The organism is Singulisphaera rosea, from assembly GCF_054877945.1.
Genome location: NZ_JBTYIP020000002.1, coordinates 346,029 through 403,699, shown reverse-complemented (window position 1 = coordinate 403,699; position 57,671 = coordinate 346,029). Strand labels below are relative to the sequence as shown.

49 protein-coding genes (2 of these 49 cut by a window edge) are annotated in these 57,671 nt (G+C 64.1%); 25 read left to right on the top strand and 24 right to left on the bottom strand.

Annotated features, from left to right (window positions below; genetic code table 11):
• Positions 1-13, bottom strand: the 5' end (the start) of a protein-coding gene (locus tag ACYOEI_RS04700) for a Uma2 family endonuclease (RefSeq protein ID WP_462848164.1). 599 nt of this gene lie to the left of the window's left edge; only the first 13 of its 612 coding nucleotides appear in the window; the start codon lies at positions 11-13; its stop codon lies off the left edge, out of view.
• Between the two features lie 186 nt (positions 14-199).
• Between ACYOEI_RS04700 and lpxB the strand changes: the two genes are divergently transcribed.
• The 7 genes from lpxB to ACYOEI_RS04665 all read left to right on the top strand — a co-directional run bounded on the left by lpxB (position 200) and on the right by ACYOEI_RS04665 (position 10,196).
• Complete coding sequence (lpxB, locus tag ACYOEI_RS04695; protein ID WP_462848163.1) at positions 200-1,420, top strand: lipid-A-disaccharide synthase; 1,221 nt, start codon at positions 200-202, stop codon at positions 1,418-1,420.
• A 310-nt stretch (positions 1,421-1,730) separates the two neighbouring features.
• Positions 1,731-3,824, top strand: a complete 2,094-nt coding sequence (locus ACYOEI_RS04690; RefSeq protein ID WP_462848161.1) for a thioredoxin domain-containing protein — start codon at positions 1,731-1,733, stop codon at positions 3,822-3,824.
• Positions 3,825-4,036: 212 nt separating this feature from the next.
• On the top strand, positions 4,037-5,554 hold the full coding sequence (locus tag ACYOEI_RS04685) for a S41 family peptidase (RefSeq protein WP_462848160.1): 1,518 nt from the start codon (positions 4,037-4,039) through the stop codon (positions 5,552-5,554).
• A gap of 85 nt (positions 5,555-5,639) precedes the next feature.
• On the top strand, positions 5,640-6,701 hold the full coding sequence (tsaD, locus tag ACYOEI_RS04680; RefSeq protein WP_462848159.1) for a tRNA (adenosine(37)-N6)-threonylcarbamoyltransferase complex transferase subunit TsaD: 1,062 nt from the start codon (positions 5,640-5,642) through the stop codon (positions 6,699-6,701).
• Positions 6,702-7,163: 462 nt separating this feature from the next.
• Entirely contained in the window at positions 7,164-7,877 is a 714-nt protein-coding gene (locus tag ACYOEI_RS04675) for an HAD-IA family hydrolase (RefSeq protein WP_462848158.1), read from the top strand.
• 218 nt (positions 7,878-8,095) lie between these two features.
• Entirely contained in the window at positions 8,096-9,175 is a 1,080-nt protein-coding gene (gene lpxD / locus ACYOEI_RS04670) for a UDP-3-O-(3-hydroxymyristoyl)glucosamine N-acyltransferase (protein ID WP_462848157.1), read from the top strand.
• Between the two features lie 115 nt (positions 9,176-9,290).
• Complete coding sequence (locus ACYOEI_RS04665; RefSeq protein WP_462848156.1) at positions 9,291-10,196, top strand: LpxI family protein; 906 nt, start codon at positions 9,291-9,293, stop codon at positions 10,194-10,196.
• A gap of 57 nt (positions 10,197-10,253) precedes the next feature.
• Here the strand turns inward: ACYOEI_RS04665 and ACYOEI_RS04660 are convergent, their stop codons facing one another.
• Positions 10,254-11,024 carry a cytidylate kinase-like family protein gene (locus ACYOEI_RS04660; RefSeq protein ID WP_462848155.1) on the bottom strand — a complete coding sequence of 257 codons (771 nt, stop codon included), beginning with the start codon at positions 11,022-11,024 and terminating at the stop codon, positions 10,254-10,256.
• 326 nt (positions 11,025-11,350) lie between these two features.
• Here ACYOEI_RS04660 and ACYOEI_RS04655 point away from each other — a divergent pair, with 326 nt between their 5' ends.
• The 3 genes from ACYOEI_RS04655 to ACYOEI_RS04645 all read left to right on the top strand — a co-directional run bounded on the left by ACYOEI_RS04655 (position 11,351) and on the right by ACYOEI_RS04645 (position 14,146).
• Positions 11,351-11,560 carry a hypothetical protein gene (locus tag ACYOEI_RS04655; RefSeq protein ID WP_462848154.1) on the top strand — a complete coding sequence of 70 codons (210 nt, stop codon included), beginning with the start codon at positions 11,351-11,353 and terminating at the stop codon, positions 11,558-11,560.
• A 108-nt stretch (positions 11,561-11,668) separates the two neighbouring features.
• The gene (locus ACYOEI_RS04650; protein ID WP_462848153.1) at positions 11,669-12,466 is read left to right on the top strand and encodes a glucosamine-6-phosphate deaminase; all 798 of its coding nucleotides are present in this window, start codon (positions 11,669-11,671) and stop codon (positions 12,464-12,466) included.
• A gap of 366 nt (positions 12,467-12,832) precedes the next feature.
• Positions 12,833-14,146, top strand: coding sequence for a polysaccharide biosynthesis/export family protein (locus tag ACYOEI_RS04645; RefSeq protein WP_462848152.1), 1,314 nt, complete (start codon positions 12,833-12,835; stop codon positions 14,144-14,146).
• 211 nt (positions 14,147-14,357) lie between these two features.
• Here ACYOEI_RS04645 and ACYOEI_RS04640 read toward each other — a convergent pair whose 3' ends face one another.
• The gene (locus tag ACYOEI_RS04640) at positions 14,358-15,782 is read right to left on the bottom strand and encodes an MFS transporter (RefSeq protein WP_462848151.1); all 1,425 of its coding nucleotides are present in this window, start codon (positions 15,780-15,782) and stop codon (positions 14,358-14,360) included.
• A 177-nt stretch (positions 15,783-15,959) separates the two neighbouring features.
• Here ACYOEI_RS04640 and ACYOEI_RS04635 point away from each other — a divergent pair, with 177 nt between their 5' ends.
• The gene (locus ACYOEI_RS04635) at positions 15,960-17,426 is read left to right on the top strand and encodes a hypothetical protein (protein ID WP_462848150.1); all 1,467 of its coding nucleotides are present in this window, start codon (positions 15,960-15,962) and stop codon (positions 17,424-17,426) included.
• A 231-nt stretch (positions 17,427-17,657) separates the two neighbouring features.
• Here the strand turns inward: ACYOEI_RS04635 and ACYOEI_RS04630 are convergent, their stop codons facing one another.
• From ACYOEI_RS04630 to ACYOEI_RS04605, 6 genes are all read right to left on the bottom strand, one after another.
• Positions 17,658-18,857 (bottom strand): FliM/FliN family flagellar motor switch protein, encoded by a 1,200-nt coding sequence (locus ACYOEI_RS04630; protein ID WP_462848149.1) that lies wholly within the window; start codon positions 18,855-18,857, stop codon positions 17,658-17,660.
• On the bottom strand, positions 18,854-19,765 hold the full coding sequence (locus ACYOEI_RS04625; protein ID WP_462848148.1) for a hypothetical protein: 912 nt from the start codon (positions 19,763-19,765) through the stop codon (positions 18,854-18,856). Before ACYOEI_RS04625 ends, ACYOEI_RS04630 begins: the two co-directional genes overlap by 4 nt.
• A gap of 49 nt (positions 19,766-19,814) precedes the next feature.
• Positions 19,815-20,603, bottom strand: coding sequence for a response regulator (locus tag ACYOEI_RS04620; RefSeq protein ID WP_462848147.1), 789 nt, complete (start codon positions 20,601-20,603; stop codon positions 19,815-19,817).
• A gap of 88 nt (positions 20,604-20,691) precedes the next feature.
• Positions 20,692-21,924: an ATP-binding protein gene (locus ACYOEI_RS04615; protein WP_462848146.1), complete on the bottom strand. Its 1,233-nt coding sequence runs from the start codon at positions 21,922-21,924 to the stop codon at positions 20,692-20,694.
• Positions 21,925-21,975: 51 nt separating this feature from the next.
• Positions 21,976-22,482, bottom strand: a complete 507-nt coding sequence (locus ACYOEI_RS04610) for a response regulator (protein ID WP_462848145.1) — start codon at positions 22,480-22,482, stop codon at positions 21,976-21,978.
• A gap of 50 nt (positions 22,483-22,532) precedes the next feature.
• On the bottom strand, positions 22,533-24,914 hold the full coding sequence (locus ACYOEI_RS04605; RefSeq protein ID WP_462848144.1) for a PAS domain-containing sensor histidine kinase: 2,382 nt from the start codon (positions 24,912-24,914) through the stop codon (positions 22,533-22,535).
• Positions 24,915-25,196: 282 nt separating this feature from the next.
• On the opposite strand from ACYOEI_RS04605, the gene ACYOEI_RS04600 reads away from it, so the two are divergent.
• From ACYOEI_RS04600 to lgt, 4 genes are read left to right on the top strand one after another with little or no spacing between them, the layout of a single operon-like run.
• On the top strand, positions 25,197-25,625 hold the full coding sequence (locus tag ACYOEI_RS04600; protein WP_462848143.1) for a (2Fe-2S) ferredoxin domain-containing protein: 429 nt from the start codon (positions 25,197-25,199) through the stop codon (positions 25,623-25,625).
• Positions 25,626-25,632: 7 nt separating this feature from the next.
• Complete coding sequence (gene panC, locus ACYOEI_RS04595; protein ID WP_462848142.1) at positions 25,633-26,487, top strand: pantoate--beta-alanine ligase; 855 nt, start codon at positions 25,633-25,635, stop codon at positions 26,485-26,487.
• A gap of 6 nt (positions 26,488-26,493) precedes the next feature.
• Entirely contained in the window at positions 26,494-26,883 is a 390-nt protein-coding gene (gene panD / locus ACYOEI_RS04590) for an aspartate 1-decarboxylase (protein WP_462848141.1), read from the top strand.
• 26 nt (positions 26,884-26,909) lie between these two features.
• Complete coding sequence (lgt, locus tag ACYOEI_RS04585) at positions 26,910-27,773, top strand: prolipoprotein diacylglyceryl transferase (RefSeq protein WP_462848140.1); 864 nt, start codon at positions 26,910-26,912, stop codon at positions 27,771-27,773.
• Positions 27,774-28,104: 331 nt separating this feature from the next.
• Here the strand turns inward: lgt and ACYOEI_RS04580 are convergent, their stop codons facing one another.
• The 10 genes from ACYOEI_RS04580 to ACYOEI_RS04535 form a co-directional block, all read right to left on the bottom strand.
• Complete coding sequence (locus tag ACYOEI_RS04580) at positions 28,105-29,103, bottom strand: AAA family ATPase (protein WP_462848139.1); 999 nt, start codon at positions 29,101-29,103, stop codon at positions 28,105-28,107.
• Positions 29,104-29,215: 112 nt separating this feature from the next.
• A complete protein-coding gene (locus ACYOEI_RS04575) occupies positions 29,216-30,160 on the bottom strand; it encodes an FHA domain-containing protein (protein ID WP_462848138.1) in 945 nt (314 codons plus the stop codon).
• Between the two features lie 431 nt (positions 30,161-30,591).
• Positions 30,592-31,347, bottom strand: coding sequence for a lipoate--protein ligase family protein (locus ACYOEI_RS04570; RefSeq protein WP_462848137.1), 756 nt, complete (start codon positions 31,345-31,347; stop codon positions 30,592-30,594).
• Positions 31,348-31,352: 5 nt separating this feature from the next.
• Complete coding sequence (locus tag ACYOEI_RS04565; protein WP_462848136.1) at positions 31,353-32,975, bottom strand: hypothetical protein; 1,623 nt, start codon at positions 32,973-32,975, stop codon at positions 31,353-31,355.
• 1 nt (position 32,976) lies between these two features.
• Complete coding sequence (locus tag ACYOEI_RS04560; protein WP_462848134.1) at positions 32,977-33,744, bottom strand: ABC transporter ATP-binding protein; 768 nt, start codon at positions 33,742-33,744, stop codon at positions 32,977-32,979.
• 129 nt (positions 33,745-33,873) lie between these two features.
• Complete coding sequence (gene gcvPB, locus ACYOEI_RS04555; protein ID WP_462848133.1) at positions 33,874-35,349, bottom strand: aminomethyl-transferring glycine dehydrogenase subunit GcvPB; 1,476 nt, start codon at positions 35,347-35,349, stop codon at positions 33,874-33,876.
• A 56-nt stretch (positions 35,350-35,405) separates the two neighbouring features.
• Positions 35,406-36,758, bottom strand: a complete 1,353-nt coding sequence (gene gcvPA / locus ACYOEI_RS04550; protein ID WP_462848132.1) for an aminomethyl-transferring glycine dehydrogenase subunit GcvPA — start codon at positions 36,756-36,758, stop codon at positions 35,406-35,408.
• 383 nt (positions 36,759-37,141) lie between these two features.
• Complete coding sequence (gene gcvH / locus ACYOEI_RS04545; RefSeq protein ID WP_462848130.1) at positions 37,142-37,528, bottom strand: glycine cleavage system protein GcvH; 387 nt, start codon at positions 37,526-37,528, stop codon at positions 37,142-37,144.
• 38 nt (positions 37,529-37,566) lie between these two features.
• Positions 37,567-38,682, bottom strand: a complete 1,116-nt coding sequence (gene gcvT / locus ACYOEI_RS04540) for a glycine cleavage system aminomethyltransferase GcvT (RefSeq protein WP_462848129.1) — start codon at positions 38,680-38,682, stop codon at positions 37,567-37,569.
• Positions 38,683-39,262: 580 nt separating this feature from the next.
• The gene (locus tag ACYOEI_RS04535) at positions 39,263-39,472 is read right to left on the bottom strand and encodes a hypothetical protein (protein ID WP_462848128.1); all 210 of its coding nucleotides are present in this window, start codon (positions 39,470-39,472) and stop codon (positions 39,263-39,265) included.
• 503 nt (positions 39,473-39,975) lie between these two features.
• On the opposite strand from ACYOEI_RS04535, the gene ACYOEI_RS04530 reads away from it, so the two are divergent.
• The 4 genes from ACYOEI_RS04530 (at position 39,976) to ACYOEI_RS04515 (ending at position 45,650) form a co-directional block, all read left to right on the top strand.
• Positions 39,976-40,335, top strand: a complete 360-nt coding sequence (locus ACYOEI_RS04530) for an ASCH domain-containing protein (RefSeq protein WP_462848127.1) — start codon at positions 39,976-39,978, stop codon at positions 40,333-40,335.
• 588 nt (positions 40,336-40,923) lie between these two features.
• Complete coding sequence (locus ACYOEI_RS04525; protein ID WP_462848126.1) at positions 40,924-42,744, top strand: MutS-related protein; 1,821 nt, start codon at positions 40,924-40,926, stop codon at positions 42,742-42,744.
• 27 nt (positions 42,745-42,771) lie between these two features.
• A complete protein-coding gene (locus ACYOEI_RS04520) occupies positions 42,772-44,832 on the top strand; it encodes a prolyl oligopeptidase family serine peptidase (protein ID WP_462848125.1) in 2,061 nt (686 codons plus the stop codon).
• A gap of 113 nt (positions 44,833-44,945) precedes the next feature.
• Entirely contained in the window at positions 44,946-45,650 is a 705-nt protein-coding gene (locus tag ACYOEI_RS04515) for an RraA family protein (RefSeq protein WP_462848124.1), read from the top strand.
• Positions 45,651-45,714: 64 nt separating this feature from the next.
• On the opposite strand, the gene ACYOEI_RS04510 is transcribed toward ACYOEI_RS04515, so the two are convergent.
• Complete coding sequence (locus ACYOEI_RS04510; RefSeq protein WP_462848123.1) at positions 45,715-46,182, bottom strand: hypothetical protein; 468 nt, start codon at positions 46,180-46,182, stop codon at positions 45,715-45,717.
• Positions 46,183-46,325: 143 nt separating this feature from the next.
• On the opposite strand from ACYOEI_RS04510, the gene ACYOEI_RS04505 reads away from it, so the two are divergent.
• Together ACYOEI_RS04505 and ppk1 are read left to right on the top strand one after the other, a co-directional pair.
• The gene (locus tag ACYOEI_RS04505; protein WP_462848122.1) at positions 46,326-47,204 is read left to right on the top strand and encodes a deoxyribonuclease IV; all 879 of its coding nucleotides are present in this window, start codon (positions 46,326-46,328) and stop codon (positions 47,202-47,204) included.
• A 46-nt stretch (positions 47,205-47,250) separates the two neighbouring features.
• The gene (ppk1, locus tag ACYOEI_RS04500; RefSeq protein WP_462848121.1) at positions 47,251-49,449 is read left to right on the top strand and encodes a polyphosphate kinase 1; all 2,199 of its coding nucleotides are present in this window, start codon (positions 47,251-47,253) and stop codon (positions 49,447-49,449) included.
• Between the two features lie 74 nt (positions 49,450-49,523).
• On the opposite strand, the gene sixA is transcribed toward ppk1, so the two are convergent.
• The 4 genes from sixA to ACYOEI_RS04480 all read right to left on the bottom strand — a co-directional run bounded on the left by sixA (position 49,524) and on the right by ACYOEI_RS04480 (position 53,429).
• Positions 49,524-50,021 carry a phosphohistidine phosphatase SixA gene (sixA, locus tag ACYOEI_RS04495; RefSeq protein WP_462848120.1) on the bottom strand — a complete coding sequence of 166 codons (498 nt, stop codon included), beginning with the start codon at positions 50,019-50,021 and terminating at the stop codon, positions 49,524-49,526.
• A gap of 46 nt (positions 50,022-50,067) precedes the next feature.
• The gene (locus tag ACYOEI_RS04490; protein WP_462848119.1) at positions 50,068-50,922 is read right to left on the bottom strand and encodes a dimethylarginine dimethylaminohydrolase family protein; all 855 of its coding nucleotides are present in this window, start codon (positions 50,920-50,922) and stop codon (positions 50,068-50,070) included.
• 99 nt (positions 50,923-51,021) lie between these two features.
• Positions 51,022-52,284 (bottom strand): ornithine cyclodeaminase, nickel-pincer nucleotide-dependent, encoded by a 1,263-nt coding sequence (locus ACYOEI_RS04485; protein ID WP_462848118.1) that lies wholly within the window; start codon positions 52,282-52,284, stop codon positions 51,022-51,024.
• 533 nt (positions 52,285-52,817) lie between these two features.
• Entirely contained in the window at positions 52,818-53,429 is a 612-nt protein-coding gene (locus ACYOEI_RS04480) for a 3-keto-disaccharide hydrolase (RefSeq protein ID WP_462848117.1), read from the bottom strand.
• Positions 53,430-53,725: 296 nt separating this feature from the next.
• Here ACYOEI_RS04480 and hpnC point away from each other — a divergent pair, with 296 nt between their 5' ends.
• The 4 genes from hpnC to ACYOEI_RS04460 form a co-directional block, all read left to right on the top strand.
• Positions 53,726-54,712 (top strand): squalene synthase HpnC, encoded by a 987-nt coding sequence (hpnC, locus tag ACYOEI_RS04475; protein WP_462848116.1) that lies wholly within the window; start codon positions 53,726-53,728, stop codon positions 54,710-54,712.
• A 15-nt stretch (positions 54,713-54,727) separates the two neighbouring features.
• The gene (locus ACYOEI_RS04470) at positions 54,728-55,636 is read left to right on the top strand and encodes a phytoene/squalene synthase family protein (protein ID WP_462848115.1); all 909 of its coding nucleotides are present in this window, start codon (positions 54,728-54,730) and stop codon (positions 55,634-55,636) included.
• Positions 55,630-57,141: a hydroxysqualene dehydroxylase HpnE gene (gene hpnE / locus ACYOEI_RS04465; protein ID WP_462848114.1), complete on the top strand. Its 1,512-nt coding sequence runs from the start codon at positions 55,630-55,632 to the stop codon at positions 57,139-57,141. Before ACYOEI_RS04470 ends, hpnE begins: the two co-directional genes overlap by 7 nt.
• A gap of 308 nt (positions 57,142-57,449) precedes the next feature.
• Positions 57,450-57,671, top strand: partial view of a response regulator gene (locus ACYOEI_RS04460; protein ID WP_462848113.1) — the 5' portion only. Its footprint extends 180 nt past the window's final position; only the first 222 of its 402 coding nucleotides appear in the window; the start codon lies at positions 57,450-57,452; the stop codon falls past the right edge of the window.

Sequence of the window (57,671 nt, the reverse complement as noted above, 5' to 3'; positions counted from 1 at the left end):
CCAGAATGTCCATCGACGGCTCCTTGATCGGAAGACATCAGGACGGACAGCCTCCGCCTCTCGAATCAATTCTCTCGCGAGGTCGCCCTAGCGTCCAGCCGAACGATTCCGCTTCTCGGCACGGTTGGAATCGGATAGGATCCCGGGCGCTCGGGAAGGGCCCGGGCTTTGATTCACAGCATGGACGCGAGCCGGGACGATGCGAATCTTCATCTCGACGGGCGAGCCGAGCGGCGACTTGCACGCGGCCAACCTGATCCACTCCCTCCGCAAGCTCAGGCCGGACGCCGAATTCGTCGGCTTCGGCGGCGAGCTCATGAAGAACGCCGGGGCGACGCTCGTCTATCCGCTGGTCGAGCTCGCGGTCATGTGGTTCGGGAGGGTTCTCCTGAACCTCCCGAAGTTCTTCTGGCTGCTCTACAAGGCCGACCAGGTCTTCGAGAACGAACGACCCGATGTGGTCGTGCTGATCGACTACCCTGGATTCCACTGGTGGGTCGCCTGGCGCGCCAAGGCCCGGCAGATCCCGGTGGTTTACTTCGTCCCGCCCCAGATCTGGGCGTGGGCCGGTTGGCGCGTCAAGAAGGTCCGCAAGTACGTCGACCACGTCTTGTGTACCCTCCCGTTCGAGCCCGCCTGGTATCACGCGAGGGGCGTGCCGGGGGCGGTTTACATCGGCCATCCCTACTTCGACGAACTCGCGGAACGTACCCTCGATGAGGCATTTCTCGCCGAGGAACGGCTGCGAGGAGGTCCCCTCGTCGCGATCCTGCCCGGATCCCGGACGCAGGAGGTGACCAAGAACCTCCCGACCATGCTCCGTGCCGCGGCGAAGCTGTCCCAGACTCGCCCCGACGTTCGCTTCTCGGTCGCGTGCCTCCATCAACGTCATCGGGCCATGGCCGTCGAGATCATCGAGGCGGAAGGGGTCAACCTGCCCCTGGTCGTTCACGCGGCGCGGACTCCCGAGTTGATCCGACTGGCCGACGTGGCCTGGGCCGTCTCCGGTTCCGTGGGCCTCGAGCTGATGGTCGAGGCCTTGCCCTCCGTCGTCCTTTACAAGATCCGGCACTTCGACCTGTTCGTGGCCAGGCAGTTCATCAAGACGAAGTACATCAGCCTCGTCAACCTCCTGGCCGACGCCGAGGTCATGCCCGAATACCTCACCCCCGAGGACGTCTCGGGCGACCTGGCGAAGTGGGCCCGCACTTGGCTCGAAGATCCCTCGGCTCGTGAGAAGACCGTTTCCGCCCTGAAGGCCCTACGCGACCGCGTGGCCGAGCCTGGTGCGTCGGATCGGGCCGCTCAACGTATCGTCGAGGTGGTCGCGGCCGAGGACGCGAAGTCGGGATCCTATCGTGGCGTCCACACGACTCGTACGAGCTCGCGACGAGAGGGGATCGAGCCCTCGACCCATTGAGGGCGACCTCGAAATTCCAGACGTCTCCTGCCGGCAGTTTTCTTGAGACGGTCGGAGGTGGCGTCTCTTGGAGCTGGAAGGCGTCGACTGCGGCAGAAACCCGGCTTTGAAGAAGAAAACGGGTTTCGGCTCCCTCGTAAACGTATTAGCTGATCTTGCCGCCCGCATGTGTCCTGGGGAGGGTCGCTCGAGTCGGCAATACGTGCGGAGGTCCCGTGACAGGCGCTTGGCTGGCGTGCCATAATCCTGGCGACAGGGCCCGATGCGGGACGGATCGTCCCTCCACTAAGATCGGCAATGAGTCAGCCACATGAACGCCCCCAACGTCGAACGTCCCACGAACCGTCTCGCCGGGGAGACCAGTCCGTATCTGCTCCAGCACCGATATAACCCGGTCGACTGGTACCCTTGGGGATCGGAGGCGCTCGACCGGGCGAGGGCGGAGGGGAAGCCGATTTTTCTCTCGGTCGGCTACTCGGCCTGTCACTGGTGCCATGTGATGGAGCACGAGACGTTCGAGAATCCCGAGATCGCCGCGTTGATGAATGAGCATTTCATCAATATTAAGGTCGATCGCGAGGAACGACCGGACCTCGACCAGATCTACATGGCGGCCGTTCAGGCGATGACCGACCACGGCGGATGGCCGATGTCGGTGTTCCTCACGCCCGACCTCCAGCCGTTCTATGGGGGAACGTATTACCCTCCAACGGACTCGCGCGGGATGCCGGGATTTCCGCGGGTCCTGCTGGGCGTCCACAACGCCTGGGACGAGAGGCGAGATGAGATTGTCAAGTCGGCAAACGACTTGACCGAGCGGATCCGCCTGATGGGGACGCCACCGCCCGCGACCGGAGGGTTGGAAGTCAGCCTCCTGGACCAAGCCGCTCGCGGGCTTGCCCGGTCGTACGACAGGATTCATGGCGGTTTCGGGTCCGCGCCCAAATTCCCGCACCCGATGGACCTGAGGGTCCTGCTCCGTCAGTATGCCCGGACTGGGGATGATCACGCCCTCCAGATGGCTAAGAACAGCCTCGACAAGATGGCCAGGGGCGGGCTCTATGACCATCTCGGGGGCGGTTTCGCGCGTTACTCGACGGATGAGCGCTGGCTCGTGCCGCATTTTGAGAAGATGCTCTACGACAATGCGCTCCTCTCGACCGTCTATCTCGAGGCCTATCAGGTCACGCGCGACCCCGAGTTTGCCCGCGTTGCCCGAGAGACGATGGACTATGTCCTCCTCCGGATGACGGGCCCTGACGGCGAGATCTTCTCGACCGAGGACGCCGACAGCGAAGGCGAGGAGGGGAAGTTCTACGTCTGGACCCTCGACGAGATTCGCGAAGTTCTCGGCGGCGAACGATCCAAGGCGTTCGCTTATGTCTATGACGTGACCGAACGGGGCAACTGGGAAGGCAAGACCATCCTCAACCTCCCCAAGACGCTCGGCCAGGCCGCGAAGCTCCTGGGACGCGACGAGGATGGGTTGCGGGCCCAACTGGCCGAGGATCGGGCCATTCTCCTCGAGGCTCGCGAGCGACGAGTCCCTCCCGGGAAGGACACCAAGGTCCTCACCTCGTGGAACGGGCTCATGATCGCCCCGTTGGCGGAAGGATCGCGGATCCTGAAGGAGCGGCGCTATCTCGACGCCGCGCGTCGGGCCGCCACGTTCCTGCTCGATCGGATGCGAACCGAGGACGGGCGGTTGCTCCATTCTCACAAAGACCGACAGTCCCGGTTCAACGCCTATCTCGACGACTATGCCAATCTGATCGACGGCCTGACTCGCCTGTATGAGGTGTCGGGCGAGGCACGTTGGCTGGACGAAGCGTTGTCACTCGCGGGGGTCATGATCGAAGAATTTCGAGATCACGACGGAGGCTGCTTCTTCTATACGGGGAAGAGCCATGAGGCGTTGATCGCCCGGCAGAAGGACTTTCAAGACAACGCGACTCCGTCGGGGAACGCGATGGCGGCAACGGCGCTCTTGCGCCTCGGCGCCCTGACGGGCCGCGACGATCTAACCAGGGCAGGGGGGCAGGTCCTCGAAGCCGTGCAGGTTTATCTGATGAAAGCGCCCATGGCGATGGGCCAGAGCCTGGTGGCCCTCGACTTCGACCTCGCCGCACCTCGCGAATTCGCCGTGGTCGCCGGAGCGGATCCGGAGGAGTTTCAGTCCGTCCTCGACGCGGTCTATTCGCCTTTCCTCCCGCACAAGGTCGTGGCCCCGTCTATTCCATCGAACAGGCTCGAGTCGCGAGCGCCGATTCCCCTCCTGGCCGATCGACCGTCCCTTGATGGTCAAACAACCACGTATGTTTGCGAGCGATTCGCCTGCAAGGCCCCCGTGACGGGCGTCTCCGGCGTCGTCTCCGCCCTCTCCGACCTGGCGAGAAAGGCGTGATCGGCAAAGGCCGGTCCGTCTCGGACGAAGACAAGACGTCATAGAGGAGTTCCGCGGTTTTCTGGCAAGCGTTCCACGCTTGTCACGCCGCACGACTATTGACTAAAGTAAGGACAAGACATCCGGCGCGGACGCCTCTTCCCCCCTACCGGAAACGTCGGTCCGTCCCGTTCGCGATTCACGAGTCCACGGCCGTAGGAGGGCCTCATCTCATGCCGCGTTGGAATCTCTACGCGATTGCCATGGTCGGTGCGGTCTCGCTGTTCTGTTGGCAGGCGACTGAGGCGGCGAAGCCGAAGGATGAGATGATGGAGCTCTACGGCATCTTCGTGGATGCCGTCGAGCAGGTGGAATCCAACTACGTCCGGCCCGTCAATCGTCGGGAGCTCCTCGAGAGTGCCCTGAAGGGCATGCTCTCGAACCTCGACCCCCACTCGTCGTTCATCAACACGTCCGAGTGGAAGCAGTTCAAGCGGCAGATCGAGGGGAGATTCGGCGGTATCGGCATCCAGGTCGGAATGGACTCGGACGCCAATCGTCTCAAGGTGATCGCCCCAATGGTCGGGACCCCGGCCTACGAAGCGGGTGTGCTGGCCGGCGACCTGATCATGGATATCGACGGTCAGTCGACCGAGGGTATGACGGCCGATAAAGCCGTGGAAGTGCTCACGGGGCGTCCCGGCACAAGCGTCAAGCTCCTGGTCCTCCACGAAGGGGATGAGAAGGCCGAGACTCTCACGATCTCGAGGGCCATCATCGACGTCCCCAGCGTCCTGGGCGACTCGAGGAAGCCCGACGATCAGTGGGACTTCATGCTCGATAAGGAAAAGAAGATCGGCTACATCCGGATCTCGAGCTTCATCCAGAACACGACCGAAGAGCTGAAGCGTGCCCTGACGCAACTCAAGTCGGAAGGGATGAAGGCCCTCGTCCTCGACCTTCGCGACAACCCGGGCGGCCTGCTCGGCGCCGCCGTCGAGATTTCGGACCTGTTTGTCGATGAGGGCTTGATCGTCAGCACCAAGGGACGGAACACGGTCGGCAAAACCTACGAGGCCCAGAAGGAAGGGACCTACGAGGATTTCCCGATGGTCATCCTCGTCAATCAAAACTCGGCCTCGGCGGCCGAGATCGTCTCCGCCTGCCTCCAGGACCACAAGCGTGCGGTCGTCATCGGCGAGCGATCCTACGGCAAAGGCTCGGTCCAGAACATCATCGACCTCGAGGACGGCAACAGCGTCCTCAAGCTCACCGTCGCGACCTACCAGCGGCCGTCGGGCAAGAATATCCACCGCTTCAAGAACGCCAAGCCGAGCGACGAGTGGGGTGTTTCGCCGAACGAAGGGCTCGAGATCAAGCTCTCGCCCCAGCAGTATGCCAACTGGTTCCTCTCCCGGCGTGACCGCGACCTCGTGACCGTGGGGAAGAAGAAGGCGAAGCCGCAGGAGGTCAAGGACGCCAAGCCGGAAGAGAAGAAGGCCGAAGACGCCAAGCCGGAAGAGAAAAAGGCCGAAGACGCCAAGCCAGAACCGAAGGCCGACGCGTCGTCGAAGGCCGAGAAGACCGACGCCCTGGCCGAGGATGCGAAGAAGGAGAATGGCGACGGGCCGAAGGTTCGTGAGGATGACCCGGAGAAAGAACGGGCGAATCGGCCGTTCGTCGACCGGCAGCTCAACAAGGCCCTCGACGTGATCAAGGAAAAGCTCGCGGCTCCCGTCGCGAAGAAATGAGGCGGGGCCGTCCCTCCTCTCTATGACTCACTTCTCGGACCGGTCCCCTCGGGGGCCGGTCCTTGTTTTTCTCCTGAGGATGTCGATGGCTGAAGGCCGCCTGGTCTTCCTCGCGATCGAGACGACGTGCGACGAAACCGCGGCGGCCGTGCTCGAAGGCCCACGCCCCCCCGAGGTCGGCGTGCCGAAGGTCCTTTCGAGCGTCGTCTCGTCGCAGATCGATTTGCACGTCCGCTACGGCGGCGTGGTCCCCGAGATCGCCTCGCGGGCGCACGTGCGACAGCTCCTCCCCGTCATCGACGAGGCGCTCCGAAGGGCCGCGGTCTCACTCGAGGATGTCGGGGCCATCGCCGTGGCGACTCGACCGGGTCTGGTCGGTGCCCTCGTCGTCGGCCTCACGGCGGCCAAGGCTCTTGCGTTTGCGCTCGACGTCCCTTTGGTGGCCGTCGACCACCTCGAAGGTCACCTCTACGCCTGCCAGCTCGCCTATCCGGAACGGACGATCTACCCGTGCCTGGGCCTAGTCGTCTCGGGCGGCCATACGAGCCTCTTTCAGTGCCGAGGGCCGATCGACGCCGAGTTCCTGGGCGGGACGATCGACGACGCCGCGGGCGAAGCGTTCGACAAGGTCGCCAGCCTGCTCGGGCTCGGGTATCCGGGCGGTCCCCAGATCGAACGCAAGGCGTGGACGGGTAACCGGAAAGCCTTCGCCTTGCCCCGTCCATTCCTGCGTGACGAACGATTGGCCTTCAGCTTCTCCGGGCTGAAGACGGCGGTCCTTTATGCGTTGCGTGGCCAGGATGGTCGCGCGGACGGGGAACCTCCTTCGTCGCAACTCGTCTCGGATCTCGCCGCCAGCTTCCAGGAAGCGGCCGTCGACGTCCTGGTCGGCAAGACTCGTCAGGCCCTCGAGCGGACCGGGATGCGTCGCCTGAGCGTCGGCGGCGGGGTGGCCGCCAACGCTCGATTCCGCGATCGGATCAGCGAAATGGCAGAGTTAATGGGTGTGGAGCTGTCGATTCCACCACTGTCGCTTTGCACCGACAACGCGGCGATGGCCGGAATCGCCCTGGCGAAGCTCGCGGCCGGCCAGACGGCCGACCTCGAGATCGATGTCACGGCCGGGTTGGTCCGTCCGCCGCAGTAATTCGTCGGCTTCGACCCCGGAGAGTGAGGGTCGTGGCCATTCGTTCGAATTCGCAGGTGATGGGGGATGCCGGTTCGGGGTCGACGATTATGACGGAGGGAATCGCTTCGGCGTCTTGGGAACCTGGTGGGGCCCCTGGAACGTCCTCTGTTGTGTGTCCAGATTCTGGCGACGGTCGAGGGCTCGGATCTGGGAGACGGGGACCGTTCGGCCGGGGTTGGTCCGGTCGGTTTGAGGGGGATGGAGCCTGGTATCGATCATGGAAGATTATCCGTCGTGCGAGGTGGCGCGTCATGCGGGGCGATGAGGAGTTCCTTCTTCCTCTGCGAGATCGACCGCTCTCATGCCCTAGGTTCGTGACCGAGGCCCTTCGGCTCCCGGTCTCGCCATCGCCCGATCGGGGAGACACGAGGAGATCGTCCTCGATACCCAGACCAGACGGAGAGTCCTGGAGCGATGGAAATGCGAACGGCATGGGACGGTATCCGAGGTATCGTCCTCGACGCGGTCGGGACCTTAATCGAGCCTTCGCCATCGGTGGCCGAGGTGTATGGCGAGGCCGCGCGTCGCCAGGGTGTGACGCTCGATCGCGAGACGATTCGAGGCCGATTTCTCCGTCATCTCGGCGAGGATGAAGTCGACGAGGCTCGAGGCCCGCTGGCGACCGACGAAGTAATCGAGCGGCGCCGCTGGCGCCGGGTCGTCGGAAATGTGTTGGTCGAAGTCCCCGACCTCGAACGGGCGTTCGAGGAGCTCTGGGAGCACTTCGGGCGTCACGAATCCTGGCGCTGCTATCCCGACGTCGAGCCGCTTCTGGAGTTCTTGCGGTCGCTGGGGTTGCCGTATCGGATCGGTTCGAATTTCGACTCTCGACTCCGGAAGATCATCGAGGGCCTACCCGAGCTCGCGCACGAGGCGGCCCCTCCATTGATCTCGTCGGAGCTTGGATATCGAAAACCCCACCCGGAGTTTTACCGAGCGGTTTGCAAGAGCCTCGCGCTTCCACCGGGAGCGATCCTCTCCGTAGGAGACGACCTCGAGAATGATGTGCTCGGCGCGTCCAGAGCGGGGCTTCGCTCGGTTTGGTTGGATCGTCGGGGGACGGAAATCCCGAAGGACGAAGCGATTCCGAGGATTCCGGATTTGAGGGTCTTGGTGGCGGGATGGCGAGGTTGAGCCCAAGTTTGCAGGCAACGGATTGGGGAAGGGCGCCCCGTCGGACCGATAACACGGCCAGGGGATGACTCGGCTTGCCGAGCCTCGGGCTTTGGATTACGATCCGCTCCGACCGCCAAGCCGAACGCAAGTCGATTCGGTTGGTTTGCCGGACCGGGGCCTACCCCGCCAGTTTCCGGTTCCCGTCCATTCCTTTCAAGGAAGAAAGGAAGTCGCACGTGGTCGCAACGGTGGAACAGCTCGCGGCCCTGGTCCGGGGCCGACTCGTGGGCGACGGTAGCATCTCCATCCATTCCGCACGCCCTGTGGGCGAGGCGGGACCGGGGGATATCACGTTCATCGAGAACGAGCGATATGCCAAGATGCTGCGGACCTCGCCGGCATCGGCCGCGATCGTCGGCCCCCACTTCAAGAAGGCGGCCGCCAGTTCGGCACTGCCCGTGATCGAGGTCGATGACCCGATCTCCGCGTTCCTCGCCGTCCGCTCGCACCTGAGCGGAGCCGAGAAGCCGAGATGGACCGGCATCCATCCCCAGGCCTGGGTCGCTCCCACGGCGAAGATCGGCGCGAATGTCGCCATCTACCCGTTCGTCTACGTGGGGGATGAAGCCGAGATCGGCGACGGCGTCACGCTGCACCCCAGCGTCGTCGTCGGCGATCGGTGCAAGGTCGGCAACGACTCGGTGCTGCATCCCCATGTCGTCCTCTATAGAGAGGTGACATTGGGCGAGCGCGTCGAGGTCCATGCCGGGACCGTCCTCGGCGGCGATGGCTTCGGCTACCGACTGATCGACGGGAAGCACGTCAAGGTGCCCCAGACGGGTCGGGTCGAAGTCGGGGATGACGTCGAGATCGGTTCCAATTGCACGGTCGACCGTGCAACCTTTGAAGCGACCCGCATCGGCGAGGGCTCGAAGATCGACAACCTCGTCATGATCGGCCACAACAATCAGATCGGTCGCCACAACCTCCTCTGCGGCCAGGTCGGCATTGCCGGGAGCTGCAAGACCGGCGACTACGTCGTGATGGCCGGCCAGGCGGGGATCAAGGACAACACCGAGATCGGTGAGCGCGTGGTCGTCGGTGCCCAGGCCGGTGTCCATCGCAACATCGTTGCTGGGCAGCAGGTCCTCGGCTCGCCCGCGATCCCGGTTCGCGAGCAGCGCCGGGTGTTCCAGATGATCGCCCGGTTGCCGGACATGCACCGGCAACTCCGCGAGCTCGCAGCCCAGGTTGCCTTGCTCTCGTCAGCTTTGCCTCCTGGCGAGGCGCCGGACGAGGATCCGACCGGATTCTGAACGTCGACGACAAGCGGGGCCTTGGTGATTACGGCGCGACCTCACATGGGTCGTGCGCCGAGGCCGGAAATCGGGATCAAGGGTTGAGTCCGTCTTTTTTCGGGGTTCTCGTCCGATGTCCGCTCTCTCTTTCAAACGCGCCGGCCTCGGGCTGGGTCGTCCCAAGGGTTCGAGCCGGACGACGATCGGGCTCCTCGCCGGGAGCGGCCGATTCCCGATCCTTTTTGCGGAAGCCGCGAGGCGTCAGGGATTCGACGTCGCGTGCGTGGGCATCCGCTACGAAGCTTCTGATGAGCTTCGCAGCCTTTGCACCACGTTCGAGACGATCGGCGTGTCGAAGCTCGGCGGCATGATTCGCTCGTTCCGCCGGCAGGGGGCCAGTCAGATCGTCATGGCGGGGAAAGTCACGAAGAACGTGATGTACACGCCTTGGCGGTTCGTTCAACTCTGGCCCGACTTCCGGATGATCCGGATGTGGTATTACACCTGTCGCGCCGATAAACGGGATGATTCGATCCTTCTCTCGGTGATCGCCGAGTTCGAGCGCGACGGGATGACATTCGCATCGGCCCTGGATTATTGCCCGGAGCTCCTCGTGAACGAAGGGATTCTCACTCGCCGTTCCCCGACGGCCTCGGAGCAGAAGGATATCGAGTTCGGCTGGCGACTGGCCAAGGAGATGGGACGGCTTGATGTCGGCCAATCTGTCGCGGTCAAGGAACGGGCCGCCCTGGCCATCGAGGCCATCGAGGGAACCGACCGCTGCATCGAGCGCGCGGGGAATCTCTGCAAGTCCGGTGGTTGGACGCTCGTCAAAGTCGCCAAGCCGCAGCAAGACATGCGATTCGACGTCCCCACGATCGGTACGTCGACGATCGAAGGCCTTCACAAGGCCAAGGCCCGTGTCCTCGCGATCGAGGCGAACAAGACCATCGTCATCGATCAGCCCGAAGTCGTGGCGCTCGCCGATCGCTACGGGCTGACGATCGTCGCGCTGCCCGACTCCGACGCCAGGTCCTGATAGTCCAAGTCCGGGCGCCCCGTAGGCCCTATCGACGCCCCGCCGCATCGCGTGTGATCACGCGGCACCGGTGGGGCGATCGCGTTCGATGGGCTTCTCCACGGCAGGCTGGCCGGCCTTGATGGCCCGGAAAATGACCTCGGCGGCGATCTCGAGCCCCAGGCTGTGCGAGTCGAGGACCACGTCGTAGTTGTGCGGGTCGGCCGAGTCGGCCCGGTGCATCGTGCGATCGAACTGGAGCCGGCGGCGATCGAGGTCACGTGCCGCGCGCCTGGCCGTACGAATTGACACGCCCATCCGTTCCGAAAGCCTGGCGGCACGGGCCTTCAGGGGAGCGACGATTCGAACGGAGAGGGTTTCTTCCCTCGGGAGCAGGAAGTTCGCGCCTCGCCCGACGATGATGGAATCGCCCGCCCGCCCGATCGCATCGACGAGCTTCGCGAGGTGGTCCAGATAGGCTTCTTGCGGAGCGTAGTGCTCTTCACGGAGGGGCAGGATCCAGTCCTGCACCACGCTCGGCGCCAGTTCGTCAAAGGCACGCACCTCGTCGGTCGTCACCTCCATGCGGGTGGCGATGGCCTCGAGGATCTCGTGGTCGTAGACCTTCCAGTCGAGCCTCCTCCCGACCAACCTGCCAATCGTGCCCCCCCCGGCTCCGGATTCCCGGCTGATGCAGACCGTTCGAAACCTCGCGATCTGCATCGACGTGTTCGCCAACTCGTGGCGCTCGGCCCTTCGGCCGAAGAACCAGCGTGCGAGCGCACCCGGCCACGCCCGAAATCCTCCGGGGTCATCCGCTTCGGTCGTCGACCATGGTTCGGACGACATCGTTGAGATTCTCCTCCGATCGGACGGCTCAATCACCAGTCTAGAGCCTCGATTGTCGAAAGGAAAGACGCGGTCTCGAGGGGGCCGCCGGCTCTGTAACCCTTACAACGGAATCAACCCGAGAGGGGAGACCGGAAATCCGTCGGTTTTTCCTCAAGTTTCATCCCTGGAACCACTTCAGGACCACCAAAAGCGAACGTGGAGAGGGCTGGCACGCACTTTGCCTTAACAATTCTAACGTCAACGCCCGAGGCCGTCGGGAATGAATCCCGCGGACGTCCCACACGGGTTGTTCGAGACTCAAGGAACGAAGGAACCTTCCCCCGATGAAAAATCGGCGAAATACCCTCCTGTGGATGAAGGACCTGCTCGAGCACATGAACCGCTGTCACGAACAACTCCAGTGGGCCGGCGAAGGTCCGACCGAGACGTTCCTGACTGAATCCTTGATGGTCGACCTCGTCGAGTGCCAGCGCCTCTGTGCCGAGCTCCGAGACGGTCCAGCCCAACCACGGCGACTCGTCACGTCGGGTTGATCGAGGAATTCGGTGTGAGGCAGGTCGAACGTGGCCCGTCCTTAGGATTCCGGTTACCTTGGATCGACCACGACCGTCCGACCTCCGCCTTCTTCGAGAACCGCGTCCATGAGCGTCCTTGATCCCCACCCCCCCGTTGCCGAGTTTTCTGTCGATCAACTCCGCGTGCTCGTCCACGAGGACCGAGCCAGTATGGGCCGGGCCGCAGCAACCCTGGTCGCGAACGCGATCGCCGAACGCCAGGCGGCTCGAGGCCGGGCCAACCTCATCTTCGCCGCGGCACCCAGCCAGAACGAGTTCCTCGCCAGCCTGGTCGCCTGCCCGAGTATCGACTGGTCGAAGACCCTCGGTTACCACATGGACGAATACCTCGGTCTGGGGCCGGATCATCGCGCCTCGTTCCGTCGGTATCTGCAAGAACGGCTCTTCCGCCTTATCGGACTCGACGGCGAGCGACTCAAGCTGATCCCCGGCGAGTCCACCGAACGTCCCTTGCAAGCGTGCCTCGACTACGAGAGTCTGCTCCTCGCCGAACCGCCCGACATCCTTTGCGCCGGCATCGGTGAGAACGGCCACCTCGCATTCAACGACCCCCCCGTGGCCGACTTCCTCGACCCGGTCCTGGTCAAGGTCATCCGACTCGACGCGGCCTGCCGCGAGCAGCAACTCCACGACGGTTGCTTCGACCGGATCGAAGACGTCCCGACCCACGCCTTTACCCTGACCGTCCCCGCGCTCCTCTCGGCGTCATTCGCCTCGGTCGTCGTTCCCGGCCCGCGCAAGGCCGAGGCCGTCCTCGGGACCCTTCGCGGCCCGATCTCCGAGTCGTGCCCCGCCTCTGCACTCCGGCGGCACCCGAACGCCGTCCTCCACCTCGATCGCGAGTCGGCGAAGCTCGTCCTCTGAGCGAAGGGTGGCGTTTCGCAGGAGCGGAGCGCTAAAGTTATGCCGGCTCGAGAATCCACTTTGAGAACCGGCAAGCGGACCGAGCACGGAGGCTCGTCCCTTGCTCACAACTTGAATCGAGGATAAGCTCCAGCTACCCCCCGCTGGCCCACCGTCGCTACTCAGGAGGTCCGAGCGATGATCGGCATCCCTTCCCTGCGCATCTCCCTTGTCGCCTTGGTATTCGGCCTTGGACTGACAAGTCGCGCCCTCTCGGCTCCCCCATCGCAGCGGCCGTCACGCCCGAATCCGGCGGACACTGCACGCGAGAGCGATTCACCCCTCCCGGTTCCGCTCCCTGACGATCCGCCGCCCCACGAGGGGGCAATGGTCCCGTTGCCTAGTATCAGTATCATCGAAGCGCCAGATTTGATCACCGTCGACGTCGTTGAAGCCTTGCCTGGTCGCCCGATCACGGGCGATCGGCTGGTTCAACCCAATGGAAAAATCAACCTCGGCTACTACGGTGAAGTCTCCGTCCAGGGGCTGACGGTCACGGAGGCCAAAGTACGGATCATCGACCACCTCAAGGCTCACCTATCCGACGAAGCACTGGGTCTGACGGTCTATCGCAATCCAACGACGGCCCCAGCTCCTCACTCCCCTGACACACCTGATGCCATCGAGGAGCCCAAGAAGCCGACAAAACCCACGGCCTTCTCGAATTCGCCTCGCCGGGGTATGCGGGCGCGCGTCTCGGCGAAGAAGCCGATGCGGTTCGCGAGTCAGGAGGCGGATCCTGAACCGGAAATTATCAACACACCTTCAGGTAAGGTCGTCAACATTCCACCGCCAGGTCCGGGAGCCACCGTGGCCCCTCGATTCGTCCCCGAGTTGGTCCGGGAACAAGTCCAGGCGAAAGCCGAACCGATAGAAGTGCCTGCCGGCGAGTCGGTCAAGGTGACGATCGACGTGAATGTGAATGACAAAGAGAAAGGCAATGAGAACGAGCCCGGAGTCGTCATCTCCCGACCCGGCATGCTCCTGCAACCCGGCCAGGTGTACGTCGAGGAGGAAGAAGTCCAGGCCGAACCCGTGGCCCCCGCCGACTCGGCGAACGTCTCCGTCCAGATCGTTGCCTACAACAGCAAGGGATATTACGTCCAGGGTGACGTGGCACAGCCTGGTCGAATGCCGTGCACCGGCAGGGAAACGGTCCTTGATGCCCTGAACTATGCCGGTGGGTTGTTCTCAACCGCCGACCCGAAGTCGATCCGACTCGTACGACCGGCCCGGCCCGGGAGGCCCGCCAAGGTCTTACCCGTCGACTACAAAGCGATCCTGGAAGAAGGGCAGACCGCGACCAATTATCAAATCTTTCCCGGTGACCGGCTCTTTGTCGGGCGGAATGAGGTCGTGCAGAAGACCATCGAGATCGATCGACTGGCCGCGGCCTCCCAGACCGTCGTCAATAGCATGCTCCAGTATGCCTTCATGGTAAGCTCGCTCAAGGGGCTCTCCGACCTGACCCCCGGCGCCCCACCTCTCACGAATCAGCAACGTGAAAAGCTCATCAAGGACTGGACCGAGCTCTGGTGGAAAGCCGCTTCCACGCCCGATGGCGTCAAGATGGACGAGGCCTCTTTCCGCGAACTCCTGATCCGTCAGTTGAACCCGCCCGCAACCGTTGAGAAGAAGTGAATGTCACGAGGGTCACTCGGCGTTCATCCTCTCGCGTTACCAGCTCTTGGTGAGAGCGACGACTCGGAGGCTCTTCCCGAGGCCATGAGTTGACGACAACCTGGTCCAGGGCGAGGAACTATCGAGGAATCTCGACGTGATGCGCTGAGCGTGGTGCCTCGATTCGCCCCTCCGAGCAGGCTCGGAGGGGCGAATCTCGTCGACGGTGGGCTCATTCCGGAAGGGGTTTGCCCCGAGTTTCAGGGGCGAAGGGGACCGCCAGCAAGCCGATGAGGAAGACCGAGCACATCGTCAGGCCGGCATATCGCATAGGCTCGTCATAGCCCGAGAAGACCCGGCTGGTGAGTAACCCGAGGACCAGGGGGCCGGGGGCGGCGACGAAGCGGCCGACGTTGTAGCAGAACGAGGTCCCGGTGCTCCGCAGTCGAGTCGGGAAGAGCTCGGGCAGGTAGATCGAGTAGCCGCCGAAGAGGGAGAGCTGGCAGAAGCCCATGATCGGGAACATCCACCACGGATCCCAGAAGCCCGTGATGCGCCCGACGAACAGGAACGTGAACGCGGTCGACGCCATCGCGAGGACGAAGGAGATCGCGAACGTCGGCTTCCTCCCAAGGTGGTGGGTGATCCGGCTGAACGCGTAGATGCCCCAAAAGGCGCCGAAGTTCTGGAGGAGGAAGACCCAGCCCGTGAGCCAGGTAAGCTTGCCCGCGATCTCGGCCTCGGAGAGCCCCTGGGCTTCGTAGGTCTTGCGGAAGACCGAGCGTGTCAGGTCGGGGCTGAAGAATCCGATCCCCCAGAGCCCGACCACGCCGGAAAAGGCCAGGAGCATCCCTACCGATGTGTTCCAACGCCAACGGGGGTCGCCGAAGAGCTCGCCGATCGAACCGGGCCTGGGCCCGGCGCCGGCGATCGAATCTTCGGCGTCCTCCGACCGCTTGGCCATGGCGGCTTTCCAGCGATCGGGCTCCTTGAGCTTCCGGAAGATCGGGATGGCGAGGATGGCGGGGACCACGCCGATCACGAACATCGTGCGCCAGGATTCGCCGATCATCTGCATCCGTTCGAGTTCCCCCAACGCGATGCTGATGCAGGCCGCGAGCATGTTGCCGACGGCCGAGAGGGCCTGGAGCAACCCGAGCGCGAAGGGGCGGGCGCGGTCGGGCATGACCTCTGCGACCAGTGCGACCCCGACCGCGAATTCGCCGCCAACTCCGAGTCCCGTCAAGAACCGGTAGAATGCGAAGTCCCAGACGCCCACCGACAGGGCACTCAACCCGGTGAAGGCCGAGTAGAGTAGGATGGTCATCATCATGGTCTTGGCCCGGCCGATGCGATCGCCGAGGACGCCGAAGAAGAGTCCCCCGACCGCCCAACCCAGCATGAAGATCATCGTCGTCAGGCCGGCATATTCGTTGATCTTACCCGCCATGGACTTGTCGCTGGCCGAGACGTGCAGCAGGGCCGTGATCGCGGGCTTGCGTGCGAGGTTGAAGAGCTGCTGGTCCATCGTGTCGAAGAGCCAGCCCAGGGAGGCGACGATCAGGACGAACCAGTGATAACCGGTGAGATCTTGATACCAGGGGCCTTTGTCGACGTCGGAAGGTCCGGGAGGGGTCTGCAAACTCTCGACGTGCATCAGGCTGGTCTCCGCGGCGGGCAATAGGGCGGGCGAATCGGCCGGTCCGGCGACCGTCCTCGCACGGCTTATGGGATGTTCTGGGCTACCGAGGACGGCTCCGCTCGAAGATAACATGTTGTTTGGGGCATTGCCGCAATCGTCCTCGAGAGAATTCGCCGGCCGGGGATCGACTCGATGCGCTTCGTTTTCGCGTCCGTCATGGTGGTCCAGTCCGTCCTGGTCGCCGCACTCGCCTTCGCCCTCTGCAAGGGGGTCTTCCCTCTGGGCGTCCGAGGCGAGTGGGAGTGGCTCCGACTCCCTCGGGGGATCGCCCCCACTTATCTTGACCTACTGATTGGAATGGTCGCCGTCGCGACCTACGCCGGGCTTGCCGGGTTCGGGCTCCGGCTGCTCGGAAAGGAGCCGACGCGAGTTCGCGAGTGTGCGGTCCTCATCGGCCTCTGGCTCGCTTCGATTCTCGCCCAGGCGACCGTCCCGTCGGGAGCCCCGGAGGGCTACGGCCTCAGCAAGTGGGCCCTGGCGCTCAGCTCGCCCGGTTCGAGCGGCTATTATACGGTCGCCCGCCAGCAAATCCGCGACCCCTGGCGCTTCTTGGCGGAATTCCCCGAATGGATCAAGCGCCAGGATGCGCTCCACATCGGCACCCACCCTCCCGGGCTCTTCCTCCTCGAATATGGCCTGTTGGCCGAGATGGATGATCATCCGGACGTCGCGAGATTCATCCTGGACGGCCTGCCCCCCTCGATCGACGCGAGCTTCCGGATCCTCGGACCTCCCCAACGCCCCGACCGTGCCGCGCTCGCGTTGACGGGGTTACTGACGCTCTTGGCGTGTGCGACGACCGTCGTGCCGATCTACCTCCTCGCCCGGGCAAGTCTATCTCCGACGGCAGCCTGGTCGGCGGCCGCCCTCTGGCCCGTCGTCCCCTCGACGATCCTCTTCCACCCCGCGTCCGACACCGCCTTCCCATTCCTCGCCGCGACGGCGATGACGATGGCGGCTTACGCGGGTCGCACGTCACGTAACCGAGCGATCGGGTTGGCTTTTGGAGCAGGTCTCGTCCTGGCGATCGGCATGGGCTTCACCCTGGCGTTCTTGCCGGTGGGATTGATCGTCGGAATCATCCTCCTCGCGACGTCGGGACTCGACCTCGGGTGGAGGGCCGGGCTCGTCGCCGCGACCGGCTTGGGCTTTCTCCTCCCGACCGTCATGGCGTGGGCCGTTACGGGGGCCAACCCGTTCGTGGTCTGGTGGTGGAACCAGAAGAATCATGGCCGCTTTTATCTCGAGTATCCGCGATCGTACCTCGCCTGGGCCGTCGCCAACCCGATCGAGCTCATGATCGGGCTCGGCCTTCCAACCTCGGTATGGGCGTTTGTGGCACTGGCTGCCCACTCACGAAAGATCCCCGTCGCGACCTGGGCGACGCTGGGAACCCTCGCGTTCCTCACCCTGAGTGGGAAGAACCTCAGCGAAGTCGGCCGCTTGTGGATCCCGATGATGCCCGCGTTACTCCTCGCTGCAGGAGTCGGGCTCGAACGCCTGGGGGCCGGGCCGAAAACACTCGGGACGACGGTGGGATTGATGGGGATCCAAACGCTTGCCCTGCAGGCGACGATCCAGGTCGTCTACCCGATTTAGGAAAGTATTTAATTTGATATTGACAACATGTAAATTAATTTGATATGAAGATCCGGCGATTGGTGGAGGGCGGTCGGATACAAGCCCGAAGCGCAAGGGAGTGAATTGTTTGCATCCCAAATAAAGCAATTCACTCGCTTGCGCTTCGGGCTTGTAAGATCTCGGCTTCGCCGATATATCGCTGCGTTCCGGACGTCATTTGCTCCGGGCCACACCGCATTCGTGAGCGTCTCAAAGAAACACGTTCGTGACGCGGACGCCGAGCTCTGTGTCGATTTGGACGAGCTCGCCGCGGGCGACGAGGCGGCCGCCGGAGGTCAACTCGATCGGTTCGCGGGAATGTCGACCGAGCTCCACGACGTCGCCGGGCTTCAGGTCGGCGAGGCGTCGGAGCGAGAGGTTGAGGCGGCCGAGTTCGACGACCAAGGTGACCGGGACGTCGGGCGATGCGGTCCCCGAACCGGGAGTGGTGGCGGAGTCGGTGGGAGGGTTCACGTCGAGGGCCTCTCGAGGGGTGGGGATGTGTTGAGCGACGTCGGTCAGGGTGAGGCGGCGGCCTCCTGTATTCGGCACCGGTTCGGCCGCGATACGGAATGTGCCCTCTCTTCCGGTCTCGAGGACGAGGAGGACCTGGCCCTTCGGATCCTTGGGGGTGCCCAGCAAGCTCGATCCCGACAAGGGGAGGACGTTGCCCTCGCGAAGTCTCACGAGTCCACGAGGCATCGTGATCGTGCCGGCACGCGCCCTCCAGACGCCGGTCAGGTCGCCGTAAGCCTGGGCCCTGAGGTCGAGGGTGGAGGGCAGGGGAGGGGGCTCGGCCGAGAGCCAACGCAGTGCCACCGACTCGGGAATCCAGACCCGAACCGAGCCGGCCAGCGTCCCGATCCGGACCGTTTGGCGGAGCGTGATGATCTGGCCCAGGCCGGTCACGTCGAACGGGTCGGGACCGGCCCGGTCGATCGTCAGGTCCCAACTCCCGAAAGGGCTGGGAGCCTGCTCGAGCTGAGTCAGTCCTCGGGCGACGAGATAAGTCAGGATCCCCCACTCGACCGGTGAGAGCTGCAGTCGTCCCTCCGCGTCTCGCCTTTCGAACCCCAAGAGTCGGTCCACCAACGCGTGGGCGATCGGGGTATCCAGCCCAAGCCCGATCCTGGTCCCGAGCTTCGGCCACGCGAGTTGGGCAATGAAGCCGGGTCGACCTAGCCCGGAAGGACGCCAGAGGACTTCAAATGGCCCGACCGGCTCGATCGCTGAGTTCAGGTCTTCCGGGAGTCGGATCGGGAGGGCGTCAAGTCGAGTCAGACGCTCAAGGAACCGAACCTGGCGGGCGTCGAGTCGCGGCAGGGAACCGAGCGGATCGGCGTCCGTTGAAGGTAGGCCGATGTCGTCCAGGTCGTCCGAGATATCCGCTCCCTTCACTTCTCGATTCACGAGACGGCTCCAAAATCCGGTTCGATTCGCCCTTCCGCTTTGAGACGTTCCCAGGAGGCCTGCAAGATCTCGGCCTCGCAGGAAAGCCAGGAGGCCTCCTGCAGGGGGGCCGTCTTGACGAGGCTGCGGACGGATTTGGCGACGTCATAGGGGAGGTGCTGGAGAGCCCAGCGGGATCGATAGGGTTCGCAGGGTCTCAGGAGTCGTGCGATCGTCAGCAGGCCAAGTCGGCTTTCCGGATGCCGCTCCGTGGGGCGTCCTCGTTTGACGTCGTTCGCGGCGAGCTGGCCGAGTGTCGGGCCCGAACTTCTGAGAAACGCCTGGAAATAGCTATATCGCTCGCGGTCCCTCGCACGAAGCTTCGGCGGCTTCACTCCGGCAGCGGACAACTTGGCCAGTCCGGCGTTGCGAGCCAATCGGAGGATGTCGCGCAATCCAAGCCGGGTCAACGCCTGGATGATTAACGGGTCGTCGGGGCGATCGGCGATGTCGCCGACGAGACGCTCCGTCCATAGCACCAAGGCGCATCGGATTGCCTCCGGCAACGGTGCGCGATCCGTGGCGAGGTCCGAGGGACTCATCGAAAGGCCGGGGCCGAGCAGACCGGCGGGGACATGGGCGGCGACGGCTCGACGAACCGCGGGGGACTCGTCCTTGAGTGCCCGAACCCACCAACTAGGGTGCACTCGGCGAGGATCAGGCCGGGTGGCCGCTGTGTGCTCGAGTCGCAACCGTTCGCGTGCCGAATCCGGGGATCGACGAACGTCGGAATTCCGCCGTTTGCGGAGCAGGTCGGCCCTGGCTCGGCCCATGACCGCCCAGAAGCGGGGGTCATCCGCACCTCCCCAGGCATCGAGCGCCGAGAGGAGGGCCTGGTCGGCGATAGTCAAGGGCTCGGCGGGCCTCATCGGTGAGGGTGCTCCGTCTCCGGAAGGGCCCGAGGCCGCTCGAGCCCCATCATTCGGGTGTCGCGCTCTCGGCGACCGGGAAACGCTTGAGGAAGGCGACTCGGCCATCGGAGGCTTGCTCGACGATCTCGTCGAAGGGCGTTTCGGAGTGCCAGCGCGACCGACGTCCTTCCCGGAGTAGGAGGCTGTCCTTAAGCCAGTCCGCCGACTCGCGGAGGGTGAGGATGATCCGGTCGGTCTCGAGCCGATAATCGATCGTGGCCACGAGCTGGATGTCGTTGTCACGTCCCCAGGAGCCGGCTTCGCTGCTGATCTCGGCGAGGACCGAGCCGATTCGGCCGACCGTTTCGAGGTCGAGCGGTGTCTTGGCGAAGAGGAGGCTCCGCAACTGGGCGATCTGACGTAACGACTCGCCGTCGTCGTGCGACTTCAGGAGGATCTCGCCGTCGGCGGAAGGGCCTTCGACGTCGCGTCTCCAGGCGTCGGCGTCGTCCATCGCCTGGTAGATCTGGTCGGGCGTATAGGGCTTCGGGATGTAGTCGTCGGCCCCGACGCGGAAGCTCTGGATCCGGTTCTCGGCGGCGATGCGAGCGGTCACCATCACGACCGGGATCAGGCTTGTGTCACGCTTGGTCTTGAGCGAGCGGCAGACTTCGTACCCGTTGATGTCCGGGAGCATGAGGTCGAGGAAGACGATGTCCGGGGCCTGATGGCGGACTTTCTCCAGAGCTTCGCCCCCGGTGAACGCCGAGACGGTCCGATAGCCGCGAAGTTGGACGAGCATCGCCAGGAGGAGGTTGGCCTCCGGTTCGTCCTCGACGATCAGTGCAGTTGGCATCGGCTCGGCCCTCAATTTCGATTCGGTCTCGGCCCGCGGGCCATGTTCGGCGATCGGATCCAACCGTCGTGTCCTGGGTCCCCTCCTCTCAAGCACCGGACGGCTCGCTCCCGTCGCGGTGATCTCCCCCGCCGTCGACCGGTCGGCGGACCTGCCGTCGAGGCAGGCGGATGGTTACCTTCGTCCCAACATCGACTGTACTCTCTGCCGACACCCTCCCGCCATGCAACTCGACAAATTGTTTCACGATGCTGAGTCCAAGCCCCAAGCCTCGTTTGTTAAAGCCGAAATCCCCCGAAGAATGCCGACTTGAGTCGAATTGGGTGAAGAAAGGTTGGAATAGATAAGCCAGGGCCCGGGGTTCCATGCCGATACCCTCGTCGCGAATCTCGATCTCGGCCTCATCCGCCGAGATCAGCTTGCCGGTCAAGGCGATGACCCCGCCATCGGGCGTGAACTTGATGGCATTGGTCAACAGGTTCACGACCGCGGCGCCGATCTTATCGGGATCGACTTCAAAGACCCCGAGATCGTCCGCAACCTCGACGCGAAGCTCGAGTTTACGGGCGCGGATGAACGGCTGGACCTGGTCGACAACCCCGCGGAGGAGCGGGGCGAGCTCGACCGGGACGCATTGGAGGGTCCGGCGGAAGTCATCGGCCCTCATCAACGTGAGCGTGTTCGTGACGAGCCGAGCGAGCTGCCGCGCGCTGGCGGAGATCCGCTCGACGAGCGCCCGCTCTTGTTCGCTGCGGTCGGGGTTCGTGAGCCGGAGGAGTTCGCTCAGGCCGAGGACGAGGGTGATCGGCGTGTTGAACTCGTGGCTAGCCACCTCGATGAACGAACTCTTGAGCTGCCCCGCCTCGGCGAGCTCCTGGTTGGCCCGGGTCAGCTGGGCGTTGGCGGTCCGGAGTTCGGCGATCAGTCGGCGACGTTCGGCGAGGAGCTCGAATTGATCGGTCGCCTGCTTCAGGATGCCTTCGAGCTCGGCCGCATCCCAGGGCTTGAGGATGTAACGAAAGATGTTCCCTTCGTTGACGGCGTTGATCACCGCCTGGATGTCGGCGTAGCCGGTGAACAGCATCCGGATCGCGTCGGGCTGGATGCGACGCGCGTGCCCGAGGAGGACGTCGCCCGACATCCCCGGCATCCGCTGGTCGGACAGGATCATGTGCACGTCTTCTCGACCGAGGACTTCGAGGGCCTTGGGGCCCCCGTTCGCCGTCAGGACATGGTACGTGCGGTGAAACAGATGGCGCAGGCTCTCGAGCACATCGACTTCGTCATCCACGACCAGCAGGGTATGTCGCCTCTGATCCATCCACGAGACTCCGACTCGGACAGGTCATCGATAATCGAGACCCAGATGTCCTTATTGCGCTGGGGGCACCGAATTCCCTAAAAGGCGACGGACTTCCGACTCCAGCGCCGTGACGCGTGTCTGCAGGCTGAGCACCTCGGTCACCAACTCCTCGCGTTCGTGGGCGGTCTCGATCAGGCGGTCGTATTCCATGGCGGCCTGGCGGACGGCGGATTCGAGCTCCTCGGGCTGCCAGGGCTTCTTGAGGAAGCCGAAAATATGCCCTTGGTTAATGGCCGCGATGATCGATTCCAGGTCGGCGAAACCGGTGAAGAGCATCCGCACGGCCTGGGGATAGCGCGACTTGACCTTCGCCAGGAGCTCGACGCCGGTCATCTGCGGCATCCTCTGGTCGGACATGATAATGTGCACTTCCTCTTCCTGCATGATGCGATAGCCGTCTCGGGCGCTATTCGCCTTCAAGACCCGGAATTCGCGCCGGAGCAGGTCATGGACCGAGTCGCACACGTTCGGCTCGTCGTCGATGATCAGGAGGCAATGCTTCGCGGTCGGGCTCATCGGTCTCCACTCCTCGACTCGAGGACGAACGGGCCGGGTCGATCGGACGATCAGGCCGACTTCAGCGGGAGGTAGATCCGGAACGACGTCCCCAGCCCCGGCCGGCTCTCCACTTCGATCCGACCGCCGTGGCCGGTGATGATCCCGTGGCTGATCGATAACCCGAGGCCGGTCCCTTCTCCCACCGGTTTGGTGGTGTAGAAGGGGTCGAACAGGTGCGGCAGTTCTTCGGCGGGGATACCGCAGCCGTTATCCGTCACCGAGAGGATGGCCATCTCCCCTTCTCGAGTCGAGTGGAACCGAATCGACCCGCCGTCGTCCTTCCCCTGGGCCTCGATCGCCTGGCAGGCGTTGATCAGGAGGTTGAGGAGGACCTGACTGATCTGCGAGGCGACGCAGACGAGCCGAGGGGTTTCCCCGTGGTCGATCTCGAGCTCGATATTATGGCGGCGGAGTCGTCCTCGCATCATCTCGACCGCGGACTCGACGAGGTCATGGATCGCAACCGGCTCCATCTTGGGGGGCGACGTCCGGGCGAGTCCTCGCAGGTTCTGGACGATGTTCGCGACACGCTGGACGCCTTCTCGGGTCCTCCCGAGAATCTTCGGGATATTCTCCCGGACGTATTCCCAGTCAAGTTCCTCGGCCAGGACCTCGACCCGTTGCAGCACGTCGGGAGCGGAGGTTGCGAGGGCATCTTTCCCGGCTTCGTACGCGGCGACGATGTTGGTGATGCCGGTCATCTCGCGTTCGAGCACGACCAGGTTGTTCGCGACGTACGCGAGCGGGTTGTTGATCTCATGCGCGACGCCCGCGCTAAGGAGCCCGATCGACGCCAACTTTTCGGATTGCGCAAGCATGGCTCGCATCCGTTGTCGTTCGGTTTGGTCCCGGATCGACCCGATGAACTGCAATTCCCCGGCCAATTCGGTCGCGCTCAGCGACAATTCCAGGGGAAAGTCCTCTCCCGACTTGCGACGGCCCAGGAGCTCGACGGTCCTCCCCACGATCGCCGACTGCCTGCGGCCGAACACATCATCGAGGACATTCTCGCCGAATTCCTTGGGCATGAGAACCGAGATCGGCCGGCCGACGATTTCTTCGCTCGTATATCCGAACGTCGTCTCGGCGGCCGGATTGAAGAGCGTGATCCTCCCCTGGCGGTCGGCGACGATCACGGCGTCGAGGCAGCCTTCGGTGAGCAGTCGGTAGCGCGCCTCGGACGCAGTCAATGCTCGGTTCTTCGATGCCACTTCCTGGGCGCTACGCTCCTGTTCTTCGGCGAGGCGACGCTTCGTCTCCTCGAGGGCTTTCCTTTCCGTGATGTCTCGGATCACCGAGAGGATCGCCTTCTCGTCGTCGAAGACGATCGTTGCGCTGTTGATGTCGACCGGGACGATCCTCCCGAGCTTCGTCCGATGGGCTCCCTCGAAGGCCAGGTGTCCGAAGCGTAGTTGGACCTCGAGTCGGTCGCGGTAGCCCGAGGCGAACTCGGGAGCGTCGATGTCGCCCGTCGACATCCCGAGCAATTCCTCACGCGAATACCCAAGCAACCGGCAGGCTGCGGGATTGATGTCGAGGATCCGTCCCTCGGGCGAATGGACGATCAAGGGATCGTGCATTCCCTCGAAGAGCGCCCGTGCCCGACGCTCCGAGGCGACGAGGGCCGCTTCGGTCCGCTTCTGCTCCGTCACGTCCTGGAGCGAGCCGAGGACCGCGCAGAGCTCACCCTGCTCGTCTCGACAGAGCCGTTCCTTGCATGAGACAACGGCATACCGGCCGTCCCCGGCCGTGATCGCACGTTCGAAGGTTCCTACCGATTCCAGCCCGTGGTACGTCTCGAGGAATCTGCGGCTTCCGCCGGCTCTCGAAGGCTCTCCGAGCAATTCGAGGAGGGACTTCCCCACGAGTTCTTCGCGCGAACGTCCGAGTAGCTCGCAGGCAGGGCGGTTGATGTTGAGGATTCGACCTTCGGCGTCGAGCTTGTAGTATCCGACCGGGGCATCGTCGAAGATGCGGCGGAACCGGTCCTCCGACTCCCTCAGGGCGCACTCCACCCGCTTGCGCTCCGAGACGTCGGTGATGAACGCGTAGAACCCGACCGAATTCCCTTGGTCGTCGACGTCGGGGTCGACGGCGACTTCGACCGGGACAACCCGGCCGTCCTTGCGCAGGTATTCCTTTTCGTAGCGGGCCGATCGGCCACTTGCTTCGATCGCCGACAGGTTCTCGGCGGAAGTCGACAGCCATCTCGGGGGTGTGATGTCGCGGATTGTGAGCTCGAGCAACTCCGCCTGCGAATAGCCGAGAAGCTCCTCGAACGCCCTGTTGGCGTAAGTGATGCGGCCATCAAGATCCACGGCCGAGATGGGTTGCGCCGTGCGTTCAAGCAGCCGCCCGAGGCGTGGGGCTCGCGCTCCCGCAGCGCCCACTCCTTCGTCAGGGACGGGCCGAGTCTTTTCCTCAGGGCGTCGAGATCCCGCCCCTGGAGCGTCCGGGACCTCGGTCCTGGCATCGGGTTTCGCAGGGGAATCCACGGGCGTTGGCCCCTTCGGTCACGACCCCACTCATTCGGGATTCCCCGAGTATAGCCGGTGCAAGGGCGGGGCCTCACATTATTCATCGCGAATTTTCCGATTCGTCCCGTTCCCCGGGCCCCTTGGAGGAGTGGCCGGAAGGATCCGGTCTTGACCGCGTAGGTGCCGGTCCCGACGATGAAACGGAACGAGGGCCGGGCCCGCGAGGCCGGTCGAACGCCCCAGGAGACGGTATCGATCATGCCGGCATTTACCCACCACATCCTCGTCTGCGGCAACGCGCGGGAACCCGGGCATCCCCGCGGTTCCTGCGACCCCGAAGGGAGTCAGTCGCTCCGCGATGCCTTCAAGAAGGAGCTGAAAAAGGCGGGTTTCGGCCCCTTGGCCCGCGCGAATCAGGCCGGCTGCCTCGACCAGTGCGAGCACGGCCCCGCCGTGGTCATCTACCCCCAGGGAGTTTGGTACGGCCGAGTGAAGGTCGAAGACGTCCCGCGGATCGTTCAGAAGACCCTCCTAGGCGGCGAGATCCTCGGCGACTTGCTGATCGAGGATTCCTGCCTGAACAACCCCAAGTGTCCCCATCGTCGGCCCGAAGGCCAAGGATAGGTCGAGCGTGAGAGTCGCGGAATCGATCGCCGACGTGCGCGAACAGGTCGCCGCGGCCCGGGCCTCGGGACTGACGATCGGGCTGGTCCCGACGATGGGGGCCCTGCACGAGGGGCACGCCCGACTCATCGAGACATGTCGGGCCGAGGTCGGGTTTGTCGTGGTCTCGATCTTCGTCAACCCGACCCAGTTCGGGCCGACCGAGGACTTCGCCCGATATCCCAGGACGCCCGAAAGGGACCGCGCGATGTCGGCCGATGCGGGCGCCGACCTCGTCTTCGAGCCGACTCCCGCGGTCGTGTATCCGCGAGGGGCGACTTCGACGTTCGTCGAGGTGCCGGGCCTCTCCCACATCCTGGAGGGGGCGATCCGGCCCCAACACTTCCGAGGCGTCGCGACGGTCGTGCTGAAGCTCTTCGAGATCGTCAAGCCCGACGTCGCCCACTTTGGGGCGAAGGACTTCCAGCAGCAGGTTGTGATCCGCAGGATGGTCGAGGACCTGAACCTGCCCGTGGAGATCCGGACCGTGGCCACGGTCCGGGAGGCCGATGGGCTCGCGATGAGTAGCCGGAACCGATATCTCGACTCCGAACAGAGGCGAGGATCCGCCGTGATCGCCAGGGCCTTGGGGCTCGCACGCGAGGCGGTCTCCGGGGGCGAGCAGGACGCCGACCGGGTTCGACAGATCTTGCGAGAAACGATAGAATTGGAATCGTTGGCACGACTCGACTATGCCGAGGTGGCCGATGCGGATTCGCTCGAGCCCCTCACGAAACTCTCACCGGGCCATGCGGCGGTCGCGCTCGTGGCGGCCCGTTTCGGGTCGACCCGGTTGATTGACAATACCCTACTCGCGGAATGATTTGGGATGCGGCTCAAGGTCCTCAAGAGCAAGCTTCACCTCGCCACGGTGACGCGTAACGACCTGCACTATCACGGGAGCCTGACGATCGACGTCGCGCTCATGGAGGCGGTCGGGATCTATCCGTACGAGGCGATCCTCGTGAGCAACGTGGCCACGGGGCAGCGGGCCGAGACATACGCCCTGCCCGGGGTCCGCGGGGGCGGCCAGATGGAGTTGAACGGCGCCATGGCGCGACTCGGTGCCGCCGGCGACCGGATCATCGTCATGGCCTTCGCCGACCTCGCTCCCGACGAAGTCGAAGGACACAGCCCTGTTGTCGTCGCCCTCGACGAAGCGAATCGGATCGTCGAACGGATCGACTACCCGCCGATCCCGGGCCCGGTCGGCGCCTGACCTTATCCACTCCCTGGGGGCGACGCATGAGGCAGGTCCTGTTCACGATCCCCATCCTCGGCGGGATCAAGATCTTCGGCTATGGGATGATGCTCTTCTTCGCGTTCCTCGGCTCGACCAGGCTCGCCGCCTGGAGGGCGAGGCGCGAAAAGCTCGATCCCGAGCTCCTCTACGACCTGGCCATTTGGGTCTTCATCGGAGGCCTCCTCGGGGCCCGGCTCTTTTACGTGTATCAATACTGGGGCGACCGGATCCGCACCGTCGGCGACATCTTCCGGATCTGGGAAGGGGGCATCGTCCTCTACGGCAGCATCATGGGGGGCACCGCGGCCTTCTTCCTCTATCGCGCGATCCGCCCGTTCCCCCTCCGGCCGCTGCTCGACGTCGTCGCCCCGTCGCTGGCCCTGGGCATCGCCATCGGCAGGCTCGGCTGTTTCCTGAACGGCTGCTGCTACGGAGACCTCTGCGACCTGCCCGTGGCGGTCTCGTTCCCCAAGGATTCCCCGCCCTGGAAGGCCCAGGCCGTTTACGGGTTGATCTCTCCCGACGCGGCGTGGTCGCTCCCCGTCCATCCGACGCAGATCTATTCCGCGATCGACGGCTTCCTCCTCACGATCCTGCTCTCCGCCTACTTCCCGATCCGCAAGCGCGATGGCGAGGTGATGGCCCTGCTGATGGTCACTTATCCGATTACCCGGTTCCTCATCGAATACCTTCGCAATGATGAGGGCTCGTTCTTCCTCGGGCTAACCATCTCCCAGACGATCAGTGTCCCATTGCTGGCGTGTGGCCTGCTGTTCTGGTACAGGCTCTGGAAGATGCCCCGCGAACGCTACGCGGACCACGCGCCGGAGCCCGTCGGGCAACTGTCGACAGCCTCGGTCCGATAACGAGTCCTACGGTGTGCGAAGTCTTGCGTCATCGTGTGCAGTGACCGACTTATCTCGATCTCCTGGCACAATCCAGTTGGCAACCTCCAAGCCCGGCCCTCTCGACGAGGCCGGGTTTGTCATTGCGCGTTTCGACTGGGCTGGGCGGGTTCTCCAGAAAGCGATGCACATCTCGAGCGAACCACGATCGGAGCGCATCCACCCGATGGCTCCCACGGAATGAATTTGACAAGCCCGAAGCGCCCGCGAGTGGATCTCTTCGGTTTCTCGCGAAGAGATCCACTCGCGGGCGCTTCGGGCGTGTATCAAGGAGGTGCCACCGTGATCAGCTCTACGGCACGGGGATGTGGTCGAGGATCCGGCCAAGGAGGTCGTCGGGGGTGAGACCTTCTGCGTCCGCCTCGTAGCTCGCGATGATCCGGTGGCGGAGAACTTCTCGGGCGAGGCTCTTGATGTCGTGGGGCGTGACGTAGTCTCGTCCCGAGAGCAGGGCATGTCCCCGGGCGGCCCGGATCAGGGCGATGGTGGCCCTCGGGCTGGCCCCGAGCTCGAGGAGCGGGGCTAGCTCCAAACCATAGTGCTGAGGCTCTCGAGTCGCTCGGACCAGATCGACGACATATTCCTTGATCGCCGGGGCGACGCGTACGGCGCTCGCCTTGGCGCGGAACGCTAGGACGTCGCCGGGACCAAACAGCGGTGGTGGGTCGGCGGATCGCGCGTCGGAATGTGGCCCCTCGGCAATGCTCGGCAGGTCGAGCATCGCGAGCTCGGACGAGCGGTCGGGATAATCGACGATCAACTTCATGAGAAAGCGGTCGAGCTGGGCCTCGGGGAGCGGGTAGGTCCCCTCGTGCTCGATCGGGTTCTGGGTCGCGAGGACCCAGAACGTCTCGGGGAGGACGACGGTCTCGTCGCCGATCGTGATCTGGCCTTCCTGCATCGCCTCGAGCAGGGCGCTCTGCACCTTGGCCGGGGCCCGGTTGATCTCGTCGGCGAGGAGGACGCTGGTGACGATCGGCCCGGGCCGGACGTCGAACGTGCCGGTCGACGGCCGGTAGATCTGAGTCCCGGTGAGGTCGGCGGGGAGCAGATCCGGCGTGAATTGGATCCGACGGAAGGGGAGACCGAGCGCCATGGCCAGGGCCCGGACCGATCGGGTCTTGGCGAGGCCGGGTACCCCTTCGATCAGGACGTGTCCGCCCGTCAACAACGCGATCACCAACCGCTCGAGCAGGCGGCGTTGGCCGACGACGCTGGTCTCCAGGCGTTCGATCAGGTCCGACAGTCCGCGCTCTTCGGCGAGCGTCGGCAGAGTTTCGTCATCGGACATGAGGCGGCGATTCCCTAACCAAGAAAAACCGGCCGGGACCGGTCGGGCCGGAACGCCCAGTCGCCCATGGCCCTCCATGGACGACTTCCGCGTCTGAGCATCGTCCGACGGGTTACCGGGAGCTCCGACGCCGTTCCATCATCTTCCGGAGGATTTCGGAGGCGGCGTCGCTCGAATCCTTCATGGCTTCCTTGACCGGGGCCTCGGGAGCCTTCTTCTTGACGTAAAAGGGATTCGACTCATCGACATACTCGTCTTCGGCCACAGCGGCCTCGTCGGAGGCGTCATCGTCCTCCTCGTCTCCGCCTTGGTCCCGCGTCTCCTCGGTATCATCGCCGAGGCCTTCGGGCAGCCGCTCGAATTCCTGGTCGTAATCCAAGGCGGGTGCCGCCGCCGGGGCCCGAGTCGGAGCAGGAGCTCGGGCAGGAGCGGGCGGGGCTGGCGTCGGAACCGGCGCCGAGGCTGCCGGGGCCGGAACTGGAGCCGGAGCCGCCGGCACAGGAGCCGGAGGTGCGGGGGCTGGAGCCGCTGCCGCGGGAGTGGCCGGCTTCGCCTTGGGCTTGGGCGCTTCCTTCTCCTTGAAGGAGTCGATGGTGATCGTGTCGCCGTTATACACGCCCGAGGGGCGTTCCGGAACGGAATGAGTACTGTCTGCAACCAACCATGAGTCGATGTCGTCGTTGCTGACGTCATCCGGCGACGCAACTTTGACCGCGGCCTTGGGAGACGACGAGGCCGACGACTTGACGCCCGACGCCGGCGAAACCTGGATGGAGACGGCGAAGGTGAGGCTGCCCACCTGAACCAGGTCGCGATCCTTGAGGACGCACGGCTGGGAGAGGGTCTTGCCGTTCACGAGAGTACCGTTCCGGCTGCCGAGGTCGCGGACCTTCACTTCGGTCGCAGAGACGGTGAATTCGGCGTGCTCTCGGCTAACCAACTCACTGCTGGGTCTGAGGTGACATGTCTCGCCGCGGCCGATCTTGAAGACCGGCAGGACGAGGGGGATGACCTTCCCCTCGGGTTTGCCCTGGACGACGATAAGCTGCACTTTCATTGGAGGGACCGTCCCGACCTATTGGTCAACAGCAACCGTTTGATTGGAGAGTGGCGTCTGAGAGAGAACGACTGTCTCCCACCTCATCAACGGACGAAACGAATCTCGTATGCGACCCCAGGCATCGCTGTGAGCTCGGCGGAAACAGGACAGCACAAACACCCCGCATCATAGCCGGAGTGCGCATGGCCGACAATCTTCGAGCGGGATGTTTTGGGATTTGGCAGAACCAGGAGACAAGAGTCCAAACTTCGGTGCTGCCGTCCATTCTGGAGGACGAAGGGTTTCGGCAACGCCGACATCGAGACTCTTTGATTCTACCGGAACCGAGGCAACTTCCAAGACGCCACGAATCGTCTCCCCACCCGTTTTTCGAAATCGGCGAGCACCTCACGTCGGAATGAGGTTTTCTCCTGCGTCTTCCACCGGAGTCATCGCCGTCGGTTCCAATTCGGGTTTCTGTAGATCGTTTGCGCCAACTCCTCGGCACGCAGACTTACACTCCCCGGGAGGGCGGCCGATCTTGGGGCGAGTCCAAGCTCTTGCGGGATCTGCTCTCGCAAGACCGCAGCCCAGGCGTCGACATCGCTCGATACTGCGGCAAGGTTACTGGCCCCTGGGAGCTCCGGAGTTTTTGGGGATCGTGCCAGCAGGATCGACCCATGCTGGAGAACGGCCCCGGCGCGACGTCTCTGGGCGCTCCCGACGACCTTCGACCGCGCGGACACGAGGTCCTCGGCGTCGCGATCACTGAAACAGAGGAAGGGGCGGTTGGCGAGAGCCTCTATCCCCTGTGCCTCGTCCCCTCGACGATGAACGTCGAGGCCGTGCTCGCGGAGGACCTTGGCGATGGCGGAGTGTACGGCGTGGTACAGGCTCGCGCCTCGAGCGGCCAGGGGAAGCCGGGCGGGTAGGATCAAGGCGTATGTCACCTCGTGGTGGTGCCAGAGCGCCCCTCCACCGGTCAGGCGTCGGACGATGGGGACATCACGCCACCTCGGCTCGGCCTCCGCTTCCGAGATCGACTGGAAATACCCGAGGGTCAGCGTCGGCTCGGACCATTGATACGTCCGGAATACGCCGTGATCGGGGGCATCGGCGACCGAATCGAGGAGCGCCTCGTCGAGCGCCATGTTCTCGACGCCGTCGGCGGATTCGTGGGGTAGCAGATCGCAGGATATGGTCATGGGCTTTAAGCCGGGATGTCGCGAGCAATATCGAACTGGGTGAACGCTAAGGTCACGAGGTAAAGCAACGCCCAACTCGCCCCGGAGAAGACCAACGTGGCAACGGCAAAGCCCGCGATTCGACTCTCGCCGAGTCCATAATACGCGACAGTTCCTAACCCCGCGGCCACGGCGGATACGAATCCGATACAAGCGACCTTGGCCATCATCGTGAACATCTGGCGGCCCACCGTTTGAAAATCGACTGCCAAACTCGCCGCGTTTCGCGAAGGGAACCAGAGGAAAACAAGATTCTCGACTTCGACGAGGCAGAGATTCCAGGGCGCGGCCAGCGCTGAAAGTCCGACGAGCGTCGACGGTCCGATCGGGACGAGGCTTGCGATGGCGGCAAGCGTGAACCAATGGGCCGCCGTCAAGACGACCGTCGTCGTGGCGAGTTGCCCGAGAACGAGTCGGCGAGCGGCAATGGGCAGGGTTTTCAATGTCTCGATTTGAAAAACATCGGCGCGGAAGTCGAACGCGATCACCGAAGGGGCAAATAGCGATACTCCCACAAGCGTCGGCAGGATGTTCGCCAGCAACTCGGGAGCGCTCGAGAATGCTCGGCTCGGCTCCTTGACCGTCAGCAACGTCGAAACGATGGGGATGAGGAAAAGCACGACGAGCCCCGTCAATCGCAACGGAGGTCGCACGAGGGTGAGGGCTTGTCTCCAGAGATTCGCGTAAAGGCCACCGAGCCAGAGACAAGTGAACCGCGAACCCCTGGCGTGATAATCGGCCCCCCCGTTCAGGGAAGTATCCCGTGGATTGCGACCGGATCCGCTCACGCCCACTTCGGTCGCCTTGATTCGAGCCTCGAGTGCGACGACGACAACCAGCATCGTGAGGTCGATGGCGGCGGCGACCGTACTCCAGGCCACGAGGTCGGGCCATAGGCGTTCGGCCGCGAATGTCAGGACGAACGGGCGAAACGGGGAGAGGAGACCTCGAACGACCGACGAAGTCTCCAGTCGCCCGAGGATCTCATAGGGCACCACCTCGAAGGGCTTGGGCGTCAATGCGATCAAACCGACTCCGAGCGCGAGGATGATCGCCCCGACGACGATCGAAGTGCGGCGATTGCGCATGGGTTCGAGTCTCGCCGAAGCCAGTCCCGACGCAAAGGTGATGAGGTAAAAGAATTCGAAAATGAGGAAGATCCCGATGAAGGCGGCCAACAGGTTTTCCGCGTGTTGTCCGACGATCGGAGTCAGGATGAGGGCCGAAACGAACGTGGCTCCGAGACTCGCCGTGAGCTTGTAAAAGAGCAACTGTCGACGACGATAAGGGCCTGCGCCGAGGAAGTTGAGCTCGACGGATGAATAGGATACGGCCGTGTTTCCGGTCATCAGCAGGGCGTTGAGCAAGCACGTCCCGAGGAGTGCCAAAGGTCCGAATCGCAGGATCGCCGCGTGCTGTTCCGCCGGTTGCACTCGAGGAGCGAACATCGAGAGGGTGACCATCGGCAGGACGACCATGGTCCCGACGAGGAGGAGCAAGCCCCCTTTGAGGGTGCGCAGACCTCGGGAAAAGCGTCTGGCCCACCCGATCGTCTGCAACTTCAAGAGCAGCCGGAGAGAGCGGTCCACGTCAGTTCTCCGACCCTCGGGCGTGGGCGGCAACTCTCGACTCTTGGCCTTCGGTGAGCCGGAAAAAGTGGTCCTGCAAGGTGTCGGAACGCCCGTCCTCGGCGAGCTTGCGGCGGAGATCCTCGAGGCTTGTGTGCAAGAGCACTCGGCCACGATGCAGGACCAGGATCGAGGTGCAGAGGTCTTCCACGAGAGCGAGCAAATGCGAGCTCACGATCACCGAGGCGCCCGAGGCGGCCCTGTCACGGATCGACTCTTGCAGGTTCCGGATCCCCCTCGGGTCGAGACCCGTCAGCGGCTCGTCGAGGATGATCGCCCTCGGGTCGTGGAGGTAGCCGCAGCAGATCGCGACCTTTTGCCTCATCCCTCGAGAGAGCTCGGAGGCGAGTGCATCGCGTTTCTCGAGCAACGCGAATTGCTCCAGAAGGCTCGACGCCTTCTTCACCCAATCTCGCACTCGGTAGGCACTCGCGACGAACTGGAGGTGTTCCCAGACCGTCAGGCTCTCGAACAGGGCGGGGTCGTCCGGGATGTAGGCCAGGACCGCTTTGGCGGCAAGCGGGGTGCGCTCGACGTCGTGGCCGTCGATGAAGAGACGTCCACGGGTCGGGTTGAGGATCCCGGCCAGGGCGCGGATCGTCGAGGTCTTCCCCGCACCATTCGGCCCGACGAGGCCGAGGATCTCGCCGGGCTCGACCCGGAATGAGATCCCGGCGACGGCGACGGTCCGGTCATAGCTCTTGTGGAAGTCCTCGACGACGATCGACATCCTGTGTACCTCTCGAGCGGTTCCGGGGCCGAGAGCACGTCGACGCCTGAGGGCAACCGTCGCCCTTGTCCGAAGGCGCCGAAGCCTTGAAGTCACCGGCCACGATTCCGCCGGATTCGAATCGGACGCTCAACCTGCGGAGGGAACGGCATCGGGGGTCCATTTCAGGATCGGACTCTTCGCCGCCTTGACCTCGTCGGGCCGATTGATCGGGGTCGAGACCGGGGCGTCGTGGAGCGTCTGGGGATCTTCCTCGGCGATGGTCCGCAGAATCTTGGCGAAGGCCTCCAGGGTCTCCCGGCTCTCCGTCTCGGTCGGCTCGATCATCAACGCTTCGGGGACGATCAGGGGGAAGTAGACTGTTGGCGCGTGGATGTTGTAGTCGATGAGCCGCTTGCCGATGTCCATCGCGCGGACGCCACGATCGCGTGCCATGCCCCGAGCCGAGGCGACGAACTCGTGCATGCAACGGTCGCCGAACGGGACGGGGTAGAGGTCTCGGACCAGCGCCTTCACGTAGTTGGCGTTCAGGACCGCGTGCTCGGCGACCCGCTTCAGCCCCTCAGGCCCTTGAGTCCGAATGTAGCAGTATGCGCGGAAGAGGACCCCGGTATTGCCGAAGAACGAGCGGACCCGGCCGATCGATCGGGGTCGGTCGTCGTCGAGCCGGTACGTCCCCTCGTCGTCGCGAGCGACGAGGGGGGCGGGCAGGTACGGGGCGAGCGGGGCCCGGACGGCGATCGGTCCGGCACCTGGGCCGCCGCCGCCGTGGGGCCCTGAGAAGGTCTTGTGCGGGTTGTAGTGCATGAGGTCGGCCCCCATGTCGCCGGGCCGGACCGCGCCGAGGATCGCGTTCATGTTGGCGCCGTCGAGATAGAGCAGCCCCCCCCGGTCGTGCAACAGGCGGGCGATCTCGCCCACCTGGGGGTCAAAGAGGCCGACCGTGTTCGGGTTGGTGATCATGAACACGGCGACGGAGTCGTCGAGCTTGGACTTGAAGTCGGTCAGGTCGACGAGCCCTCGGGAGTCGCTCTTGATCGTGACGGCGTCGAAGCCGGCGAGGTGGGCCGAGGCTGGGTTGGTGCCGTGGGCGCTGTCGGGGATCAGGACCTTGGTCCGAGTCTGCCCCAGGTCGCGGAAGTAGGCCGCGGCCACGAACAGGGCCGTCAACTCGCCGTGGGCGCCCGCCGCTGGCTGGAGGCAGACGGCGTCGAGGCCGGCGATCTCGGCGAGGATCTCCTGGAGGTCGTAAAGGATCGCAAGCAGACCTTGGAGCGTGCTCTCGTCCTGGTACGGATGCTGGGCCCCCAGGCCCGGCAAGCCGGCGAGCCGCTCGTTCCGCTTCGGGTTGTACTTCATCGTACAGGACCCGAGCGGATAAAAGTTCGAGTCGATCGACATATTCGAGGCCGACAGGTTCGTATAGTGACGGACCACGTCGAGCTCGCTCAGCTCGGGCAGGGGGGGCAGGGTGCCCGATCGATGCGCGTCGGGGATCAGCTCGCCGATCGGGCGATCCGGCACGTCGGCGGCGGGGAAGTACGACGTCCGGCGCCCGGGTCGGCTGGACTCGAAGAGGAGTGAGGGCGGGTCGAGCTTGTACATCGGAAAATTCCAATATCTCTAGATCGTCGGCGGTCTCCGACGTCGGGTCCGGTGTTTCAGGCGTGCTTCAGGGCGTGTTCATAAGCCGAGGCCAGGCCGTCGATCTCGGCCTTGGTCCGCTTCTCGGTGACGGCCACGAGGATGAGGTCGGCCCATTCCGGCGACCAACGACTCAGGGCGATCCCACCATGGAAGCCCAGGCGGCCGACTTCGGCCAGCACGCGCGCCGGATCCTTGGTCGATCGGAGGACGAATTCCTTGAAGAACGGCCCGTCGAACGCGAGCGAGAGGCCGTCGATCGCCCCGAGCCGTTCCGCCGCGTAATGAGCCTTGCGGGTCGAGAGCTCGGCCACCTGCCGGAGCCCGTTCGGCCCGAGCGCGGCGAGATAGATGCTGGAGCGGAGGGCGAGCAGCCCCTGGTTCGTGCAGATGTTCGACGTGGCCTTCTCTCTCCGGATGTGCTGTTCCCGGGTCTGGAGCGTCAGGACCCAGCAACGCTTGCCGTGGCGGTCGGTCGTCTGCCCGACGATCCGCCCCGGCATCTTGCGGACGTAGTCCTCGCGACAGGCCATGATGCCGAGGTAGGGGCCGCCATAAGCCATCGGGTTCCCCAACCCCTGGCCCTCGGCGACCACGATGTCTGCGCCGTAGGTACCGGGGCTTTGCAGCAGTCCCAGGCTGATCGGGTCGACGCTCACGACCGCCAAGGCTCCCTTTCTGTGGGCCGCTTCGACGATCGCTTCGACGTCCTCGAGCTGCCCGAAGACGTTCGGGTACTGGAGCACCACGGCGGCCGTCTCGTCGGTCACGGCCGCGAGAACGTCCTCGGGGCGGACCCGACCCGCCTCGGGCGGGACGGTGACGAGTTCGGGCTCGAGGTTCGCGGTCGTGGTCGCGAGCACCTGGCGGTACTCGGGGTGGACCGTGCCGGCGACCACGACCCGCCCGAGTCTCCGCGTCACGGTGAGGGCCATGAGGACCGCCTCGGCGACGGCCGAGCCGCCGTCGTAAAGGCTGGCGTTGGAGACGTCCATGCCCGTCAGTTGGGCGATCAAGGTCTGGTACTCGAAGGTCGCTTGCAGGGTCCCCTGGCTGGCTTCGGGCTGGTAGGGGGTGTAGGCGGTGTAGAATTCGCCCCGCGAGGCGAGTTGGTCGACGACGGCGGGGATGAAGTGGTCGTAGCTGCCCCCACCGAGGAAACAGGGGCGGATATCGGCCCCGGCATTCCTCGCGAGCAAGCTGCCGATCTCTTCGGTCAACTCGAGCTCGCTGAGCGCCCTGGGGATGTTCAGGGGGCGTCGGAGCCGGAATTCCGGCGGGATCATGTCGAACAGTTGGTCGATCGAGGTGAGGCCGATGGCCTCGAGCATGATCGTCACGTCGTCGGGGGTATTCGCGATATACGCCATTTCAAACTCAATCCATGCGAGATGCCGGCCAGGGCCTCGAATGGGGCCGGACCAGATCATCGGGAGTCGAGGTGTCGCGCCGGTCTCGCTTGCAGAAGACACGACGGCCGTCTCTTGACGGATCCGGAAGTGGGTCGAAGCCCGGGACTGACACGGGTGCGGAAAAGCACGGTCGTGCTCGTTCGAGTACGCTCCGGCCCCTCGCACGGCCGACATCACCCTGTGACGTTTCGCCCAACGAACTCACGGGCGGCATTCCCGTCGAGTTCGATTCGAATCGAACTCGAGCCAGGTGAGAATCGGTCGGATCAACCGGGGTTGGTGGCCGGCCCGAGCGGGAGACTCGACGAGCCGGCCGAGATTCTGGCGGTCAGGGTCGTTTGTCAGTGTCCTTCGTCCGCGACCTTCTTCTCGTACGCGTCGAAGTCGAAGAGTTCCGACGTCTCGGGGTTGCGCTCGACGCGAACTTTGACGAGCCACCCTTTGCCGAAGGGATCTTCGGCGAGAAGCTGGACGTTGCTCGCCAGCGCCGAGTTGACTTCAACGACTTCGCCGCTGATCGGGGCATAGAGGTCGCTGACGGCCTTGACGCTCTCGACCTCGCCGAAGCTCTTCCCGGCGGTGAGCTTGGCCCCGACCGTGGGGAGGTCGATGACGATGAGGTCGGTCAGTTGGTCGACGGCGAACTTCGAGATCCCGACGGTGGCGAGGTCTCCTTCGATAGACACCCACTCATGGGAGGCGGCGTAACGGAGCGTCTTCGGATCCATGGATTGAATAGTCCTTGAGGACGTTGGAAGATGGGGGTTCAGCGGGAGGTCGGGCCAGATTCCGGCCGTCGATAGAAGGGGATCGCGACGACCTCGGCCGCTTCGTCACGGCCCCGGACGTCGACCTGGACTCGGGACCCGACGGCAATGTCGGGGGCGACCAGGGCCATGGCAAGACTTTGTCCCAGCGTCGGCGAGAACGTGCCGGAGGTGACGAGGCCAATCTCTTGCCCGTCGAGACGGACGACGCTCCCCTGTCGGGCAATTCGTTTGCCATCGAGACGAAGACCGACGCGGGCCAGCCCGGGCGAGGACTTGAATCCGACGAGCGCCTCGCGCCCCACGAACTCCCCCTTGCCGAGCTTGACGGCCCAGCCGATGCCCGCCGCATAGGGGTTGGTCGTCTCCGAGAGTTCATGCCCATAGAGCGGCATCGCCGCCTCGAATCGGAGGGTGTCGCGTGCCCCGAGCCCGCAAGCGGCGATCCCCCGGGCTTTGCCGGATTCGAGCAAGGCCTCCCAAACCTGGACCGCACGCTCCGCGGGGACGATCAACTCGATGCCGTCCTCGCCCGTGTAACCGGTTCGGCTCAGGACGGTATCGACCTCGCCGAGCACTCGCCCCATCGTCACGTGATAATACTTGAGGGTTTCCAACGGGGCGTTGAAGAGGGGCCGGACCGTTTCCAAGGCGAAAGGCCCCTGGACGGCGATCATCGCGGTATCGCCGGTCCGGTCGACCATGCTTGCGTGACTCGTGCCGAGCAGGCGCTCGAATTCGCCGACGACCGCGCCGCGGTTGGACGCGTTGCAGACGACGCAATAGCCGTGCTCGAGGCGATAGACGAGGATGTCGTCGATCAGTCCTCCGCCGCCGTTGGCCATCAGGCTGTACTGGATCTGCCCCGGGACGAGTTTTGCAACGTGGTTCGTCGTACTACGTTCGAGCCAGGCCAAGGCGTCGGGACCGTCGAACGTCAGTCGCCCCATGTGGCTGATGTCGAACAGGCCGACACGCTGTCGGACGGCCTGATGTTCCTCGACGATCGACGTGTACTGGACCGGCATGGACCAACCGGCGAAGTCGACCAGCCGACCACCGTGGGATTGATGCCAGTCGTGCAGCGGCGTCTGCAAGAGGGTCTCGAACGACATACAGGGTTCCTTTAGACGCCGAGAAAGCCGAGAGTCGAGTCATCACCGCCGGGGGACCTTAGGCAAGAGATTGTAGCTTCCCGAGCGGAGATTCGACAACCTGTGTCGCCGCTCAGTCCACGCCGTTCGCAACCGGCGAGTCACCCCGCGGCCCCAATGGCGGGCCCGTTGAAAGGAATACCTTCGACCTCTTTCCCGGTGCAGAGGCTGTTCACGTCCGATTCGAGAAAATTTTCGATAGAATCGCTTGGACTCTATTTAATATCAGAAGTGAATTCTTGCTTGATTTTTTATTGAACTCGGGGTTTGTGGCTTGCCCGATTGTTGAGTAGGAAAGTTCCTTGCACGCCTCCTGGCAGTTGACAGCTTCGTCGGCACCGGTTGAGGCCGGGCATCGCTATCGACTCGGCCAGCAAAAAAAGGAGGAGTACAACGCCCCTTCGATCGCGGACTATCCTCGTATTGGTAATTCGTTCACTATTGAATCTGGACACGATGCCACCGCGACACATCACCCTGTGAAAGTGGTGTGATCGATCCCCCTCCTGGCTCGACTTGGCATAAGGAAGGCTTCGGAGGGCTACTGGGGCGCCTCGTCGATCGCCCGTTGCCACTTCGCGAGGATTGTCGCGTAGGTATGGGGATCGACCGCGCCGGCGGGGAGGAACACTTTCAAATCACTGAGGAGTTCGCGGCGGGCCTCGGCGTCCGTCATCTCGGAGGCACGGTAGATGGTGAGCAAGAGGCAAATTGCGGCCAGGAGTGCCGGATCGTGGTCGACGGGGCTCAAGGGGCTTCTCCCGGGGCCAACCCTTTCTCTGTCGTCATCGAAGCAATCCAAGCGCCCGCCGAGAGCCCCCAGCAGGCAACCCAGGCCGCCGAGACGATCGGACGCCATGCATCCAGCCCTCTCGAGAGCTCGACCGTCTCGCGGAGGAGGAAGGCTTCCAGTGTTGCAACGTAAGCAAGCCACGCGATTGAGGCCCAACGTTTCCGGTCAGCACTCCAACGCCAGATCATGGGCACGGATCCTGCAATGATTGAGATCGCTGGCCATGGTTCGAGAAGACCCCCCCATGCCGCCAGGACGGCGACCAGCGCTAAGAGCCAAGGAAGTGGTGCTGGGTTTGTTGGCACCCTGGGAACCTCGTCGTCAAAGCCATCGGACTCGCACTGCGATTCGATCCGGCTGAGGACAGCAAGACCGATGCCGACTGTATGCCTAAGTCATTAGGCCAGCAGAGGAATGTGTCTCAGGTTGCGGCTGTCCCGGCCCTTCATTTTGGAAGTGGCATGCGCGTTATTTCATTCCCACTCACTTCGGACGAATTCCGAGCCCGGACGAAGACCGTCAGCAGACGTCTCGGTTGGTCGACGCTCCGCCCTGGAGACATCCTCAAGGTTGTCGCGCGCCCCGAAGGCTCGAAGAAAGGCGAACGAGGGGAGGACCTGGGCCTGATCAGGGTCGTCTCCGTCCGGAGAGAACCCCTGAACGCCATCGACGAGGCGGACTGCCGACGCGAGGGCTTTCCCAAACTTTCTCCGTCGGAATTCGTCTCGAAGTTCTGCGAGCTCGGGAGGTCCTCGGGGGTTCATCCGGAAATGATCGTGACCCGGATCGAATTCGAATACGCCGAAGGGAGCGAGCCCTAGCGCCTTCGTTACTCGCACGGGTGCTCATCAAAGCGGCCCCAACCTCGAACCTCAACTCGAGCCGAAGCCCCAAACCAGTGCCTCGGGGCGGCCCCGTCGCGTTCACGGCATTTTATCTAACGTAGGTGCAAGGTCGTTCGCAACCACATCATCAAAAATGTGGCAGAGGAAAAACTGAGTTCATGATATGAATAAAAATTGTTGCGTTAAGAAATCGTGAAAACCGCATCGTCAACAGCCTTTGGGGATTGTCCGGTACCCCGAAGACGTTTCGTCAAGCCTCCCTCAGAACAAACCTCGATTCCGCATGTGGTTCGTACCGGACATGGAGGCTTCGATCGTCGACGCGCGACATTGGACTATGCTCATACACGACACCTTGTGCCGCCTTGGTCCGGTCCTCGGGATCGTCCTCCTGGTGATGCAGCCTAACCATCCGGCCACTGTCCGACGCCTTGAGAGGCGAAGGCGCGTGGGTTACCTTACGAGGGATGACCGGCCGAGGAGCCGGGTCGGCGGAGGAGGGCCTCGTGACCGGGCATTCCCGAGCAACCGAATCGAACCCCCCGGTCCCCCAGGAATTGAGACGTGAGCCCTTCCCAACCCGAGTCGCGGGTCGCCAATCGCGCCGAGCGTCGCGACGAGTACTCGAAGCGACTGGATGATCGCCGTAAGACCCTCGCCAAACAAACGTTCCGAGAGCGGGTCATCACCGAGCTCCGGCTCGTCGTGTTCCTCATCGCGGGGTTCGTCGCCTGGTCGGCGTGGGGTTCTGGCCGGATTGCAGGAAGCTGGCTTCTCCTTCCCATCGTCGGCTTCATCCTGCTCCTGATCCTCCACGCGAAGGCGAACCGAGCGAGTCGGAGGGCGCAGCGAGCGGTCCAGTTTTACGAGCGCGGGTTGGACCGTCTGGACGATCGTTGGTCCGGCAAGGGAGAGTCCGGCGCACGATTCCTCGACGTCGAGCACCCTTACGCGGCGGACCTCGACCTCTTCGGCACCGGCTCTCTCTTCGAGCGACTCTGCACCGCGAGGACGAGGGCCGGCGAGGATACCCTCGCGACGTGGCTCCTCGGACCGGCGTCACCCGAAGAAGTCGGCATGCGTCAGGCGGCCGTCGAGGAGCTCCGGAATCGCCTGGACCTCCGCGAAGACCTGGAACTGCTCGGCTCCGACGTCAGGGCCGGCATCGACCCCGAAGAACTCTCGGCCTGGGGCGCCTCGCCCCGCGTCTTCCGAGGGCCGACGATCTGGATCATCGCGGGCCTGTTCTCCGCGATCTGCCTGGCGGTCCTGGTCGGTTGGTCGGTCTTCGAGTGGGAGCCCGGGCTGTTCGTCCTGAGCCTCATCCCCCTGGCTGCCCTAATGTATGCCACGGCGGGACGCATCAAAAAAGTCCTCTCCGCACTGGATCGAAGGACCCACGAACTCGTGCTCCTCTCGAGCCTCCTGGAACGGCTCGAGCGCGAGCCGTTTACGTGCCCGAAGTTGCGTCAGATCCACGACGCGTTCGTCCGGGATGGTGAAGTCGCGTCGCACAGGATCGCACGCCTTGCGAGTCTCCTGAACCTCCTCGATGCCCAGAAGAATCAGCTCTTCATGCCGCTGGCGATCGTCTTACTCTGGGCTCTCCAATGTGCAATCGCGATCGATGCCTGGCGTGGCCGATCCGGGCGCGACATCGCCCGCTGGCTGGCCGCCGTCGGCGAATTCGAGGCGCTCTGTGCCCTCGCGTCGTATGCCTGGGAGAACCCCGCGGACCCGTTCCCGACCATCGAGCCGCACGGTCGGGTCGTCGAGGCGGCCGAACTTGGCCACCCTTTGATCTCCGAATCCGCCTGCGTCCGCAACGATGTGTCGATCGGCGAATCACCGCGAGTGTTCGTGATCAGCGGGTCGAATATGTCGGGCAAGAGCACGTTCCTTCGCACCGTCGGCGTGAACGTCGTCCTGGCGCTCGCGGGTGCGCCTGTTCGGGCCGTGCATTGTCGTGTCTCTCCGCTCTCGATCGGCGCGACCCTCCGGATTCAGGACTCTCTCCAGGCGGGTAAGTCGCGGTTCTATGCCGAGATCACGCGGCTTCGGCAGGTCGTCGATCTGACCCAGGGGCCTCGGCCCGTCCTGTTCCTGCTCGATGAAGTGCTCCACGGCACCAATTCGCACGATCGCCGGGTCGGCGCGGAGTCCGTCGTCCGGGGCCTGCTCGACCGTGGTGCCATCGGTCTGGTGACGACCCACGACCTGGCCCTCGCCGCGATCGTCGAACAGATCGGCACCCACGCGGTCAACGTCCATTTCGAGGACCAGTTCGAAGACGGCGCCCTCCACTTCGATTACAAGATGCGCCCCGGAGTGGTCCGCAAGAGCAATGCTTTGGCCCTCATGCGTGCGGTCGGGCTTGAGGTTTGAGTTCGGCAACGAAAACGGAGCCTCGTCATGACATCGCGGTGGAACCTCCTGACCGTCGCCCTGCTCCTCGGATCGGCCTATCCTTCGAAGGCGGATGGCCTCGACGACAATAAGCCGGCCTCAGTCCGACGGGTGCCGGCCCTGGGTATTGCCGTCGCCCCCGAGGATCGAAAGGCCCTCGAGTCGAAGCTGGCGGACCTTGGCGACCAAATACGCAAGCTGGACGCGATCCGAGATCCGAATATCGCCGCCTTGATCCCCGACGTTCGAATCTTCCACAAGGCAGTCCACGACGCCTTGACGTATCAAGAATTCTTCAAAACCAATGAGATCGGCAAGGCCAGGGAGCTCCTCGACGTCGGGATGCTCCGCGCCGAGCAATTGCTGGCCGGCTCGGCCCCCTGGGCTTCGCAGACAGGATTGGTGGTCCGTGGGTATGTCTCTCGGATCGACGGGTCGGTCCAGCCATACGGGCTCGTGATCCCGGGGCCGGAACGGGTCGGGGAGCGCTCGACGCTCGAGTCGGAGATCCATCGCGGGGAAGACCGATACCGGCTGGACGTCTGGTTCCACGGCCGGGGCGAGACCTTGAGCGAGGTCAACTTCCTTGATGAACATCGCCGCCAGCGCGGCCTGTTCACGCCCCCCGGGACGATCGTCCTCCACCCGTATGGGCGATACTGCAACGCCTTCAAGTTCGCGGGCGAGGTCGACGTCCTCGAGGCGATCGAGGCCGTGAGGTGGCAGTACCGGATCGACGACGATCGGATTTCCGTCCGAGGTTTCTCGATGGGGGGCGCGGCGGCCTGGCAGTTCGCGGTCCACTATCCCGACCGTTGGTTCGCTGCCAACCCGGGGGCCGGGTTCTCGGAGACCCCAAAGTTCCTCAAGGTCTTCCAGCGCGAGTCCCTGGAGCCGACCTGGTATGAGCAGACGCTCTGGAAGCTCTACGATTGCCCCGAGTACGCCGCGAACCTACGGCTATGCCCGACGATTGCCTATAGCGGTGAGCGGGACTCGCAGAAGCAAGCGGCGGATGTCATGGCCGAGGCCCTCCAGGCCGAGGGGATCGACCTGCTCCACATCATCGGACCGGGCAAAGGCCACGAGTATCACCCCGACTCGAAGCTCGAGGTCGAGCGACGGATGGCCAGCCTGGCTTCGGCGGGTCGTCGCAGATTCCCGCTCGACCTAACGTTCGTCACCCCGACACTCAAATACAACCAAATGCATTGGGTGACCGTCGATGCGCTCTTCGAGCATTGGAAGAACGCCCGAGTTCGCACGAAGCCTGGACCGGGGGGGGTCGTCCTCGAGACCGAAAACGTGTCGGCGCTGACGCTTGAATTCCCCTCCGGATGGGCCCCGTTTCCGGTCGACCAACCCGTCGGAGTCAATATCGACGGTACGATGATCCGAGGGCCTCGTCCGTTCTCCGACCGTTCCTGGAAGTTTCAACTGCATCGAAAAGGGAGTGAGTGGGCTCCGGGACCCGATCCGGCCGAGGGCTTGCACAAACGCCACGACCTCCAGGGGCCGATCGACGACGCGTTCATGGATTCGTTCGTGTTCGTCAGGCCGACCGGCCAGGGGCCCAACCCTCGGATCAACGCGTGGGTCGATCAAGAAAGCCGGCACGCAACCGAGCACTGGCGGAGGCAGTTTCGAGGCGAGGCCCGAGTCAAGAACGACACCGAGGTGAATAACGAGGAGATCGCGTCCGCGAACCTTGTCCTCTGGGGTGATCCCGAGAGTAACGCCGTCCTCAAGAAGATCGTCGGCCGCCTGCCGATCTCGTGGGACAAGGAGCGGATCGTGGTCGGCGATCGAGCGTTCCCTTCCGATCGTCACGTCCCGGTAATGATCTTCCCGAATCCGCTCAACCCGTCCCGATACGTCGTGCTCAACAGCGGCTTCACCTATCGTGAGTACGACTATTTGAACAACGCCCGGCAGGTCCCCAAGTTGCCCGACTGGGCGATCGTCGACGTCGAGAACCCTCCCGATTCGAGGGCGCCTGGGGCGGTCGTGGCCGCCGACTTCTTCGGGGAGCGCTGGGAACTTCGACCGACGACTCCGGGGCGTTGAGCCCGAGGCCCAAGATGCCGGGTGGGGGCCGGTCTGTTACGGCTGGCGGGGTTGGTGTAGTCTACCGAGGTCGTGCCCGCCACGCCTTGGGTCAAAGCCGGAGAGTCATGCCGATGTCGACGCCGTTGCTGTCCGACGAACAGCTCGAAGCGCTGAAACGCTACAATACGCCCACAATCTCGAATGCGATCGAGGTCTTCGACATCCGGCAGCGCCACCTGGGATTCTTACCGCACCAGGTCCGCTGCCTGTTCCCCGACATGGGGCCGATCGTGGGCTATGCCGTGACGTCGCAGACGAGCGCCTCGTACACGACGGAGACGCCCCCCGATCTCCTGGGCGATTACCTACGATACGTCGCGGCCCAGCCGGGGCCGAAGATCGCCGTCGGCCAGGATCTAGACAACCCGCCCGGACTCGGTGCCCAGTTCGGAGAAGTCACGGCGACGATCCACAAGAAGCTCGGCTGCGTCGGCCACATCACCGACGGCTGCCCGCGCGACCTCGACGAGGTCCACGCCCTCGGCTTCCAGATGTTCGGGCTGAACCCATGCGTCAGCCACGCCTACGTCCGGCTGATCGACTTCGGCAAGCCGGTCAAGCTCGCGGGGGTCGAGATCCGGCCCGGGGACCTGATCCACGCCGACAAGCACGGGGTCTGCGTCATCCCGCTCGAGGTCGCCGCGAAGCTCGCCGAAGCCTGCGCGGAGGTTGAGCGGATGGAACGACCGCTCCTGGATATCTGCCGGTCGGACGACTTCACCCTGGACGAATACCTCGTCCGGCGGAAGGCGATGACTGCCAAGATTCGCGAATGAGCGGAGGGTAGGGGGACGGCCGAGTTGGCCGTCCCTTCGGCTCTCGGATCGTAAGAGGGTTGGATCAATACGCCCGACGGTGATGGACCATGACGGGCTCGAAACGCTGGTTGCGACGAACGGCCTCATCCGGGTCGATTTCGTCGAGTCGCTTCCCCTCGGCAACCCAACGCCCCTTGCGGAACTCGAAGAGCGCGGTGGAATGGCGGAGCGGCGAATCCGGCAGGTCGTCGAACGGGTTGGAATCGAAGTGGACGGCGATCAGGGCGAGGAGCCGGCGGGTCTGGCGATCGCGTGCCCAGAGGATTTCGTCGTGCCAGTGGGCATCCTCCCAGCGGAGCCGCTCGATCTGGTCGATCTTGCCGAGCGCGCCGAGGAACCGTGCTTCCAGCCACTCTCGTTGTTGGCGGAAGAGGTCCCGAGCGTGATCGAGGTGCATTTCCTCGGCGAATTTTCGAGCAGGCCGTCTGAGGATCAGCCAGAGGGCGATGAGACAGGCCGGCAGAATCCCACCCCAAATGATCACGCCCATCGCGCTAACCCCGTCGATCGTAAGGGAATTTCGAGTGGATGACTCATTCTAGGTCGAAGCTCGAACGATAAGCAAGATTTGGCTGACGATTCGTGGAGTTTCCGGGAAGAATGCCGACCAAATCGCGAAAAGGGCGTGGACAGATGCCAAGGAAGCTCGGGGCGCACATGTCGATCGCCGGCGGTCATGAACGCGCGGTACGGGCCGCCCGGGCCATCGGGTTCGAGACGGTCCAGATCTTCACGAAGAATAACAATCAGTGGAACGCCCCTCCCTTGACCGACTCCCATATCTCAGCCTTCCGGTCGGCCCTCGTCGAGACGGGGGTCGGCACCCCGGTCGCACACAACTCTTACCTCATCAACCTCGCGAGCCCCGATGATTCGCTCTGGAATAAGTCGATCGACGCGATGACCGTCGAGCTTGAGCGTTGTGAAGCGCTCGGGATCGAAGACCTCGTGATCCACCCCGGCGCCCACACCGGTTCGGGGGACGAAGCCGGGATCACTCGCATCGTCTCGGCCATCGATGAGATCCATCGGAGGTTGTGCGGCCTTACCGTGAAGATCGACCTGGAGACGACCGCCGGCCAGGGTTCTTGTTTGGGACATCGGTTCGAGCACCTCGGCGCGATCGTCGATCGGGTCGAGTTCCCTGACAGGCTCGGGGTTTGCGTGGATACCTGCCATATTTTCGCGGCGGGCTATTCCCTCGGGACCGCCGAAGAGTACGATGGCACCATCGAGGAACTTGACCGGGCCGTCGGCGTGGGCCGGGTCCGCGTCTGGCATCTCAACGACAGCCGCCGAGAGCGAGGTAGCCGGGTCGATCGCCACGCGGGCATCGGCCAGGGTCACCTGGGCCTAGAGCCGTTTCGTCACCTCATCAACGACGCTCGTTTCTTCGCGATCCCGATGATCCTGGAGACGCCGAAAGGGACAGACGAGCATGGCGAGGCGTTCGACGCCCGGAACCTTCGTGTGCTTCGAGAATTGATAACGCCAATCTCCACCCCGGCCTGACTCGGCGCCTCCGAGGGATGGAGCGGTCACGGGAACGCGGTTCGACATGTCCCAACATCAACTGAACGGTGCCACACCTATCGCGGTGACGCTCCCTCCCCCCGACCCGACCCTCTATATCAATCGCGAGCTAAGCTGGCTCGAGTTCAACGAGCGCGTCCTCGAGGAGGCCCGGGATCCGTCGAACCCGCTCCTCGAGCGGCTCCGGTTCCTGGCGATCAGCGGCTCGAACCTCGACGAGTTCTTCGAGGTCCGCGTCGCGGGGTTACAAGCGCAGTTGTACGACAACCTCGAGCCGCAGGACACCCCCCCCGACGGCATGGGGCCGCTCACTCAACTCACCGAGATCTCGCGGCGCGCCCACGAATTCGTCGCCAAGCAATATGAGACCTGGCATTTCCAGATACGCCCCGCGCTTGCCGAGCACGGCATCCAGATTTGCGACCACGAGGAACTCACGGAAGCGCAGAGCGCGTTCCTCGACAAATACTTCGATAGCCAGGTCTACCCCGTCCTGACCCCGTTGGCGATCGATCCGGCCCACCCATTCCCGCACCTCCATAATAAGAGCCTCAACCTAATCCTCCGGATCGAGACGATCGGGCAGGATCCTCCTCGGCAGCTCTATGCCGTCCTTCAGGTCCCCTCGGTCCTCAGCCGGCTCGTCCCGCTTCCCGACGAAGGGGGGAGCAAACGCCGGCTCGTCTTGCTCGAGGACGTGATCGGCCCCAGGCTCGACGCTCTCTTTGGAGGCTTCAAGGTCGCGGCCCGAGTGGCCTTTCGCGTCACGCGGAACAGCGACCTCACGATCCAGGAGACCGAGGTCAAAAGCAGCCTCCTCTCGACGATCCAGGAGACGCTCCGCCAGCGGAAATGGGGCGCGGCGGTCCGACTCGAGATCTCCGACCGGGCCGATGAAGGATTTCTCGCCCAACTCCAGACCGCGCCCGCCCTCGACCTCGATGACCGCGACGTCTACAAGGTGCCCGGCCCGATCGACCCGACCGCCCTCGTGTCGCTCTGCAAGCTCGAAGGCTTCCGCGAGCTAAAGGAAGCCCCTTTCGAGCCCCAGATCGTCGCCCCGCTCGCGAACCGGAGCAACATCTTCGCGGCAATCCGCGATCAGGATCTCCTGGTACACCACCCTTACGAGTCGTTCAGCTCGGTCGTCCAGCTCATCGAGCAGGCCTCGGAGGATCCTCAGGTCCTCGCGATCAAGCAGACCTTGTATCGAACCGCGGACGACAACCCGATCATCAACGCCCTGGCGCGGGCGGCCGAGAATGGCAAGCAGGTCACGGCCCTCGTCGAGCTCCAGGCGCGCCTCGACGAGGAGAACAACATCGTCAAGGCCCGAGCCCTCCAGAAGGCGGGCGTCCATGTCGTCTACGGCATGGTGGGCCTCAAGACGCACTGCAAGGCCGCCCTGGTCGTTCGTCGCGACCACGACGGGATCCGCCGGTATGTTCACCTCGGCACCGGGAACTACAATCCGACGACGGCGAGGATCTACACCGACCTGAGCTTCTTCACGTGCCGGCCTGATTTCGGCGAGGATGCGAGCGCTCTCTTCAACCTGCTGACAGGGTATTCGCACGGTCATGCCTGGCGCAAGCTTATCGTCGCCCCGATGCATCTCGCCGACCGCCTGATTTCGCTCATCGACCGCGAGCGGCGGCACGCGGAGTCTGGCGTCCCGGCGCGGATCATCGCCAAGATGAACTCGCTGGTCGACCCGAACGCGATCGAGGCCCTCTACGCCGCCTCTCGAGCCGGAGTGAAGATCGACCTGATCGTGCGCGGGACCTGCTGCCTGAGGCCGGGGGTCCCCGGCGTCTCGGAGAACATCCGGGTGATCAGCCTCGTCGACAAGTTCCTCGAGCACTCTCGGATCGCCTACTTCCAGAACGGCGACAACCCCCAGGTCTTCCTCTCCTCGGCCGACTGGATGCCGCGAAACTTCCGGCGTCGCGTCGAGATCATGTTCCCGATCGAAGATCCGAGGCTCCAAAATCGGATCGTCGAGGGGATCCTCAGCGTCGTCCTCATGGACAACGTCAAGGCTCGCGCCCTCCAGCCTGATGCAACCTATTTGAGGGTCCCTCCCCCTAAGCCCGGAGAGCCTGTTATCCGCTCTCAGGTTGAATTCCAGAACATGGCCCGGGAGCTTTCGACGACCGACCCGATTCGTCCGGTCAGTCTCGTCAGCGGGCCCGGCGCCGCGTTGCGGACTTACGAGGCCTAACCCAGTCATTGCCTTCGAGGGAAGGGCAACGGCCTCCTTCGAAGGCAACGACCGGTGGGCTCACGACGTCGACCTCAGGACTTACCGAGTCGCCGAATCAGGCGAGGCTGGACCAGCCAATCGAGACGCATCCCCGCCCCCGGTTGGGACGCGAGGGCGGCAATTCCCCCTTTGCCGAGTTCGCAAATCACCGAGTTCGACTGGCCCGTGACGAGCAGGCCCACCAACTCGGACAGGCTCGGGTTGTGCCCGACGATCATCAAACGGTCCTCGGGACGGCCGAGCACCCAGTCTCGGATCGCCTCGGCGCTTCGGCCGGCCCTGAGCTCATCCGCCGTTTCGAGCTGACCCTGGAGACCGAGGGCGTCAGCCACGAGCTCGGCCGTCCGGAAGGCGCGAGGGAGTGGGCTGGTCACGATCCGGTCCACGTCCAGGTTGAGCCGCCTCAAGGTCCGCCCGATCCTCTTGATTCGCCGCTCGCCTTTGGGGGTGAGCGGCCGATCGTCATCGGGGATGTCGGGGGTGCCGAAGGGAAGGGCGATGCCGTGGCGGAGCAGGTAGAGCTGGTTCATGAGTCTGGCGATCCTCCGCCGGGGGCATCGGCCGCTATGGTTCCCATTAGGGACCGACGGCGACGACCTCTGCCGCACTCTTCCAGGCTGCGGCTTCCTCACCGTCGAGCCGGAGTGTGAGGCATTTGGCGCTTCCCCCGGCCTTGATGAATTCGGTCAGACGTAGCGGCCTGACGGCGAAACCCCATTCTTGCAACGCCCGCGCCAGTTTAGGACAGCCGTCGTTCAGGATCACGGTCCGATCGATCACGACCGCATTGCAACTGAACGAGGTTGCCTCGTCGGCGGAGACTGCGATCAAGTGGGGGATTCGACCCTCGAGGACCGAGCGTCCGTAATCGTCGAAGGCGCCAGGGTAGTAGATCGCCGAGTCTTCCGATAGAGGGCAGAAGCACGTGTCGAGGTGATAAAAACGGGGATCGACCAACTCGATGGGCAGGACCTCGACGTCGAGAAATGCCCCGATCCAATGGTGACTCTTCGCGTCGCTGCGGAACCGGTATCCGGCGTAAAGCGTCTGGCCGCAGAACAGGGCGTCGCCGGCGCCCTCGAAGTTGTGGCGGTCGGGGAGGTGGATCACCTCGAAGTCGTGACGCGTGGCCCAGTCATCGAAGTAGGGAGACTCGCCCTGCCGGACGCCATGGCGAAACCGGGAGCTGATGAAGCGTCGGCCGTAGACCAGCCCCGCGTTCGCGGTAAAGACGAGGTCGGGCAGACCTCGAATCGGCCTGAGCAACTCGACGACAGCACCGAGGTCGATGATCGACTCTCGGAGAGCCGACCACTGTCGTGAGGACTCGGCGGGATCGCTGCCGACCCGACGATCCATCCAGGGGTTGATTTCGTATTCGATCCCGTAGTGATCCGGGGGACACATCAAGATCCGAGGGGAGTGAGACATGGCCTGGCCTCCCTTTGGGTACGGACGGAGACTGTGCGCCGGGACGGCGTCGGGGTTGGCGACGTCCGGCGTGGAAGGACTCTCGAGACGTGACGGAAATCATGTCCTCAATTCGGCGGCGAGGCTCCGCAAGAAGGGCTCGACGTCGGTGACGAGGCCGATCGTCTGGAACGTGCCCCGGTCGCTGAGCTTGGTGACCGTGGCCGGATTGATGTCGACGCAGACGACTTTGACCCAGGCCGGCAAGAGGTTTCCAGTGGCGATCGAGTGGAGGGCCGTCGCGATCAGGAGCGCGAATCCCACCCCCTGAATGGCCTTTCGCATCCTGGCCTGGGCCAGGAGCGTGTCGGTGACGACTTCGGGGAGCGGGCCGTCGTCTCGGATCGAGCCCGCGAGCACGACGTCCACATTCGCCCGGACGCACTCGTACATGATCCCCGAAGTTAATACGCCATCCGCGACCGCTTTGTTGATGCCACCCAGTCGCCGAATCGTGTTGATGGCGCGAAGGTGGTGCTCGTGGCCGTGTTCCAGCGCCTCGCCGTGAGTCAAAGACACGCCGAGGCTCGTCCCGTAGAGAGCCTGTTCGATGTCATGGGTCGCGAGGGCGTTCCCGGCGAAGAGCGTCTGGACCCACCCGTCCCGGACCAACTCGGCAACATGACTCGCCGAGCCCGTGTGGACGATCGCCGGGCCGCCGACGAGTAGGACTTTCTTTCCCTCCGCACGAGTCGCTCGGATCGAGTCGGCGACTCCCTGGAGGCTGATCGCCTTGGGCTTCTCGCTCGACACGTTCGAGTTCATGAAGCCGAACAGATTCGAGTCGCGAGGTCGCTCCGTCGGCACGACGCGCACGCCTTCGTGCCCGACGACCATCGGCAGCCCTTCCGTCACGTCGGTCATCGCCACGCAACGCGCCGATTTTTCGCCGACGTCGACGGCGATGCCGCAGTCCATCTCCTGGTCGTCGACGTTGATCCACTCACCGCCGAGCCGGACCTGGGTCCGTTGATTGGTCGTGCTGTAGAAGTCCTGGGGGAAGGCCCCGACGATGTCGGCGGGGACGACGCGAGCGTCCTCGGGATCGACGGCCGAGGCGCCGTGTTCGACCAGATCGCCGAGGATCTCGTCGAGCTTCTCCCGGGTCGTTGCCCGGATCGCGATTCGCGCGTAACTCGGGTCGATCCGCCGGGCACCGATCCGGCATTCCCGGATCTCGAACGTCCCCTCCATCTGGAGGATCCGATCCAGGATCTTCGGGAGGAGCAACGAGTCGATGATGTGTCCGCGGACCTCGACCTCCTCGACGACGTCGAGGGGGGCCTTCTCGGCCGACGCTGTTCGGCGTTGGGCTTCCGTCATCGCGGGTGAATCCTTTCTCGGTTGACCCTTCCGTCTCCTCCTGTACGGCCCTACCTTCCGGAATTCTACAAGCGCCCGGCCAAATAACAAAGGTTGGCAAAGGTCCAGAAACGTAATTCCCTTGATCGGTATCCTCGGCCATCCGAGCGGCGATACGACAGTCCATTTCGAGAGACTTCGCGGAAATCCGTAACCACTTTTCAGGGGATCCTAGTCAGAGCCCGGGGTCGCATGGACGTGTTCGTTCGCATGGGGACGGTCCCCTGGTGGGTGGGGAACTCTTGCGTCGAGGCGTTCGGCTTGGTTTGCGCACTCAGAGCGGGGCAAGAGTGCCCCGCATACCGGGGGGGAGGATTGGTTTCTGACAAAGGCTTGACGGGGTGCTAAGCCGCCTATGAATCACCCGCTTCCCAACACGATGCGGTCGAACTCTCCAGGGTAGGGACGTCGAGAGCCCGTCGTCTCTCGCGAAACGACGGGCTCTGGGGATAACTCACCGGAATTCCGCGGACGACCGATCGCTCGGACGAGGGTCAGGGAAACGTCTTGATCTCGACGTCCTTGAATCGGACTTCCATCGGCGGGCCCTGGTGGACCTGGAAGGCGATGATCCCGGTCGGGTCGAATTTCTCGTCGGTCCGGTCGATGATCCGGGTCCCGTTGAGCTCGATGACCACGTGCTTCCCCTTGGCGACGATCACGAACTGATTCCAATCATTCTTCTTGACGAGCTCGTTGGCTTTCTTTTCGTCGTAGCGTTCGAGGATCCCTCGGCGGCGTTCTTCGTAAAGCAGGCCCCAGTACCCGTCGGCCGCGTCGGCCTGGGGGCCGGCGACGATGCCGTTGTCCTCGCGCTTGCTGCGGAACTGGATCCCGGAGTTGCCGTTGATCAGCTTGACTTTCGCCTTCAGGACGAAGTTGGTGTACGGCACCTTGGTCGCGAGGAATTCGTTCTTCTTGAGGTCGCCCTTGGTCTTGCCGACGATCTCACCGTTTACGACGGTGAACAAAGACGGGTCCTCGGGCGTGGCCCAGCCGGAGAGGTCCTTGCCGTTGAAGAGCGTTTCGAACTTTTCCTCATCGGCGTGGGACAAACTGGCGGCGAGCGTCAGGCAGACGGCCAGGCGGAGCCCGTTGCGGATCATCGCGATTCTCCAGGAAGGTAGGTCACGGGGTCATTTCGAGAGGCCGGATCCCGCGGAGGTTCCGCCTCGATGGACCGACGATTTTGACGGCAATGTGGGGGCTGGTCAACCATCGCGGGAGAATCGAGATCGCCGTCGCCGTAATCGTTACAGATTGCCGCTCCTGGATTTCCGCAAGCCGCAAGGGACATCGCCCCGTCCAATCCGGCTGGCAAGCTGAGGCGTGTCGGGCTAAAATCACCGGGCATTCGTGGGCGTGCTTACGACCGACCCTTGATCCGCCAGGTCCTTCGGCAATGTCGTTCACGGACGAGCTCCGCCGTTACGGTCCCGATGCTTCGTACGCGACGACCCTCCTCGAGGCTCAAGAGTATTGCGCCCGGCTCACTGCCTCGCATTACGAGAACTTCAGCGTCGTCACCTGGCTCACCCCTCGCCCGCTCCGCCCGGCATTTCAGAGCATTTATGCCTTCTGCCGATGGTCCGATGACCTCGGGGACGAGGTCGGTGATCCGGAACGTTCCCGCGCGCTGCTCGCCTGGTGGCGTGGAGAGCTCCGCTCGATGTACGAGGGGGAGGCGCGGCATCCGGTGATGCTCACGCTCCGCGAGACGGTCGAGGAGTTCGCGATCCCGATTGCGCCGTTCGAAGCCCTGATCTCCGCCTTCGAGCAGGACCAGTCGGTGACCGATTATGCCTCGTATGAGCAATTGCTCGACTACTGCACTCGATCGGCCAACCCCGTCGGGCACCTCGTGCTCTACCTCGCCCGGTCCTTCAACCCCGAGAATGCCGCCCTCTCGGACGCGACCTGCACGGGGCTCCAACTCGCGAACTTCTGGCAAGACGTGGCGCGGGACCTCGCGATCGGGCGGATCTACCTGCCTCGCGAGGATCGCGAACGGTTCGGGTATCCGGACGCCGACCTCCACGCCTTGCGATTCACCCCGGCCTTCGCCTCGTTGCTCGAGTTTGAGGTTGGTCGTGCCCGAACCCTCCTCGAAGCAGGGCAGGCGCTCCTCCCCCGGATGCCCCGGGCGCTCGCCGTGGATGTGGACCTGTTCTCGCGAGGAGGCCTGGCGATCCTCGGCCGGATCGAGGCGTGCCGGTACAACGTGCTTCGCGAGCGACCTCGGCTGGGCAAGGTCGCGAAGTTCGGGCTCCTCGCCCGCGCGTTGGTTGGGCTGGCGATGGCCCGACGACCGGGTGTCTCTAAGATCATCCCTTCGACCGTCGTCGCCAATGACGTCGCCGAGGGCCAAACTCGGCGTCGACAGGCCTAGCGGGAGGCGGCGATCGTGGACGACGCATTGCGAGAGAGCTATCGATTCTGCGGCGGGGTCGCACGCCGCGAGGCGAGGAATTTCTATTACAGCTTCCTCCTCTTACCCCCCGCGCTTCGCCGATCGATGTGCGCGTTGTATGCGTTTCTCAGGCACACGGATGACCTGGCCGATGAGCCCGGGGAATCCGGCGCGAAGCGCAAATCTCTCGACGACTGGCGTGCGAGCCTCGACGCGGCCCTGTCGAGGTCCGGCACGCCGACGTGGCCCGGCCTGATCGCCTTGGCGGACACGGTGGATCGTCATCGGATCCCTCGACAATATCTGGAAGATGTGATCGACGGCGTGGCGATGGACGTCGAGCCCCATACCTTCGCCACGTTCGACGACCTTTACAGGTATTGCTACCGCGTGGCCTCGGCGGTCGGGCTGAGCTGCCTCCACATCTGGGGATTTCGGTCCGATGGCGGGAGGGCCGAGGAACTGGCCGAGTGGTGCGGGATCGCGCTCCAACTCACCAACATCCTCCGCGACGTCCGGGAAGACGCGGTCGGAGGCCGGGTTTATCTCCCCGTCGAGGACCTCGACCGCTTCGGGGTCGCCGTCGCCGACCTCAAGCTCCAGACGCCGAACGACCGGCTCCGTGCCCTCTTCGAGTTCCAGGCCAGGCGTGCCTCGGAGTATTACGAGAAGGCCCGGCCGCTCGCCAGGCTGGTCGACCCCGTGGGCCGGCCGGTCCTCGGGACGATCGCCGGGATTTACCACGCCTTGCTCGACGAGATTATCCGACGGGACTACGACGTCCTCGCCGGGAGGGTGTCGCTCCCCCCCTGGCGTAAGGCGATGATCGCCGTCGGGGCGTTGCCCTCGCGATTCTCTCGACTCGAGTCGGAACCGAGCCGGACGGAGTCCCCCCGTTGCTGACAGACTCGAGGAGACCGCCTCCCCCTCCCCCGCACGTGGTCATCGTCGGGGGAGGTCTCGCCGGACTCGCCGCGGCGTCGACGCTCGTCGGGCGCGGGCTCAAGATCAGCCTGATCGAGAGCCGTCCCCGGCTCGGTGGCCGCGCCAGCTCGTTCACCGATCCGGTCACGAACGAGCCGGTCGATAATTGCCAACACGTCAGCATGTCTTGCTGTACGAACCTGGCGGATTTCTGCTTCCGGGTTGGCGCAGGCCACCTGTTCCGTCGCGAGCCGACCATCGTCTTCCTGGGCACGGGCGGCGACGTCTCCAGGCTTCGAGCGGGCTTCTTGCCGGCCCCGCTGCATCTGTCCTTCAGCTTCCTCCGTGCCCGCTATCTCAACTGGGCGGACAAGTTCCGGGTGGCCTACGGCCTGGCCCGGCTCCGCTCGTCCCGAGGGGACAGGCCCGGAGAGTCGTTCGCCGATTGGCTCCGGCGCCACGGCCAAACGGAGCGGACGATGAGCCTCTACTGGTCGACCGTGCTGGTCTCGGCCCTGAACGAGCGACTCGACCAGATGGATGTGGGGCATGCCCGGAAGGTCTTCCTCGACGGTTTCCTCCGCAACCGCGACGGCTATCGGATGGAAATCCCGCTAGTCCCGCTCGGCGAGCTCTACGGGACTCGTCTCGAGCAATGGCTGCGGGACAACGACGTCGACGTACGCTTGACCACGGGGGTCCGTGCGGTCGAGGTCGATGGAGAGGGAAACCTCTCCGGCGTGAAGCTCCGCAACGGAGAGACGATCCCCGCGGACTTCGTGGTCCTGGCCGTCCCGTTCGACCGAGTGTCGGCCATGTTGCCGACAACCATGCTCGAACGAATCCCCGGACTCGCTCGAGTCGACGAGTTTCGTGCCTCGCCGATCACCGGGATCCACTTCTGGTTCGACCGCCCGGTCTGCCCGTTCGATCATGTGGCCCTCGTCGACCGGACAATCCAGTGGGTGTTCAACCACACGGCGATCCAGGGGAGGACCGCGACCCAGGACGGTGGCGAGTACCTTCAACTCGTGATCAGCGCCGCGTACGACCTGCTGCCGCTCGACAAGCTCGCGATCCGTGACCTGGCTCTGAAGGAGTTGGCCGAGATCTGGCCTGCAGTACACGAGGCGACATTGGTTCGCTGGCGAGTCGTTACCGAGCATGGGGCGACCTTCGCCGTCCGCCCGGGCGTCGAGGCGATTCGCCCTCCCCAGCGCACACCCGTCGAGGGTCTCTTCCTCGCCGGCGACTGGACCGATACCGGCTGGCCCGCGACGATGGAAGGCGCCGTCCGGAGCGGTTATCGAACCTCGGAAGGCATCCTCGAAGATCTCGGGCGGCCGTTGCCGCTCGTCCAACCCGACCTGCCCGCTTCCGCCCTGGCGAGCTGGCTGATCCCGGACGTCGTCGAGAAGCCGAAGCCATCGGGACAAGGCACCTCGCGACCTCGGGGAGGTGTGGCGGGGATCCCCGGCGGATGAATCCTGCGCCGGGACGGGCGATTATTAACCCTCGAGCGTCGACGCTCGGAGGGAGGAGGTGACTCGTCGACAAATCGTTCGGAAAACCCGGACCCTTCATCCCCTTATCCCTAAGATTGTAGGGGAAGACTCCGTGTCGTCCCTGGCGCGGCATCGAGCCGAGGGTCTTGTTCGCCTCGAGGTTTCAACGGATCGACTGGCGTGGCGTGGGGGGGAGGTTGCGGGTAAGCTATGAGCCCTTCCCAAGCGGATCTCGGGACTTCCCCGGATTTGGAGGCGCGAGCGACCAAGTTGGGAAAGGAGACAGGATGGCAACGAGCATCGTCCTGGCCGACGACGACCCCGACCTCCGGGCCGTCTACAGTACGTCCCTTCGCTCCGCGGGCTATGAGGTTTGGGAGGCGGCGGACGGGATCGAGGCGGTCGCCCTGGTCGGATCGAAGCGGCCGACAATCCTCATCCTCGACGTCTGGATGCCCAACTTGAACGGATTCGAGGTCCTCGAACGCCTCCGCCACGACCCTCGCTCC

What these genes read in the sequence shown, in the direction of transcription:
- ACYOEI_RS04615 (WP_462848146.1), bottom strand. Translation starts at nt 21,924, where the DNA reads ATGGATCAGAGGCGACATACCCTGCTGGTCGTGGATGACGAAGTCGAT.
- ACYOEI_RS04655 (WP_462848154.1), top strand. Translation starts at nt 11,351, where the DNA reads ATGAAAAATCGGCGAAATACCCTCCTGTGGATGAAGGACCTGCTCGAG.
- panD (WP_462848141.1), top strand. Translation starts at nt 26,494, where the DNA reads ATGCGGCTCAAGGTCCTCAAGAGCAAGCTTCACCTCGCCACGGTGACG.
- ACYOEI_RS04570 (WP_462848137.1), bottom strand. Translation starts at nt 31,347, where the DNA reads ATGACCATATCCTGCGATCTGCTACCCCACGAATCCGCCGACGGCGTC.
- lgt (WP_462848140.1), top strand. Translation starts at nt 26,910, where the DNA reads ATGAGGCAGGTCCTGTTCACGATCCCCATCCTCGGCGGGATCAAGATC.
- gcvT (WP_462848129.1), bottom strand. Translation starts at nt 38,682, where the DNA reads ATGTCGTTCGAGACCCTCTTGCAGACGCCGCTGCACGACTGGCATCAA.
- ACYOEI_RS04580 (WP_462848139.1), bottom strand. Translation starts at nt 29,103, where the DNA reads ATGTCCGATGACGAAACTCTGCCGACGCTCGCCGAAGAGCGCGGACTG.
- ACYOEI_RS04660 (WP_462848155.1), bottom strand. Translation starts at nt 11,024, where the DNA reads ATGTCGTCCGAACCATGGTCGACGACCGAAGCGGATGACCCCGGAGGA.
- tsaD (WP_462848159.1), top strand. Translation starts at nt 5,640, where the DNA reads ATGGCTGAAGGCCGCCTGGTCTTCCTCGCGATCGAGACGACGTGCGAC.
- lpxB (WP_462848163.1), top strand. Translation starts at nt 200, where the DNA reads ATGCGAATCTTCATCTCGACGGGCGAGCCGAGCGGCGACTTGCACGCG.
- ACYOEI_RS04600 (WP_462848143.1), top strand. Translation starts at nt 25,197, where the DNA reads ATGAAACGGAACGAGGGCCGGGCCCGCGAGGCCGGTCGAACGCCCCAG.
- ACYOEI_RS04560 (WP_462848134.1), bottom strand. Translation starts at nt 33,744, where the DNA reads ATGTCGATCGTCGTCGAGGACTTCCACAAGAGCTATGACCGGACCGTC.
- ACYOEI_RS04620 (WP_462848147.1), bottom strand. Translation starts at nt 20,603, where the DNA reads ATGCCAACTGCACTGATCGTCGAGGACGAACCGGAGGCCAACCTCCTC.
- ACYOEI_RS04635 (WP_462848150.1), top strand. Translation starts at nt 15,960, where the DNA reads ATGCGCTTCGTTTTCGCGTCCGTCATGGTGGTCCAGTCCGTCCTGGTC.
- ACYOEI_RS04515 (WP_462848124.1), top strand. Translation starts at nt 44,946, where the DNA reads ATGTCGACGCCGTTGCTGTCCGACGAACAGCTCGAAGCGCTGAAACGC.
- ACYOEI_RS04480 (WP_462848117.1), bottom strand. Translation starts at nt 53,429, where the DNA reads ATGATCCGCAACGGGCTCCGCCTGGCCGTCTGCCTGACGCTCGCCGCC.
- gcvPB (WP_462848133.1), bottom strand. Translation starts at nt 35,349, where the DNA reads ATGTACAAGCTCGACCCGCCCTCACTCCTCTTCGAGTCCAGCCGACCC.
- gcvH (WP_462848130.1), bottom strand. Translation starts at nt 37,528, where the DNA reads ATGGATCCGAAGACGCTCCGTTACGCCGCCTCCCATGAGTGGGTGTCT.
- ACYOEI_RS04625 (WP_462848148.1), bottom strand. Translation starts at nt 19,765, where the DNA reads ATGAGGCCCGCCGAGCCCTTGACTATCGCCGACCAGGCCCTCCTCTCG.
- ACYOEI_RS04490 (WP_462848119.1), bottom strand. Translation starts at nt 50,922, where the DNA reads ATGTCTCACTCCCCTCGGATCTTGATGTGTCCCCCGGATCACTACGGG.
- ACYOEI_RS04505 (WP_462848122.1), top strand. Translation starts at nt 46,326, where the DNA reads ATGCCAAGGAAGCTCGGGGCGCACATGTCGATCGCCGGCGGTCATGAA.
- sixA (WP_462848120.1), bottom strand. Translation starts at nt 50,021, where the DNA reads ATGAACCAGCTCTACCTGCTCCGCCACGGCATCGCCCTTCCCTTCGGC.
- ACYOEI_RS04640 (WP_462848151.1), bottom strand. Translation starts at nt 15,782, where the DNA reads ATGCACGTCGAGAGTTTGCAGACCCCTCCCGGACCTTCCGACGTCGAC.
- ACYOEI_RS04650 (WP_462848153.1), top strand. Translation starts at nt 11,669, where the DNA reads ATGAGCGTCCTTGATCCCCACCCCCCCGTTGCCGAGTTTTCTGTCGAT.
- ppk1 (WP_462848121.1), top strand. Translation starts at nt 47,251, where the DNA reads ATGTCCCAACATCAACTGAACGGTGCCACACCTATCGCGGTGACGCTC.
- ACYOEI_RS04690 (WP_462848161.1), top strand. Translation starts at nt 1,731, where the DNA reads ATGAACGCCCCCAACGTCGAACGTCCCACGAACCGTCTCGCCGGGGAG.
- ACYOEI_RS04685 (WP_462848160.1), top strand. Translation starts at nt 4,037, where the DNA reads ATGCCGCGTTGGAATCTCTACGCGATTGCCATGGTCGGTGCGGTCTCG.
- ACYOEI_RS04575 (WP_462848138.1), bottom strand. Translation starts at nt 30,160, where the DNA reads ATGAAAGTGCAGCTTATCGTCGTCCAGGGCAAACCCGAGGGGAAGGTC.
- ACYOEI_RS04510 (WP_462848123.1), bottom strand. Translation starts at nt 46,182, where the DNA reads ATGGGCGTGATCATTTGGGGTGGGATTCTGCCGGCCTGTCTCATCGCC.
- hpnC (WP_462848116.1), top strand. Translation starts at nt 53,726, where the DNA reads ATGTCGTTCACGGACGAGCTCCGCCGTTACGGTCCCGATGCTTCGTAC.
- ACYOEI_RS04645 (WP_462848152.1), top strand. Translation starts at nt 12,833, where the DNA reads ATGGTCCCGTTGCCTAGTATCAGTATCATCGAAGCGCCAGATTTGATC.
- ACYOEI_RS04610 (WP_462848145.1), bottom strand. Translation starts at nt 22,482, where the DNA reads ATGAGCCCGACCGCGAAGCATTGCCTCCTGATCATCGACGACGAGCCG.
- ACYOEI_RS04675 (WP_462848158.1), top strand. Translation starts at nt 7,164, where the DNA reads ATGCGAACGGCATGGGACGGTATCCGAGGTATCGTCCTCGACGCGGTC.
- gcvPA (WP_462848132.1), bottom strand. Translation starts at nt 36,758, where the DNA reads ATGGCGTATATCGCGAATACCCCCGACGACGTGACGATCATGCTCGAG.
- ACYOEI_RS04520 (WP_462848125.1), top strand. Translation starts at nt 42,772, where the DNA reads ATGACATCGCGGTGGAACCTCCTGACCGTCGCCCTGCTCCTCGGATCG.
- ACYOEI_RS04530 (WP_462848127.1), top strand. Translation starts at nt 39,976, where the DNA reads ATGCGCGTTATTTCATTCCCACTCACTTCGGACGAATTCCGAGCCCGG.
- ACYOEI_RS04485 (WP_462848118.1), bottom strand. Translation starts at nt 52,284, where the DNA reads ATGACGGAAGCCCAACGCCGAACAGCGTCGGCCGAGAAGGCCCCCCTC.
- ACYOEI_RS04665 (WP_462848156.1), top strand. Translation starts at nt 9,291, where the DNA reads ATGTCCGCTCTCTCTTTCAAACGCGCCGGCCTCGGGCTGGGTCGTCCC.